The sequence below is a fragment of the Shewanella sp. CG12_big_fil_rev_8_21_14_0_65_47_15 genome, assembly GCF_002783505.1.
Classification (GTDB): domain Bacteria; phylum Pseudomonadota; class Gammaproteobacteria; order Enterobacterales; family Shewanellaceae; genus Shewanella.
Window position 1 is genome coordinate 227,328 of record NZ_PFGL01000063.1, and the last position, 49,854, is coordinate 277,181.

The window sequence follows — 49,854 nt, forward strand, 5'->3', positions numbered from 1 at the left end:
TTTGCGGGGTTAGCTTCCAAGCCCGCCATAGAGTATTTAGTCGAGCTTGGGGTGACCTGTGTTGAACTGCTTCCGGTGCAGGCTTTTTTTACTGAAGCTTTTTTACTGGAAAAACAGTTAACTAATTATTGGGGTTATAACAGCATTGGTTTTTTTGCCCCCGAACCCAGTTACTTATCCTCGGCGGAGATCGGCGAGTTTCGCACTATGGTGGATGCGCTCCATAGCGCCGGGATCGAAGTCATTCTCGATGTGGTCTATAACCACAGCGCCGAAGGCAGTCGGCTGGGGCCAACCTTAAGTTTTCGTGGCATAGATAACCTCAGTTATTACCGTTTGCACCCCAACGATAAACGTTTCTATATCAATGATACGGGTTGTGGAAATACCTTAAATATCAATCATCCTCGCATGCTACAGCTAGTGCTGGATTCGCTGCGTTATTGGGTCGAAGTCATGGGGGTGGATGGCTTTCGCTTCGATTTGGCCGCCTGCCTTGGGCGTGAAGCCTATGGTTTCGATCCCGGTTCAGGTTTTTTCGATGCACTGCTGCAGGACCCAGTGCTGTGCCAAGTGAAATTGATTGCCGAGCCTTGGGATATTGGCCCCGGCGGTTATCAATTGGGCAATTTCCCCGTGGCCTTTAGCGAGTGGAACGACAGGTACCGCGATACTATGCGCCGTTTCTGGCGTGGCGATCACGGCATGTTGCCCGAATTTGCCCGCCGCTTTCACGGCTCTGGGGATTTTTTTGAGCACAGCGGGCGGCCCCCCGCCGCCAGTATTAATTTTTTAACCAGCCATGACGGATTCACTCTGGGGGATCTCGTGAGTTATACCCACAGGCATAACCTCGCCAATGGGGAAGATAATCGCGATGGCCACCAAGAAAACTTCAGTTATCACTACGGTGTTGAAGGGCCGACCTCGGATCCTACCATCATGGCGATTCGGGCCCGGCAGCAGCGTAACTTATTAACGACATTATTGTTATCCCAGGGCGTGCCCATGTTGCTCAGCGGGGATGAAACCGGGCGCACCCAACTAGGCAATAACAATGCCTATTGCCAGGACAATAAACCCAATTGGTTCGACTGGTCGCCTGTCGGGATGGACAGGGAACTGCTCGCCTTTACCCGCACACTCATTGCCCTACGTAAGCGTTTTCCGCTCCTGTGCGCTAGGCATTTTATCCACGAGCAATTAGCCGCCCAGCCCTTAGCCAGCTCATGTGCCCGTTTAGACTGGTTTAGCCGTCAGGGGGAGCAAATGACTAAGAGCCTGTGGAGTGAGTCCATGTGTCTAAGCCTGAGCGTGGTCTTGTCTGGGGATTTAGAACTTAAGGGCAAACAACAGGCGTTACTGCTTATGGTCAATGCCGACGATAATCCCTTAGCTTTTACGCCCCCGACACTCGTTCACCTCAGCCCGTGGCAATGCCTGATCCATACCCAATTAGATGTGCAGTATTCGATTCAAACTGAGCCGCGGGATACTCAGAGTCCAAGGATGCGATACCTGTTACAGGATCGCAGTCTTATGCTGTTTTATGCTGAATTGATTTTGTAAAATAATCAAAGGATTAACTATGAGTAATGACAGCAAGCTGAGCCTTAAAACCCCTGATGCCAAAGCGGTTAAATCCAGCCGCTCCCCAAAAACGGGTGCAGTAAAAAAAGCGGCTGAACCCTGCGAACCCTGCGATGCGCTGCCCGCCGCCTTCGAGCGCCATGTTCGTTATGGTTTAAGCCGTGGTGAGGGGGTGAGTTGCGAGTTATTTCAAGCCCTTGCACTGAGTGTCAAGGAGCAAATGTTAGATAACTGGCGCCAGACCCGATTAAATGACAGCCATTTCGAACGGCGGCAAGTGGCTTATTTGTCCCTCGAGTTTTTAATGGGCAGGGCGCTGGGTAACGCTTTATTGAGCCTTGATTTACAACAGGATAGTCGTGATGCATTGAGCCATTATGCCGTCACATTAGAGGCGCTTGAAGAGGTGGAACATGATGCGGGCTTAGGCAATGGGGGCTTAGGCCGACTCGCCGCCTGTTTTCTCGACAGCTGCGCCAGCATGGATTTATCGGTAACGGGTTATGGCATTCGTTATGAGTACGGCATGTTTGCCCAGAAGATTGTCGATGGTTATCAAGTCGAACGTCCCGACCGCTGGTTACGTGAGGGCAATCCCTGGGAAGTGCGGGTGCCAAACCATAATGTGACAGTGCCGTTTTTTGGCCACACCGAATCCTATGTGGATAAGCAGGGACGCAGGCATATGACTTGGGTCGACACCCAGGATGTGCTCGCCGTCGCCTACGATATGCCCGTGCCTGGGTATCGCAATGGCAGGGTGAATACCTTGAGGTTGTGGAAGGCGGAGGCGACGGATGACTTCGACCTCGCGGAATTTAACCAAGGTGACTACACAGAAGCCGTGGCCCGTAAAAACTTGGCCGAGCAGATCACTATGGTGCTCTATCCCAATGATGCCAGCGAAAACGGCAAGGAGCTGCGCCTGCGTCAACAGTATTTTTTATCCTCCGCCAGTCTGCAGGACCTGCTCAAACGTTGGGTGCACCAGCATGGCCATGACTTTAGCGATTTTGCCGCTAAAAATGTGATGCAGTTAAACGACACTCATCCGAGTATCGCAGTACCGGAATTAATGCGCTTATTGTTGGATGAATATGGTCTGGAATGGGATGCCGCTTGGGCCATCACTCGCCATACTATGGCCTACACCAATCACACTTTGTTGCCCGAAGCCTTAGAGCGCTGGCCCGTGCGCATGATGGCGTTAATGCTGCCACGCATTTTAGAAATCATCTATGAAATCAATGCTCGCTACTTAGATTTAGTCGCCCACCATTGGCCGGGGGATGGCGCAAAACTGGCAAGTATGTCGATTATTCAAGATGGTCCCGATCCCCATGTGCGCATGGCATATCTGGCGATAGTGGCGAGTTTCTCGGTGAATGGGGTGGCTGGGCTGCACACCCAATTATTAAAGACTGGGCTGTTTAAGGATTTTTATACCCTGTGGCCGGAGAAGTTTAATAACCGCACGAATGGTGTGACCCCAAGGCGCTGGCTGGCCCATTGCAATCCTGCATTGGCCAAGCTGTTGACTGCCCATTTAGGCCATGGGTGGGTGACGGATTTAAAGCAACTCACGGCGCTCAATGCCCTCACTCACGATGCCAGCTTTATTCAAAAATGGTGTGAAGTAAAACAGGCCAATAAGGCGCAGCTTGCACAAATGATCCTTAAGGAGTGCGGCGTCGCGTTCGACCCCAGTATGCTGTTCGATGTGCAAGTTAAGCGTATCCATGAGTATAAACGCCAGCTACTCAATATCTTACATGTTATCCATCTCTATCATCAGATCCAGCAAGGGCGCACCGAAAACATGGTGCCACGCTGTGTGCTTATCGGTGGTAAAGCCGCCCCCGGCTATTTTATGGCAAAGCTGATTATCAAACTCGCTAACAATGTGGCCCATATGGTCAATTCTGATCCCTTGGTGGCCCCCTATCTGCGTTTGGCGTTTCTACCCAACTACAACGTCAGCGCCATGGAAAAAATTTGCCCAGGCACAGATCTGTCGGAGCAAATTTCGACCGCGGGTAAAGAGGCCTCTGGCACCGGCAATATGAAATTTATGATGAACGGCGCGCTCACCATAGGCACCTTAGACGGAGCGAATATTGAAATGCTCGAGGAAGTCGGGGTGGATAACTTCTTCATGTTTGGTCTGAATGCCGAGCAAGTCGGGCAGATGCGCTGCGATTACCACCCACAGCGGATTATTGCGCAGTCCAGTGCCCTCTCAGAGGTGATGACGTTATTAAAGAGTGGCCATTTTAACCTACTCGAACCCGGTATTTTTGACCCTATCATCGCCTCCATTGAGAGCCAGGACGATCAGTGGATGACGGCGGCGGATTTTGATAGCTATCGCACCGCCCAAGAAGCGGTCGCCCAGGTGTACAAAGATCCTAAATTGTGGACGCAAATGAGCATTCGCAATACCGCGGCCAGCGGTCGTTTTTCCAGCGATGTCACCATCGCAGGTTACAGGGATGAAATTTGGAAGCTGTAGAAGTTAGAGCATCCAGCAATCAGTCAATGGAGAGTGGAAATGAAGGGATGCAAAGATGGGGAAGCCCGTTGCCAGTCAACTGGGATTAAGGGGATGCCGATGCGGTGTTTTATCGCGGCATTAATCGACTGCAATGCGTCGTTTTCGGAGTAATAGCCTATGTCTAATGTACGTTATATCAGTAATTTAACTCGTGAAACCTATGCATTAATTTTAGCTGGTGGGCGAGGTTCTCGTTTGCATGAACTCACGGATTGGCGCGCTAAACCCGCGCTATATTTCGGGGGGAAGTTCCGTATTATCGATTTTCCCCTATCGAACTGTATTAACTCGGGGATCCGCCGTGTGGGGGTGGTGACTCAATATAAATCCCATTCATTGATCCGTCATGTTATGCGTGGCTGGGGTCATTTTAAGAAAGAGTTGGGTGAATCGGTGGAGATTCTACCCGCATCACAGCGTTACTCGGAAAATTGGTACCAAGGCACGGCCGATGCCGTGTTCCAAAATATCGACATTATTCGCCACGAGCTACCTAAGTATGTGATGGTGCTGTCGGGGGACCATGTGTATCGCATGGATTATGCGGGACTGTTAGCGGCCCATGCCGAGTCGGGTGCCGATATGACAGTTTCCTGCCTCGAGGTGCCCGTTGCCGAGGCCGCTGGCGCCTTTGGGGTGATGGAAGTCGATGAAGATTTGCGAATTTTAGGCTTTGAAGAAAAACCTCAACAGCCTAAGCATTCACCTGGCAATCCTGAAATGTGCCTAGCTTCCATGGGTAATTATGTGTTTAACACTGAGTTTTTATTTGAACAGTTGAAAAAGGACGCGCAGAACGCCAATTCTGACCGCGACTTTGGCAAGGATATTATTCCCTCGATCATCGAAAAGCATAAAGTGTTTGCTTACCCCTTTAAGAGTGCCTTCCCGAACGAGCAAGCCTACTGGCGCGATGTGGGGACCTTAGACTCCTTCTGGCAGGCCAATATGGAGTTGCTATCGCCCACGCCCGCCTTAAATCTTTACGATGCTAAATGGCCTATTTGGACCTATCAGGAGCAATTACCCCCCGCTAAGTTTGTGTTTGACGATGACGACAGGCGTGGCATGGCGGTGGATTCGATTATTTCCGGTGGCTGTATTATTTCGGGGGCGACCGTGCGGAGAAGCGTGTTATTTAATGAGGTGCGCGTCTGTTCCTATTCGCTGGTGGAGGATTCTGTGGTACTGCCCGATGTGGTCGTGCTACGTCACTGCAAGATTAAAAATGCCATTATCGACCGGGGGTGCATCATCCCCGAGGGCACAGTGATTGGTTACAACCATGACCATGACAGGGCCAAAGGCTTTCGGGTTTCAGAAAAGGGGATCACCTTAGTGACGCGGGATATGTTAGGCCTACCCGTGGGATATGAGTAAGGCTAAGCCATTCATCGCCAGCGGTGTCGGATAATAATTTTTGGAGTGCTGATTTAAGTGAAACGTATATTGATGGTTGCGGCGGAAAATGGTGCCCTAGCGGGCGCCAAGGTGGGCGGTATGGCGGATGTGATCCGCGATTTGCCACAGGCCTTGGCGGGCGTGGATCTGTGCGTCGATGTGATTATGCCCAGCTATGGATTCTTGACTTCGCCAACGGCCCAAACTCAAGCTTTAGGCGAACTTGAGGTGGCATTCGGCGGAAGGTTTGAGCGGGTCAAATTAGTCGTGATCCCCCATCCTTGGGTCGATGGGGCTAAGATTTATTTGTTAGAACATGGGCTCTGGCAGTCCACCCCCGGGAAAATTTATAGTCAGGGAAGTGCCGAACGTCCCTTTGCCGATGATGCCACTAAATTTGCCTTACTCTGTGCCAGCGTCGCTAAGGCCTTAGTGACTGGCCTTATCCCTATGCCGCAGGTGCTGCATCTCCATGATTGGCATGCGGGCTGTTTAGCCATGCTGCGCGCTTTTGCGCCAGAGTACAGCGCCCTCAAGACGATTGGGTGTGTGTTCTCTATTCATAACCTCGCCCTGCAGGGCATTCGGCCCCTAAGCCAGGATGCCTCTTCGCTGGCGGCTTGGTTTCCCGAGCTGTTTGCCGCCCTGAGTGATGGACAAAGGCAGTTGATTGTCGATCCCCGTTATCCCCATTGCATTAACCCTATGCGAATGGGCATAGTACTCAGTGATAGGGTGCACCTTGTCTCGCCTAGCTATGCAAAGGAAGTGTTGCTGCCATCGGATCTCGCTGCGGGATTCTTTGGTGGTGAGGGGTTAGAACAAGACCTAAGGTTAAAAACCGCTGAGGCTAAGGTGATTGGGATCTTAAATGGTTGCAACTATCCAAGCCCAAGCTCCAAAAAAGGTCAACCCGCAACGCAACAGTTGCAACGTATTCAACTCGATGAATTTAAAACATTACTCACAAGGATTGAGGCGGCGTTAGTCGAGTGGCAGGGCACACAAACCCAAGTGAGTGGTGTGGATATGATTGCCTTCGCGCGGACTCAGGCCCATTGGCGCCATGCCTTAGTGGGTAAGGTTCCTTCCTTCCTCCTGACATCCGTTGGTCGCTTGACCGATCAAAAAGTGCTGATTTTGCGCCAGCAATTACCTTCGGGTTTCTCTGTGCTCGAAACCCTGTTAACGCAGCTACAACAGGCTCAACCCCAGGCCCTATTTATCCTGTTGGGAAGTGGGGATGCGGATATCGCTAAGTACTTTCAAAGCCTAGCGGCAAAATATGCTAACTTTCTGTTTCTGCAGGGATACCATGAATCGCTCTCTGAATGTCTCTACCAACATGGGGACTTATTTCTGATGCCGAGTTCCTTTGAACCCTGTGGGATCAGTCAAATGCTGGCCATGCGGGCCGGACAACCCTGTTTAGTGCATGGTGTCGGTGGACTCAAGGATACTGTCCATGATGGTATCGATGGTTTTGTGTTTAATGGCAGCGGCCTCACTGAACAAGGTGAAGCATTTTTACACAGGTTAAAAGAGGCAATAGATTGTTTTAATAGTGAAAATTGGTCAAAAATTCGTATGAATGCCTGGAAGCAACGTTTCGATTGGGGCCGCATTGCTCAAATGTATCAACAACAACTGTATGATAATTTGTGATACCAGACTTGTAATTAGAGCATGATTTGTAAGCAATTCTGCTACACTAGTGAGGAAAGTTGTAACTGGCCCCTTCCTTATTTTTGGAGTTGCTCCCCGATCCATGGATACAAGCATTTTATTACCATTAGTACAAAATGCGGCATTACTGCTCGCTTTAGTGTTTTTGTATGATGCGATACCTAAAAAACATCAGCGACAGTATTTTTTACTGTGGCGTCTGGGAATTGGATTTCTGATTGGTGGGATCGGCATCACCATCATGAGCAGTCCCTTGATATACCAACCTGGCATCATCTTCGATACTCGCTCTGTGCTCCTCTGTGTTTCTGGGCTCTTTTTTGGCGGACTGCCGACATTTATTGCCATGGCCCTTACCGCTCTTTATCGTATCGGCATTGGTGGCTCAGGCATGTGGATTGGGGTGGGGGTGATTATCTCATCTGGACTTATCGGGATGATTTGGCGTCAATACCGTAAGGCCTACCTTGCGGATCTCTCGGCGAAGGAAATCTTCAGTTTTGCCTATCTGGTCCATATAGTGATGCTGCTGTGGTTTTTTACCTTGCCCTTAGACATTGCCTTACCCCTCCTTATGACCATCAGTTTACCCGTGCTCACGATTTACCCTATTGCTACTTGGCTGCTATGTCGGCTGCTATCGAGACGGTTTGAGTCTGAGCGGGATGAGCAAATTCGTCTTCAGGATGACTTCCTCTTTCGCAGCCAATTCAACGTAGGCAATATTGGCATTGCGATAACCGACGTGGACCAAAAGTGGATCAAGGTGAATCCCCGTCTGTGCCAAATGCTGAAATATTCAGAAGATGAATTACTCCATATGACATGGAAACAGCTGACTCACCCCGAGGACATAGAGGCAGATGTCGTTAAGTTTGAATTGATGTTGGCAGGAAAACTTGATAATTATGAAATGGATAAGCGTTTTATCGCTAAGGATGACTCGGTTGTTTACACCCATATGACGGTTGCCTGTAAGCGCGTTAACAATAGTGTGCTGCTTGTGATTGCCGGTTACTTAGATGTGACTGCGCAGACGTTAGCGGATAGGGAAGTGCTTGCCAGTCGTGAGCAACTCGAACTGGTGTTAAGCAGTAGCGATCTTGGGGTGTGGGATTGGGATATTCGCCGTGACAGTATTGAACGCAATGCCCGCAGCGCCGATATGTTAGGTTGCGATATCGACATGTTGAATGCCGATAGTCGGCAATGGATGGACGCCATCGCCGCCGAAGACAGGCCTAAGGTGCTGCACTCCATTGAAGCGCATCTTCGCGGTGAAACTGCGCAGCATAGGATGGAATATCGCTTAAATACCCTTAATCGAGGCGTTCGCTGGATCTTAGATACGGGTAAAGTCGTTAGCCGGGACACCAATCATAATGCCCTGAGGATGTGCGGGACTTATACCGATATCACCGAGGCTAAACTCATCGAAGAGTCATTAAAATTATCCGCCTTAGTGTATGAAAACAGTTCAGAGGCCATGAGTGTACTCGATGAAAAAGGCGTGATCATTACCGTCAACGCCGCTTTCACCGATATCACTGGGTACAGTGAGTCCGAAGTCCGTGGACAACATATTCGCCTGCTTTATTGTGACCTAAACGGCCGTGATTTTTACACGAGTATGAACGCCGAAATCCGCGAAAAGGGCCGTTGGCAGGGGGAAATGTGGCAGCGGCGTAAGGGGAAGGAGGAGTATGTCATTTGGTTAACGATAAATACTATTAACGATAAAGAAGGCCAACCCTACCGCCGAGTGGCCCTGTTCTCTGACATTACCGATAAAAAACAAAATGAACATTTAATCTGGAAGCAGGCTAACTACGATACGCTAACGGGCTTACCTAACCGTCGCATGTTACTCGAGTACTTAGGGGCTGAAATAAGAAACTCAGACCGTAATCGGAATCATTTTGCCTTATTATTCCTAGATTTAGACTATTTTAAAGAAGTTAACGACACCTTAGGCCATGCGATGGGCGATCTATTGCTTATTGAAACCGCCGACCGTTTAAAAGCCTGCGTGCGTGATGCCGACGTGGTCGCACGCCTTGGGGGGGATGAATTTACCATAGTGCTGAGTGCTATGGCCGATCACAAGGGGATTGAGCGGGTCGCTGAGAATATTTTGCGGCGCATTGCAGAGCCCTATCTGCTAGGTGAAGAAACCGCCTATATCAGTGTCAGTATTGGCATAACCTTATATCCCGATGATGCTACAAGTATTGAAGGACTGCTCAAACACGCAGATCAAGCCATGTATGCGGCCAAAGATCAGGGGCGCAATCGCTTTAATTACTTCACGCCTTCCATGCAGGAGTATGCCAAATACCGCATGCGGCTAATCCAAGATCTACGCCAAGCCGTGCTCAATAAAGAGTTTCAGTTACACTTCCAGCCGATAGTCGCGCTGGAAACGGGGGCCATCACTAAGGCCGAGGCATTGATCCGCTGGGATCATGCGGAGCGTGGTTCTGTGTCTCCGGCGGAATTCATTCCCGTGGCCGAAGATACGGGACTCATTGTCGAGATTGGTAACTGGGTCTTCGAGCAAGCGGCGCGTCAAAGTGCGGCTTGGCGAAAGGAGTTGGGTGTAGAAATCCAGATCAGTGTGAATAAATCTCCAATACAGTTCCGCGACGAGGGGGCATTACTGCACAACTGGCTCGAATTGCTGCAGGATTTGGATATGACAGGAGCCGGTGTGTGCGTCGAAATTACCGAGGGATTATTACTCGATGCCAGCATGGGGGTGACCGAGAAATTGCTCGCCTATCGGGATGCGGGGGTACAGGTTTCCTTGGACGATTTTGGTACTGGGTATTCGTCACTCGCCTATTTGAAGAAGTTCGATATTGATTATCTCAAGATTGATCAATCTTTTACCCGCAATGTTGATACAGATACAAACGATCAAATTCTCTGTGAAGCCATTATAGTGATGGCCCATAAGCTGGGGATGAAAGTGATTGCCGAAGGGGTTGAGACAGAGGCGCAGCGCCAGGTATTGCTGGCCGCAGGCTGTGATTTTGGTCAGGGATATTTATTCTCTAAACCATTGATAGCAAGTGACTTTGCTGAAAAATATTTAAAGGCATCGGCCAAGCTTATTTCCCCTGTGGCCTAAGTTTCGCCCCGACTTTAGATCGAGTTGGATAATTGCCTATAAAAGCGCCACGGATTTTGGTAGACTCCGCGGCCCTGCTTTTGGGACACTGCGTTTTCCTTACATTGATTTTACCCCTTAGATGTTTTGCCACTTAGCTAAAGAGTCTTTATGAAATTTGAAACACTCGGTTTATCTTCCCCCATTTTGAATGCGATAACTGAGTGTGGCTATCTGCAACTCACTCAAGTACAAGAGAAAGTGATCCCGCTTGCCTTTGAAGGCAAAGATATTATGGCCTGTGCCCAAACGGGAACGGGTAAAACGGCATCTTTTGCTTTGCCCGTGCTTGAAAAGTTATCCGCGGAGAATATCGATAAACCCACACTGCGCGCGTTAGTGATGACACCCACCCGCGAACTTGCCATCCAAGTTTGTGAGAATATTCAGAAGTATAGCCAGTTCTTACCACTGAAAACCTTAGCGGTTTACGGCGGTGCGAATATGAATCCGCAGCGTAAAGGAGTGGAGCAGGGGGTGGATATTCTGGTGGCGACCCCGGGGCGTTTGTTCGACATTATTGGGCAGTTTAATTTAGATTTATCGAGTGTCACGACGCTCGTTGTCGATGAAGCCGACCGTATGCTCGACTTAGGCTTTGTGCGCGACATTGAAAAGGTGAAGCGTTTAATCGCGCCATCGCACCAAACTATGTTGTTTTCAGCGACCTATAGCGATGCGGTTAAACAGCTCGCCGAGAAGATGCTCAATGAACCCCAGTGGGTCAATGTGGCCGAAAACACGACGGCATCGACCGTAGTGCAGGAAGTGTATCGGGTCGATAAACGCCGTAAAGCCGAATTGTTGTCAGAACTCGTTGGCCGTCATAACTGGCGCCAAGTACTCGTGTTTGCGAGCACCAAGGAGAGTGCCGAGTATTTATTGCAGGAATTAAAGCTCGATGGTATCGCCGCGGGCGTATTCCATGGGGATAAAACCCAAGGCGCTCGAAACCGTGTTTTGGAAGACTTTAAAGCGGGCAAACTGCGGGTATTAGTGGCCACCGATGTGGCGGCCCGTGGCCTCGATATTCAGGCCTTGCCCTTAGTGATTAACTTAGAGCTGCCCTTCCTTGCCGAAGATTATGTCCACCGCATTGGCCGCACCGGCCGTGCTGGACTCTCGGGCCGAGCCATCTCTTTTGTCTCCCCCTCCGATGATGAGATGCTGGCCGAAATTGAAGCCTTGATTGGACAAACACTGCCCGTCTCGGTAGCGCCCGGTTATGAAGAGGGGGCACCATTGCCAGGACGTTACCGCGAGGCGCCAGCATCGACGGCCAAGGTGACTAAGTGGAGCTATAAGGCCCCTAAGGATCGCGCTATTGGTAAGTCGAGCGGCAAGTCGCGTGAGAGCCAAGCGCAGCCGCGTCAAACGCCATCCCGAGCGGGAAAATATGCTAAAGATAAATCGGCCCAAGGCGCTAATGCTCCGGCGGGGAATGGTTTTAATCAAGCCAAGCCAAAATCCCCCTCGGCAAATCGCTCGGGTTTTGGTGCATCCCGCGGTAATAAACCGAAATAACCCAGACTAGCCTAGTTATCGTCAACCTATTTTAGACCCAATTGAGTTTAGCCATGATAGTGAAAGCCATTCCTACCAATATCATCACAGGTTTTTTAGGGGTTGGTAAAACCTCTTTAATCAAGCAATTACTGGCGACTAAACCCGAAAATGAGACCTGGGCTGTATTAGTCAATGAGTTTGGTGAGGTGGGGATTGACGCTGGCTTACTCAATAATAGCGATGCGGGGATCCAGATCCGTGAGGTTGCGGGGGGCTGTATGTGTTGCGCTGCGGGGGTGCCGACCCAAGTTGCCATTAATCAACTGATTGCTAGGACTAAACCCGATCGCTTGCTTATTGAACCCACGGGTCTGGGTCACCCCAATGAAATCATTAAGGTATTATCAGCGCCCCACTATCAGAATGTGATTTCCCTACGCAGCACTTTATGCCTAGTCGATGCCAGAAAGGTGAGCGATCCCCGTTACAGCACCCATACGAACTTTATCCAACAATTACAGGTAGCCGATGTGATTGTGGCCACTAAGGTGGATTTATATTCAGATGCAGAACCTGCGGAAAGTGGTGCACTATTAACGGCATTGCAAGCCTATCTTAATGATTTACAACGTATTGATATTCCTGTTGTCAGCCATAGTTCGCAGCGGGATTTGCCTCTGGAGTTACGCGTTTTTTTGGAGCAACCACGGCGAGAGCGAGCATGGGCACTTAAGGCTAATGCTGTTTCCAAACCCCACAGTTTACTGCGTGTGACTGCCAATTCATTGGGTGAACAGGGGCTTTTTGCCGGGAATGTGAGCGAGCAGGTGCTCAGCTTTGACCCACGAGGAATTGCGCGCAAACAGAATCAAGGTGAAGGATGTTTTAGCTGTGGCTGGGTATTTGAACCTTCTCAAGAGTTTGATTTTGATAGGATAATGGCGTTTGTTCAAGATCAAACTAAGTCGACTGCTGCGGGAGCATCGCTACTGAGATTGAAAGCCGTGATGATCACCAGTGACGGTATTGCGGGCATTAATTGGATAGATAGGGAGTGTCATGTTGCCGAACTCGATGACACCTTAGACTCGAGATTAGAAATGATTGCGACCCAGGAGTTGGATTGGGATGATATCGAGCGGCAGTTAATGGCTTGTTTAGTCGTTTAATGGGGGCTTGCTTAGTCGCTAATTAGAGCTTAGTCGTTAATTGGGGCTTAGACGTTAATTGGGACTTAGACGTTAATTGGGAATAGTCACGCGGTGGATTTTGCCAAGGTTGACAAGTTCGCCGCTTTGGATCATGTCCTCGAAGAAACGGTCGAATTGCTGCTTGAGCGGTGCAAATTGCGCTTGTTTAGGAAAAGCCATAAAACCATCCTGTATACCGATAATGGGAACTATGGGGCCGATAGCCTGGGGGATTTTTATATTAGCTAGAGTCGCCTCGGTATTACGCACATTCGTGGCCAACAGATCGAGATCGCCGCGGGATAAACGTTCAATACCACTCTTGATATCGACAAATTCACTTATGGCAATTGACTGAGTTTGTTCATCAAATGATTCACCATAACTCCAGCCTTGCATCTTACCTATGCGCAGACCTTTGATACTCTGATAGTCACCATTCCAAGGGATAGCACTGGCATTACTGGCATAAAAAACAATCTCATCACGGTAGAAAGCTTTGGCTGAGAAGGTGAGTAGGTTCTGCCGCGCTTGATTGAGGTACGGCCCGATCAGAATATCTGCTTGGCCGCGTTCAACCATAGACTGGGCTCGGCGCCAAGGGGCGATTTCATAGTGAATCGTGACTTTTTGCTGCTTGGCGAAACGGTTCAATATGTCGACGCCAAGGCCGGTAAATTCGCCATTGGCTTGTTGTTCAAAGATTTGATTAAAGCGAGTGCCAACGGCAAGCAGATCCTCTGCCTGAACAGTACAGCAAAAACCACTGAGTGCCAAAAGGAGGACTTTGGAATGGATTTTGCTCAGTATCATGGTGCTCCTTAGGGGATTTATCATTGTTAAATCAGTGGGATCCAAGGCTGAGAGGATAAACGTGCAAATTGTACACCTTTTTGACTAATCATAGACATTATGGGGGCTAAGTATAATCGAGCAACTGTGTTTTATTTAACGAATAATACCGAATTAATTTCTTGTATTGCCTTGGTTATTCATCTTAATACTCAATACGTTTCAATTTGTATCTTTGTCAGTGTTTAATCAATTAAGGCCGATGAAAGGGGATTCGAGTATGCTTAGCCTCGCATTGAACATTACGCCTATTTAGGCGGCTATTTGAGAATGGAGTTTATGAAGTTACAGCATGTTGATAAAAGCATTTACCGCAAAAATATGAACTTATTTATGCTGGTGTTGGTCCTTAGCCTGATACTGCTCTCGCTTTCCTTAGGGGCCGGGCTCATTGCGCTTTTCGGTGCGGCGAGTGCCCCCGGCGAGCCTACGGGAAATTTTCACTTAAATTTGCTCGGGGTGATACTGGCGGTCATCCTCTGTAGTGCCATAGTGTTTCAACTTAAAGCAAAACCGTTTTTTACTGAAATTTACTACGTTTGGCAGTTAAAGCAGCTGCAGAATCGTATCTACCGCAAACTGAACAAAGTAAAGGCTTTAGCGGCTAAAAATGATGTTAATGCGCTGATTACTTTGCTGTTTTACTATATGAGCTTAAGGCAAGTTTATCTCTTAGATGATAATACCTTAACCTTAGCCACACTGGAGCAAGCGTTAAACCAGTTGCAGACTCAAATTCAAGGACTGGGGTTAGCACTTAGTGCCGAACAATTCACCCCAGAGTTGCTGGACTCATTGTAAATGGTGGAATAAAAAAGTGAGTATTTACATACTCACTTTCAAATGTTGTTTGAGCTACTGAGCCGCTTGTTGCGCCTTTTGCAGTGTCAGTAACCACTTACCATAGAGATAAATCCCAACCGCTGAAAGAGTACCTATCGCCGCAATAATGTACCAGGCCATGCCGATATTATGACTATGGTAGAGCAGTTGCGTTAGCTCATGGGCACTTTCCCCGGTATAGCTAACCAGAGTCGTAAAGGCTTCACCCTGTGGGATGGCATCTACCTCTGTGCTACCCATGCCGCGCGCTAGCAATAAATCCCGTGAAAATAATTCCTTAGAGGCATAAATCTCATAGAGTTTAGGGCCAAAGTAGCCTTCTAATCCCCAGCCGATCCCTTGGGGTAACATCACAAATCCCAGGTACATGGCTTTTTTACCTTCGGGGGCGATATTGCCCATAAATTCATTTTTCTTCGGACTTATCATCATTTCGCCGATGGAAAACATGGCAATCGCGAGCACGATAAACCAAGCCGCATGGAAAGCACCAATAAATACAAAGGCTAAAATACTCAGTAAGCAACCAATTAACATGGCCGTGGTGATGCGATATTTGGCGGTCAATGCGGCGATGATAAAGCAGCTGGTCATGATCAGACCCGCATTGAGGTTGAGCATGCCCTCTGGCATGACCTTAGTGCCTTCGTTATTGAGGCCGAGCCAGAATTGCAGGATACCGTTACTGGTGCCTTCGCTGCCAAAAAGGGAGGTGACGATGACGCTGGTATCGACCCATTCGGAAATATGGATAGGCAGCACATCGAACAGGGCGTTGAACAGGAACCAGAAACCTGAAAACACCAGCATATAGTAGATCACTATTGGCTTTTTCAGCTCATGCCATGCATCACGCCACAGGGCTTCTTGCTTGACTTCCCCCGAGTTAATTAATTTATTACGTGCCAGTCGCTCGGCTTTACCGGGTTCTGTGTAAGTCAGTAAAAATAAGAAGTTAAGTGAGATAATCGCCGCGCAGGCGAAGAACACATTGTCCCAGGACAGCTGGCGCATATGTACGGCAACCAGCGGTCCTAAAAAGCCACCAATGTTCACTACTTGGTAAAAAATGCCCCAAGCCATAGAAGTATTATTGCGATTGGTCGATAGCACTAAGGTGCCTTGAATGCCGGGTTTAAATATCCCAGTGCCTATGGCGAGGAGTAAAGAACCCGCGAGAAATCCCCAAAAACTGGGGAAAAATGCCATCACCAGATAGCCACAGATCTTAATGATGGTGGAGCCAAAGATAGTTTCTTTATAGCCGACTCTATCGGAAATACCGCCGGTAAATACCGGGACAAAAGTCTGCATAATCGCCCACAGCGAGATAATAATGCCGTAGTCACTGAGACTTATTCCTAAACCGCCCGCCGATTCGGGGGCTTTGGCATATAGACCCGCACTCGCCTTAACACCGTAGTAGGCGATACGTTCGACCAGCTCCATGCCGCCAACAAGCCAAAAAATGTAGCTTAAGCTTGTGATCGAGGCCCACATGCCGAGCTGTTTAACTTCCCGCAGATCGTTTTCTGCATTTGGACTATTTTGACTCATGTCCTTCCCTTTATTATTGTTATCAAATTAAATTGTCTATAACTCATTTTTTATCAATATGTTAGCTGTTGAAGTTTCATTGTTTTACTTAAGGCATAAAACCCAATTTGAGTTATTTAAGCCAACACTTTACCTAATTCATGATTAAATACCAAAAAAGTAGCGAAAAATGATGAGTTGCCCCAGAACTGTTGCCAAGTGGTGCTGCGATTGTCACTGGGCTGAAATGAAACTGTTCTCTATATAACTTATTGTGATTATTATGTTTTGCTCTAAATTAAATCGTATCTTCCGGTTTTGTTTTATGGCGAAATTTAGGTACAATCCGTTGCCGCATTTTTGTTCATTGCTATTTTTTAGATCCGATGCGCGCCTCCTTAATCTTTGTGAGACACGGTAATGACAGCACTATCCCAGACACCAACAAATCAGCATTTGCTCAAGGAGCCGATTGCCAAGCTTTTTTGGCGTTATACCATACCCACCATTGCCTCTATGTTGGTGACGGGTGTCTATGTGACGATTGATGGTATCTTCGTTGGGCATTATTTGGGTGAAACTGGACTCGCTGGTATGATGCTAGCTTATCCAGTGGGCGCGATTTTATATGCCATTGGCGCCATGATTGGCATGGGCAGTGCGGCATTAGTGTCGATCAATCTTGGCCAAGGCAATGTGGCTAAGGCGCGTAAGCTCCTCGGTAATGCCTTTAGCCTATGTTTACTGGCGGGCGGACTTTTTGCCCTTATTGGTGGTGTATTTTCCCGGGATATTTTAATCGCCTTAGGTGCAGAAGGGGAGATCCTTGAGAATGCCAACGAATACCTATTTTGGTATTTCGCCCTGTGTCATTTCCCCATTATTTCCATGACCTTTACGACGTTACTGCGTAATGACGGTCGGCCTTCTATGGTGACCTTTGTGCTGATCTTAGGCGGAGTGCTTAACACTTGCTTAGATTGGCTCTTTATTGTTGTGTTTCCCTTTGGTTTGGCGGGGGCCGCCATTGCGACCATGTTGTCCCAGGCCGTGACTGGGCTTTTGTGTCTGCAGCACTTTTTTGGCCCGCGTACCCAGCTTAAGATCAACCTTGAGCAGATGAAGCTCAAGCTCGACAATTGCTTGAATATCGCCCGCGTGGGGCTTCCCAGCTTTTTGATGAACCTCTATCTGTCGATAGTGTTAACCCTGCATAACACGGCTTTTTTGTGGGTTGGCGGACCTCTACATATTGCCGCATACGGCGTAGTAAGTTACACCGAAGCGTTTTTCTATTTGATTTTTGAGGGCATCGCCCTCGGTACTCAACCCATTTACAGTTTTAATGCGGGGGCAGGGCGCTTTGACCGGGTAAAACAGGCGCGCAATATTGCCTTTGGCATGACGCTACTCACCGCGGTGTTAGGATTATTGCTGATCTATTCTCGCCCCGAGTGGTTAGTGTATTTGTTTGCCGGTGATAATCCGAATTTAACGCCGGTGGCGATTGAAGGCATGCGTTGGTATTTCTGGGGCTTACCTATGGAAGGCTTGATCTTAGTCGGCGCCAGTTTCTTTCAGGCAATTAATTGCTCTCGGCAGGCCTCGATTCTGACGGGTGCGAAACTTATCCTGATTGCCGCAATCATTTACTGTTTTGCTTGGGCATTTGGAGTGGTTGGCGTGTGGATATCACTGGCGACCTGTAGCACGATTCTCACCTTCTGGATGTTTATCGCCATGGGACGGGTCGAGTCGCGTTTACTGTTACCTTCGACTAGACCCGCTCAGAGTTAGCCTAATTTTCCAAATGGGGATTGCTTTTATTTAAACGCTATTGCTAAGTGCTACTGCGAATATTTGGCGATGTGTGTGTATCTTTTGCGGCAAATATGACTTAGGGCTAGCGTGGGATGATGCGCTCTGATACATTTCGCTGGTTTTAGTCATTTATGTTTTTAATGAGGCCCCTATGCGCACCACTGCAGTCATTTCTATGCTGTTGTTTGGCGTGTTAACCAGTGTTAATGCCAGTGCTAAAGATAATGAGTTAGTGTTTGCCAGCGACTTTGAAGGCAACCGTTTATCTCAACCTTGGTCGTGGATCATGGGCTGCCAATTTGAAGGCGCAGAACCCCACAGTGGTGAAAGTGCACTCCTATGTGCCGAAGGCAATAGCAGCATAGTCAGCAAGTACCCCATTTCTGAAGCGGGCCTGTTAGAGTTTTGGGTGAAAACTCAAAATACTCAAACCCAGTATCGGATCAATGTATTAACCTCTCCGGTATTAAAACTTGATGCCCAGTGGCAGCATGTCGCCTTAATCGATATCACCCCCGGCGCGAACGAATATTTAGCGCACCGAGTCTCTATTGACGATCCGAGTCGCCAGTATATTCGCCTCGACATTGAGGCCATCAATGGTCCTATTAGCTTGGACGATCTGACGCTCGATAAAATTCGCCTCGATATCGCGTTGCAAAAGAACGAGCAAAAAATTATCGGTGGGATTTTAGATAAGCTAAAGGAAGATAAAAATTACGAGGTACAATCCGAGTCATTTCGCACCCTTGGTAAAAATTACGCCGCCCAGCTTGAGAGCCAAAGGCAATACCTCGAATACTCCAATGCCATCTATTCGAGTATCACCTTCGTATTAGCAACTTCTGAGCGCAATAAGATGTCTAACCCATTAGGTTATAACACTTTTAGGTCGGTTCTGACCGATGCTAAACGTGTGGCATCGCCTATCCAGCAAGCACGCTTGGGTTCTATGGTGAAACCCTTTGGTGATTTGGCAACCGCGACCTTAAATGTGGTCAGTGCCGGTGCTTATTCCGCCTTTGCCGAACCCTTTAAGTCATTCTTGGCCGCGACTTTTGATCGCTCTAACTATGACAACAGCGACTTGAGCCGCAGCGATAAAAAGTTTGCCGAGGAAAATGGCCTAAAGATCTACCAGCAGGCCGAGCGATTTATGTCTGAAATCGAGAAAGAGCTGCAGCAGGTCACAGCGCTCGATAATGATTTAGTCAATATGCAGAAGAACTTAGATACGTTTCGCCGCGATCTCGACAAGCATCTGCGCAGCTATTTACAGCATGCTGGGATTGCCCGCACCCCTGAAAATTACAGCCGAGTGATGAGTAAGGATGAACAAACCCGCGCATTAGTGATCGCCGATGCCAGCGCCAATATTAGCGCTAAGGCCGAAGCCCTATTAGCTTCGAATAGCAATGCTGAACTTGTGCAGTATATGATTAAAACCACTGAAAAAATTGATGAATTTCAAGAGTTCAAGGAGCGTTTTAACCAGATCACTTCGGCCATGTTAACCTTCTATGACCGTTTTGAGCGCTCCATTGCCGTCGAACAAAACCCCTTCACCGACCCAAGCGATAGGGCGGTATGGGAGCAACATGCCCAAAGCGCCCGCAACTACATTCGCCAGTCGAAGGAAGCGTTCACTAAAGCCTTTATGTAGCGGATTGTTGTGGAAACTTCGACTGAGCTTTTTCATCGAAATGGCAGCGCAAGTCTCTTTCGCTGCCATTTTAGCCAGAGCAGGTTGTAGGCAAACTGAAAGTGCATTATGTTTTTGATTTAAAATGGGTGGCCAGATTTTTTTTGTTAGCATGTCTTAAATACACCAATTTTTTAATGACTCTAGTTTAAGCTATTTTAGCTCGTACAAGTTGTAGACAAACCAAAAGTGCATTATGTTTTTGATCTAAAATGGATGGCCATATTTTTGTTTTTGTACAAGGTAATTAATAATGTTTTAACGAGGCGTATATGAATAAAAATTTTTACTCCAAGCTTTCTGATAATTTAAGTGGTTTATTTTTTGTTTCTAAGTTTAAATTGGCAAAAATATTTGTTTCAGAGAGCTCAGATGACGAACTTTTGAAAGGTGTTTTTCTTATCAAAGCTCGCTCAGGTATTTTAGTTTGTACTTGGTTTTGCCCGTTGATTCATTTTTCTTACCCTAGTGAACCACTAACGTTTTGGGTTTTTGATGGATGGGACCTTGGAGGAGGACGTAGTGGACTAATTTCATATGATGTAAATTCTGAATTATTATCGCCTAAAAAAGATGAGGATACATTGATAAATGAGGTGGCTGATTATATTACCCAAAGAGTAAAAGACTTTGATGATGTAAAAACACAAAATGATTTTATTAAACTGTTAAGTTTATTTCCATCATCAGTTTCTGGTGTTTATAGACAGTTGAATTTAGGCCTGTTGCATTACTGTGTTGGTGATAAGTTGCTTGGAGAAAAGATAATTAGAAATGCAATAGAATCAAAGGGGGGATATCCATTAATAGAAGGCGATGTGGTTGAGTTTTTATCTTGTCTAGATATGGGGGAAGATAAAACAAATGAATATATAGAAAAGATAAAAATACGTAATAGACAATATCTTGAAAAGTTTGGATTTTATTTGCATAAATAAATTTATCTATGGAAAAAGAATACAGTGACATCCAGCGCTTAATAGCGCAGTTGTTAACCTCCGACTATGCTTGGGTTAAGCATTAAACAAGGAGGTTTGTAGAGGCTGTACATAATTCTGTGTCAGGTTAATTTCACAGATCTATATGGTTTTCTAAGCGCCCCTCAAAATGAGGCCGCACCCTCGCAGGACTCAGATAAGTGTTGAATACACTCCCGTCTATTTCGGAGGAAGAGGGTTACACTGGCTTACAACACACACCATATCTTAAGCTCGCTCTGCGATGGAGTTCATAGACTTCACAACCTAACAATGGCTCAGTTCTATTAAGAACGGCACCAAAACGCTCAAAGTAGTCTTCATTAACTTGTTTTGCACTGATAAGTGGTACTTCAATACTGACATCTACACGACCTTTACGTATCAACGCTGGGTCAAGATTATCAAGATGATTTGTGGTCATTATTACCAGGCAGTCATCAAGAGGAACGATTCCGTCTAACGCGTTTAGAACGCCACCTAAAGTGAGTGGTGGATTATCTACATTGCTTTCAGCTGTACGTGATACCGTAGCCTTTACACAGTCACAGTCCTCTATTAACAACATAGCTCCGGGTGGTACCTTTCTAATCGCCTTATGAATAGTGGCATCATTGACAGTCGAAAGATTCAATATGTATAGATCGCGATGATACTCAACCGCTAAGGCTCTCGCTATACCCGTCTTACCCGTACCCGTTTTTCCATGTAACAGTATGGTTAGCTTACTGACAACCGATTTCCCCCTACTTGCGAAGTTATCAACTTCCCCCATCAATGCCTGCTTAAACCCTTCATCTAGCACTAATTCACTAAAACCCGATGATTTCAATGTGCCATAGCGACACCATTCGGTTTCTTCGAAAATATTCACTTTCGGCTCAGTAGAGATGTCTCCACGAGTATCTTCTAAAAAACTATGCAGTTTATCTTTTGCCCACCATGGTGCACTTACAGTAATAGAATCGTATGCCATCGTACTATCGACCTTAGTACGGGTTGCCAACATAAAACAACCACAGTATTTAAACAGGTGCATACCGTAGCCGATAGACTTAACACTGACACGCCCGTCGTAATTCACACCATAGTCAAAGTACACAGCTTCAGAGATAGAGCGTGAAAAAAACGGAATGGTAGTATTACTGATCAAAAAGGACAGCTTATTGAATATCTCTGTGCGCGCCTGATGGCTATCGTCGATAGTGAGCCGCACAAACAGCAGGCTACTGAGCCAACTTAACAGCTTCGCGGGGACATCTTTTAGCATGTAGCCTACGAGTCCAATTAACGTTAATGTTAATACTCCAACAATGACAGCCGTCAACAAAGGATCACCATTGGTGAGCGCCTTTATTTGTAGTAATACTTCGTTCATTTACTCACCTTTACTATAAATGCCTCATGGACATAGTCGAGAATACTACCAACCGAGTCGAGGAGACTACCAAGGTATCCTCAGTATGTGCGCTATCGCACGTGGTTAAAGCGACTCGATAAAGGAGCCTGACCAGCAGAATGGGGCGGCCCTGCATCCTCGGATTGACTTGAACAATACCCGTGTTTAACTGCCAGTACGTTTCGTCATCTGATGCTAACGTTTAAATAAGAAAGCCGCCGATGAAGGCGGCTTTTGTGTTTCGATTGTCCCGTAACCTTTGCGTTTTCTGGGTTACGTGGTACTAGAGCAAATACACGTTCGAGCTGCAGGCGCCGTGGGCACCGACGACGAGGGCTTGTTCGATATCGGCGGTTTTTGATGGACCCGCGATAAACACCCCAAACTCACCTGAGGCTAAGGTGATTTCTTTAGCTGCCTGATGTAGGGTCGGCACAATCTTATTCGTTGGCAGGGCTAAGATAAGGTTTTCACAGATGAAAGGTGTCACTCTGTGGCCTAGATTCTTATTGTTAACCCAAATGGCTCCGTTTTCAGCAACGCCAATTTCGCCTGGGATTACCGCATAATCTATATCTTTAAGCTCGTGGGCTGTGGGTGGCATTTCACGGTTTGCTGTGACACCTTCTACAAGGGAGATGACCTGCAACCCTTGGGCGATAAGTTCATCCACTTTGGCTTGCAGGGCTTTGATGCCACCTTCTTTATGTAGTGTGCCCGCCACAGCATTGAGGTTAGTTTCGAACTGGCCGACGAGGTTTTCGAGCCTTGGCGCCACTTCTATGCTCGGCATTGGGTGATTCATTAAGGCCGACAGTTTGAGCGCATTGAGAATTTCAAGTTTACTAGACATCTTATAGGCTCCTGTGTTGCTTAAACCAAGCTTCGAAGCTGGAATTCGGGGCGACGGGCAGTTCACGGTATTTACCCCATGCACCGCTAAAGGGTTTCAATAGGCTACCCGGTAGAATGCGCAGTGCCGTTCTTGCCATGCTCATTGAACAATTGAGCATAGTCGGGCTTGCCATAAATTTACCGACTAATGGCATATAACCATTTTTACCGTAGGGAAGTTGTCCGGCTTCGGCCTTAAGGCGTCGGTGGTGGAAAATAATCTTATCGAGCGGTACTTTGGTCGGGCAGATATAAGTACAGCTGCCGCAGAGGGTACAGGCCCAGGCAATTGAGTTAGTGTCATCCAATTTGGCGCCGACGGCGATGCCGATAGGGCCTGGGATAGTGTAGTTGTAGCTATAACCGCCTGAACGACGATACACAGGGCAGGTATTGAGACAGCCACCACAACGAATACACTTCAATGATTCTGCGAGGATTTTATCCTTGAGCATCTCAGTGCGGCCATTGTCGACGATAATAATGTGCATCTCACCTTCGGGCTGTGGGCCACGGTAAAAGGCGCTATAAGTCGTGACAGGTTGACCGGTGGCATTGCGTGCCAGTGTGCGTAGCAAGACGGCGGCGCTATCGACATCGGGCACCACTTTGTCGATCCCCATTGAATGCAACTGCAACTTAGGCAGGTTAGCGCCCATGTCGGCGTTGCCTTCGTTCGTGCAAACTACCACGGCGCCTTTATCGGCAATCGCCATGTTCACGCCTGTCATCGCGGCATCGGCGCTAAGGAATTGTTGACGCAGGTGGGCACGGGCGGCGCGGGTTAAATACAAGGGATCGGATGCCCCCGCTTTAGTGCCGAGTTTCTCGTGGAAGAGGTCGCCGACTTCTTCTTTTTTCATATGGATAGCGGGCACGACTATGTGCGATGGCGGCATTTTGGCGAGCTGAATAATCCGCTCACCTAGGTCGGTATCTATCACTTCAATACCCCGTTGTTCTAAGTACGGGTTGAGGTGGCATTCCTCGGTCAGCATAGACTTCGACTTCACCAGCTTTTTCACTTTGTGGCTGGATAAAATGTCGTGAACGATACGGTTGTGCTCGGCGCCATCTCTGGCCCAATGCACTTTAATGCCGTTGGCTAGACAGTTTTGTTCAAATATTTCAAGGTATTGAGCAAGATTGGTTAGCGTGTGTAGCTTGATGTCAGAGCCAAGCTGACGCAGTTGTTCCCATTCTGGGATACTACCCGCGGCGCGGTCGCGTTTTTCCCTCAGTGTCCAGAGTGCCTTTGAATGCCAGTCGACACGGGTTTCGTCGCGGCAAAAAATATCGGCCTTATGGGCATGGACTTGTGAGCCAACCGCCCCGTGATTATGTTGATAAGCCATGGTCAGTCTCCTAGAGCGCGGCGTTAAGCACTTGCGCTATGTGGCGAATTTCAATCGGCAATTGCTGTCTGCGGATCATGCCATCGAGGTGTAATAGGCATGATGGGTCAAAACCGACCACATATTTAGCCCCAGTAGCCGCGTGGGCTTGTGCCTTATCTTTGCCCATTTTGGCTGAGACGGCACCCTCATCGACGGCGAACGTACCACCAAAGCCACAGCATTCATCACGGCGATCGGGATAAAGAATTTCGATGCCCGCAATCTTGGCTAATACGGCTTCGACTTTATTGAATCTTGGGCCCATTTGCTCGCTTGGCGTCGCAAGGCTCAACATGCGGATGCCGTGGCAACTGAGTTGCAGGCTGATTTTGTGGGCGAAGGGCTTGCGAAAGACGGGGATCGGTGCGATATCGTGTAAAAACTCGGTGAGTTCATAGAGCTTATCGATCACCGCTTGGGCTTCTGGGCTGCTATCAAACTCGTGGAAGTTTTCCTTTGCGGCCACTAAGCAAGAGGCGGCTGGACAAACAATGGCGTCGCATTCGACTCCCTTAAAAGCGTTGAGCAGTTTAAGGGTGGTACTGCGCGCTGCATCGAAGCAACCCGAGTTGGTCATAGGTTGGCCACAACAGGTTTGGCCCTCGGGAAGAATCACTTGGTGTCCAAGTTTTTCTAATAATTCCAAGGTGGCGATGGCGACATCTGGCATCATTTGATTAACGAGACACGGGATGAAAAGAGCTATTTTCATGGTGTTTTCTCTTTCTTGTTAGTGAACGACATTGCCTTGCACTGTGACCCCAAAGTCCACACAAATGCTAAGGTAGTTGATCAAATATAGGCTTATCTTAAGTAAATAAGTAGCGCTAATTTAGTAAATGATCCTGTTGATTTTTTCAAAAATGAGAATATTCTATGTTATTGATTTAGTTGGTTTTTATTTGAATTTATGACACTAAGTTTGAACGGTTTAAATTGTTTTTTAGCTATAAATGAGAATGATATCTTTTAGATATAAAAGCGGGCTAAATTAGCCCCGCTTTTATGCCTTTAACGAATATTAACGGGTACACTCTTCCAGCAGATAGGCTAAGTGGCGATAGGAAATACCACTGTGTTGGGTTAGGCCTACCTCACACATACGGTTAGCGTAATAGCCTTCCTTAATGTCCACCGGGATCAGCTTTTTAATATTACGCAGTGCACTGGCATTGATTTCGGGTTTGTATAATCCTTTTTCACCCGCGTAACCACAACAGTCAATCCCCGCAGGTTTGAGCACTTGAGTTGAGCAGGCATTGGCAATCGCCTGCATTTTTGGCTCGAGTTTCATCTTGCGAGCACTACAGCCTAAGTGAAGAGCCACATTGACTTTTTTGCTGATATTGAGCTTATCGAGTAGGTTGTCGTGCATAAATTCAACCAGGTCGATAATGTTAACTTTAGGGTTACCCGTTAATGTTCTGTAGGTGCAGCTTAATGCATCGACTAGTACGGGGAGTTTACCGCCGTTGGTCATTTTGCTGACCGCATCGATCAGTTCCTGACGTTTGGCATCGGCATTTTTAAAGTCACCCTTAGATTCCCACATTTGGCCACAGCAGAGATCGCGGGTTTTATCAGGCGTAATCACGTTATAGCCCGCGCGTTCCAGCAGCGTGACCACCACTTCTGGCAAAGTGCGGTTATCGGGATCTTTCGGCGTCGGGCCAAAGGTTCTGCCGCCACAAGCAGGGAAGTAGACCACAGTCTCTTGACCTGCTTTTGCTGGGGAGGGTTTTGGCAGTTTGCCGCCTTTGGGGAAATCCGGATTCCAATAGGGCACTTCTTTAGAAATTAAGCGGCCGGTTTTCATTAGCGCATTGGTAATGCCATCGCCGGTGATCCTGTGGATCACGCCGAGCATGTCAAAACCTGAGCTGATCACTTGGTTGACCGCGCCAAAATGTTTGGCTTGGAAATCTAAGACTTTTTGCTCAGTGGTGGTGATGTATGGCGTGCGCAACTTACGCACTAATTGGCCCATGCTGTTATCCACTGGACAGGCAATAGTACAAAGCTGACAGGCGGCGCAGGTATCAACCACATCGTACTTAGCGGCGGCGCGCATTTCGGCTGCGGCGGCTTTATCACCGGATTGCTCTAAACGCTCGATTTCTCGCAAAGTGGCGATACGCTGACGCGGCGAGAAGTTAAGCGCCGATGTTGGACAGGTTTTTTCGCAGAAACCACATTCGATGCACTTATCGACAAAATCATCGACCACAGGGCAGGGTTTGATGTTTTTAACGTGGACATTGCTATCGTCGTTGAGGATGACGCCGGGGTTTAAGATACCCTTAGGATCAAACACTTGCTTGATGCTTTTCATCAGAGTGTAGGCATCTTGCCCCCATTCTTTTTCGACGAACGGCGCCACAGCGCGCCCGGTACCATGCTCAGCCTTCATCGAACCGTCGTACTTATTAATCACCATATCGGCAATATCATCCATAAAGGCATGGAAACGGTCGATATCGGCTTGGGTAGAGAAAGTCGGCGTAATAATAAAGTGGAAGTTACCCGCTAGGGCATGGCCATAGATACAACCTTCAGGGTAGCCATGTTTATGGAAAAGCTCGGTAATATCGTGTGCTGCCGCCGCCAGATGCTCGAGTTCGAAGGCCACGTCTTCGATAATGACCGAGGTGCCCTTTGGCCGCTCGCCACCCACAATGGGAAATAATCCCTTACGCATAGCCCAATACTTGTCACAGACTGCTGGGTTAGTGCTAAATTCCATTGGACGAATAAAGTCAAAACCCGCAAGTTTTTGGGTGACATCTTGGGTATAAGCTTCGAGGGTTTGCGCGTCATCGGCACGGGATTCGATAAGCAAAATAGCGGATAATGCAGGCAATTCCGATAACCAGTCCGGCATGCCAGGCTTACCCGTTACCGCTTTGATGGATGGCCAGTCGAGGAGTTCCGCCGCAGCGACGCTCTCACCGTTGATCAATGGAATAGCGCGGGCGGCATCTTCCATATTGTGGAACACGGCCATGGCCGAGGCTTTAAATTTAGCCTCATTGACTGTGTTGTAGGTGACTTCGTTAATGAAGGCGAGAGTCCCTTCCATACCCACCATTAAATGATTAATGATGTCGAAGGGATCGCTAAAATCGAGTAACGAGTTGATACCATAGCCAGTAGTATTCTTGATGGAATATTTTTTACGAATACGCTCCGCCAATACCGCATTATGGCGAGTCATGTGTGACAGTTCTTTAATCGCATCGAGAAGTTTGCCGTGGGTTTTGGCAAACTCTGCCTTTGATTTCTCACAACCAGTATCGAGCTCTGTACCATCGACAAAAAGCAGCTTTGCTGAGGCGATCGTCTGGTAACTGTTTTGGGCCGTGCCGCAGCACATACCTGAAGCATTATTGGCGACAATACCGCCAATCTTAGCCGAGGCAATGGTCGCGGGATCTGGGCCTATCTTACGGTTAAGTGGCGCTAATACGGCATTGGCATCGGAACCAATGACAGCGGCGCCTAAGGTAATTTGTTTGGCGTCGCTACTGACTTCAATTTTTCTAAAACCATCATGACCGAGGATCAGCAGTATGCCCTCACCGATAGCTTGGCCCGATAAACTGGTGCCGGCCGCCCTAAAGGTCACGGGCGCATTATGCTTTCTGGCTACCGCTAAGGTCTGTTTAACTTGCTCTAGGGTTTCGGCATGTACTACGACTTCGGGGACGATTCTGAAGTAACTCGCATCGGTGGACCAAGCAAAACGACGGACGGGATCATCTGTGACAGGGTGGTCGCCTAATTGCACTCTTAGATCATCGATGACCAATTTATAGTTAATCGACATTACATTGCTCTCTTTATAAACTGACAGAAGTCGAAGTCACCGATCGTGACTTCGACTGCTCAATTAAATCAATGGATTAGAAACCGCCCCATAGGGTTGCAATGGTACCTGCCAGTAGGGCATAACCGATGGCAACTGGCATAGTCTTACGGATAATTTCTGATTCTCTACCCGCCATACCCACCACAGTAGCAGCGGCTACCACGTTCATTACACACATCATATTACCGGCGTTGGCACCTATACCTTGTAGTGCCAATATCACTGTGTGGTTCATGCCAACATTGTCAGCCACGCTGTATTGCAGACTGGAGAACATCATGTTCGAGAAAGTGGCTGAACCCGATAGGAAGGCACCAAAAATCCCCACGATAGGCGCGACCCATGCCCATACTGCACCCATTGACTGGCCCAGCATATCGGCGAGGGCAACTGGCATAGAGGCCAGACCTGCACCATTAGCACCCGAGTTTAAGAATATTTTCACCATAGGCACCGAAGCACCTAATGAAATAATGGTGGGTAACATGGACTTACATGAAACACCGACCGTTTGCTTAATCGCAGGGCTTTTCATTTTGAACAGGAAAAAACCGAGAATACACACGGCGACGAAGAAGGCGCCGGGGGCGTATAGTGTCGCGAAGCTGGCCTTAAGTTCCGTGCCCATTAAACCTGTCCAGCTGATATTGAAGCTTGATAACCAGGCTTTAAGCGGCATAACTGTACGAGATAACACCAACAGCGCAGCCATGATGATATAGGGTGTCCAAGCGGCAATTTGTGAAAATTTAGCCGTGGCTTCAACCTTGACTCCCTCTTGACTGTCATTTTCGGCAAAATCATTCCAAGGGGTTTTAGGGAGCAAATAACCTTTGCGCGCAACTGGGATCACCAGTGCCATACCGATTAATGCACCGATAACCGCTGGGAATTCAGGGCCTGCGAGGTAGTTGATGATCCATGCGGGGACAGTAAAAGCAAGACCTGCAAAAATCGCAAATTTCCAAATGGCTAAGCCTTCCTTAAAGGATTTATTGCGACCAAAGAATCCGGTCAGCATAGTCACCATAACCAGAGGGATTAATGAACCTGTGATTAAGTCAATAGTGATCATATGCATGACGATATATTGCGCGTAACCAGCATAGTTACCGCCATGTGCTGCAAATTGCTCCGCAGCCATGCTTACGCCACCTTGGATCAGACCCTGTTCCATCCCAAAGAGCACAGGTAAACCAATCGCTCCAAATGATACGCAGGCTGAGTCTGCAATCAAAGCCACCACGGCGGCGGCAACGGGGGGAACCCCAAGTAATACTAGCAGTGGCGCGCCAATCGCGGCTGGTGTGCCAAAACCGGCACTACCTTCGATAAAGGCGCCAAACAACCAACAAATGATAATGACCTGCACCCGGGCATCGGCACTGATGTTAGTAAAGCCCGCACGGATGGTATCCATCGCACCCGAGTATTTCAGGGTATTGAGCAGGAATACCGCGCCGAAGATGATAGTTAATGGGGTGATGGCTGATAGCAGTCCTTCTAGGACCGATGCGGCCAGCAGTGTAGTGTCCATTTGCCATATAAACACGGCGGCGAGTGCTGTGACTACCATGGATATGGGCATAGCCTTAGATGCGGGCATTCTGAGTAACACTAAAAATAGCATTACGCTGAGCACTGGCGTCAAGCTGGCGAGGAGTTGAAGTATTGTCATGCTTGCCTCTTCATAAAGTGGTCTGTCTTTTTATTAAAATACTAGGATTGTGCATCTACCTTAATGTCGACTTCCCAGACCTCATATCAGCAGTTTTCACTGAAAATATTAATGGTCACGACATTCTGTGGTGTGTACTAGACGCTATTTGGTGCTCGACTAATATGATCTAGATCATTTTGGCTGCTATATGAAATGCTAATTTACAGGGCTGCGGGGTGCTTCTCTCATGGGATTTTCCTATCTGTGATCGAGATCACTAGATGTAACTATGGCATATCAATTTTGCTTATATATGTTTCAATAAATCGATATTAAAGTTATTAAAAGTGCGCTTTTAGGTGGGGTGACGCCTCAGAATTGCAATTAACTGATCCATTTATTTCATTAATGAGCACTTATTGGACTTTTAACACATTTTAAAGATGTGATTAAGGTCGCATAAGTTAGCGAGAGTAATAAATAATAATATTAGTGAATTAATTATTTTGTTGATATTTAAAGAGTATTTTCTGATTTATGCGGCTTTTAGCGCGTGATATAGATCACGTTTGTATTGGATGTTAAATCTAGCGTGACTAAGATCACTTAATGAAATTAAGTTAATTGTGTAATTTTATTTCCGATAATTAAGTGGTTTACATAAAAAACCGTAAAAAAAAGCGCTAGTGATTTTATCGAGGGGTGAGTCGATAGGACTCGTATTAGAACAATTTACTGCCCCAACCTAATTTAGTGCGTAAAACATGGAAATAATTATGCCCCTTAGGGTGGATAAGCCGTAATTGTTCTGAGCTACGACGTACGATAATTTCATCGCCCGGTAACACGGCCAAATGCACATGACCATCACAGCTGACCTCGAGGTTCTCGCCATTTTCCGGCGACACCACCATCTTAATTGTACTGCAGGCATCGACCACAATTGGGCGGCACGACAAAGTGTGCGGGAACATAGGTACTAAGATCAGCGCTTGCAAATTCGGTGTTAGAATCGCGCCACCAGCGGAGAGGGCATAGGCTGTCGATCCAGTAGGCGTTGACACTATCATGCCATCGGCGCGCTGACTGTACATAAATTGATCGTCAATATAGACTTCAAATTCAATCATATGGGCGATTTTACCCGGATGTAACACCGCTTCATTGACCGCGGTATTGCTCGCCTTGAGCATGCCGTGGCGATAGACTTCCGCCTCGAGTAAGAATCTGTGCTCGGTTGCAAATTCACCATCAAGCACTTTAGCGAGCGCTTCTTCGAAGGCATCGGGTGGTAAATCCGTTAAAAAGCCTAAATTGCCGCGGTTGACACCGATCACGCCCACATCGAAACGGGCCAATACCCGAGCGGCCCCTAACATATTACCATCACCACCGACGACTATGGCTAAATCACAGCGCTCACCAATCTCCAGCAAATCTACCGCTTCAATATTGGCACCTAATTCGGTGGCAACTCGCTCTTCGGCTAACACTTCATAGCCTTGCATCGTCAGCCAATGGTGCAGACGTTTTAAGGTTTGGTTAGTCCCTTGATGATGCGGTTTGCCGATAAGGCCAATGGTATGGAACTTTGTGGTCATATTTATGCTAGATCTGGCCTTAGGCCTTGAAACGTCAAAATTGATCCCCATAATATGCCCAGAGTATTTAGAAACAAAGCATTTTTAGCTGGAGTGAAAATGAGCAACGAGTCGATTAAAGCAGAACAGGATCTGATCCAAGAGGGTGTAGAGTCTGAAGTCTCTACCGAAGAAGCGAGTCTGATTGACGAGCTTACCCAAGCCAATTTCCGTATTGAAGAGCTGGAACAGTTACTCGCTGACGCTTTGGCGAAAGTTGAAGAACAGAAAGATTCAGTGATACGTGCCGCAGCCGAAGTGGATAACATTCGTCGCCGTGCCGCAATGGATGTGGAGAAGGCAAACAAATTCGCACTGGAGAAGTTTGCCAATGAACTCTTACCCGTGTTGGACAACATGGAACGCGCTCTACAGGGCACAAATCCGCAGGATGAAGCGACCAAAGCCATCTATGAGGGAGTGGAGCTAACCCAAAAAGGTTTATTAACCTCCGTGGCTAAATTTGGGGTTAAACCTATCGATCCCCAAGGTCAAGCGTTCAATCCCGATCAACATCAAGCGATTGGCATGCAGCCAAGTGCCGAATTTCCGGCGAATACTGTGATGTTAGTGATGCAAAAGGGTTATGAGCTGAATAGTCGCTTGCTACGTCCTGCCATGGTAATGGTGTCACAGGGTGGCCCAAACCAAGAAAGTGCGACGATTGATATTGAGGCTTAGGCGATATTGAAGCCTAGGTTTTGCTGAAATAGATAATATAAAAAGGGCTGCTAATGCAGTCCTTTTTACTTTGCGATTTTACTAGCAGCTAGTTAGCAACTTATTCCGTCATTAAGAGGGAGCAAGCTCCCATCACACTTAATTGGCGAGATAGGCATTAATCTGCGCTAACATGCCTTCGGCATCGAGTTGTAAGTCGTGGATCACTTCTTCTGGCGAACCATGTTTAATAAACTCATCGGGCAGGCCAATTTGCAGCACAGCTTTAGGCATTTTAAGTTTCTGTAAAAGCTCTAATACTCCAGAGCCAGCGCCGCCCATAATGGCGTTTTCTTCCACAGTGACCAGCACATCGTGGGTTTGCGCCATCTCTTTGACTAAATTCACATCCAGCGGTTTCACAAAGCGCATATCGACCACAGTGGCATCTAAATCTTCAGCCGCCGATAATGCCGCCGCTAAAGTGGTACCAAAGTTGAGTATGGCAATACGCTTGCCGATACGCTTAATTTCCCCTTTGCCAATAGGCAGTGCCGTCATCGCCTCGACCTGCGTGGCTCCTGTCGCGCTGCCCCTTGGATAGCGAACCGCACTTGGGCCAGCATCGTAGCAATAACCGGTATACAGCATCTGACGACATTCATTTTCATCCGATGGCGCCATAATCACCATATTCGGGATGCAGCGCATAAAGCTTAAATCGAACGCACCTTGGTGGGTTGGGCCGTCGGCACCGACAATACCGCCGCGATCAATAGCGAATAAAACGGGCAATCGTTGCAGGGCAACATCGTGGATCAACTGATCATAGGCCCGTTGCAGGAAGGTCGAGTAAATCGCCACCACAGGTTTATAACCTTCACAGGCAAAGCCTGCGCCGAGTGTCACCGCGTGTTGCTCGGCAATGGCTGCATCGAAATACTGTTTCGGGAAGCGCTGGGAAAACTCCACCATGCCCGAACCTTCACGCATGGCAGGGGTAATACCGAGCACTTTCTCATCCTGCTCGGCGATATCGCACAACCACTTGCCAAATACCTGGGAAAAGGTCGGTAGCCCAGGCTTAGTCGCGGGTTTTTTAAACTGTGAAGGGTCAAACTTAGGCACGGCGTGCCAGCCGATGGGGTCTTTTTCTGCTGGTTCATAACCACGACCTTTTTTGGTCATGATATGCAGTACCTGTGGGCCCTTGAGATTACGCATATTGCGCAGGGTCTCGACCAAAGCCTCCACATCGTGGCCATCAATGGGGCCTATATAGTTGAAGCCTAATTCTTCGAAGAGGGTACCAGGTACAACCATACCCTTGAGGTGTTCTTCGGTGCGTTTGGCCATTTCTTTGATGACGGGCATACCCTTGAGCACTTTTTTGCCGCCTTCGCGCAGAGTGGTATATAAGCGCCCCGACATCAGTTGGGCTAAATGGTTGTTTAAGGCGCCGACATTTTCAGAAATTGACATTTCATTGTCGTTCAGTACCACCAGCATATCGTTGTGTAGATCGCCCGCGTGGTTCATGGCCTCGAACACCATGCCGCCTGTCATAGCGCCATCACCAATCACGGCAACGACTTTGCGCCCCGCTTGTTCTTTCTCTGCGGCAACGGCCATCGCCAGCGCGGCGCTGATCGACGTCCCCGAATGCCCCACGCTGAAGGTGTCGTATTCACTTTCTTCACGCCAAGGGAAGGGGTGCAAACCATTTTTTTGCCTGATGGTATGCATTTTATCCCGGCGACCGGTGAGAATTTTATGGGGATAGGCTTGATGGCCTACATCCCAAATTAAACGATCGAATGGGGTGTTGTAGACATAATGCACGGCAACGGTTAATTCGACCGTACCTAGGCCAGAGGCAAAATGTCCACTGGACATGCCGACAGACTTAAGAAGGAACTCCCGTAATTCATCGGCTACCTGTGGTAATAGGGCCTGAGGAAGTTGGCGGAGTTCATTAGGAGTATTGGCCTGTGCCAATACGGGAAACTGAGAAATGTCCAAACTCATAGCGAGATACTTCGTCTCTTATTATATTCTTCGCTCAATAATATAGCGGGCGAAGTCTGCAATTAACTGGCTATTGTATGGCAATTTAGCCAGCGCTGATAGTGCCTCTTGGATCAGTTGCGCTGCGGTGTCTTTAGCACCTTGTAGTCCAAGCAGTTGCGGAAAAGTACTCTTATTCGATTCTGCGTCCGAGCCCTGGGGCTTGCCGAGTTCTTCCGTGGTGGCAATAATATCCAGAATATCGTCCTGCACTTGGAAGGCAAGCCCTACCGCATGGGCAAATTCCATCATAGCCTGATATTGATCTTTAGGCGCATTGGCGGCAATCAAGGCTAACTCAACGGCGCAACTGATAAGTGCACCCGTTTTCATATTGTGTAGCTGAGTTAAGGCCATAAGATCAATTTTTTTATCGGTTGAGGCTAAGTCTATCGCTTGGCCGCCACACATACCCCGATACCCCGATGCTTTTGCCAATGCCCGGACCATAGCGATATGTTGCTCGTTGCTGATACTCGGAACCGCTTCAGTAACAATTTCAAAGGCTAAGGTTTGCAGCGCATCCCCGGCAAGAATTGCGGTAGCTTCATCGAAGGCGATATGCACTGTGGGTTGACCGCGGCGAAGGGCATCATCATCCATGGCGGGTAAATCGTCATGGATTAAGGAATAGGCATGGATGCACTCAATGGCTGCGGCGCAGGCATCTAATTTTTCAAGCTCGACCCCAAACATCTGCCCAACACTGTAAACAAGAAAGGGGCGGATCCGTTTACCGCCAAGGAGTGCGCCATGGATCATGGCGGCCTTTAATTGAGGGGCGGTATCTTCGAGTGTACTAAAACGCTGTTTTAATTGGTTATCAACCCGTAGTTGATATGTTTGTATGGCACTGACTAACACGCTTATTCACCCTCAATGACATAGGGGGAGAGGGGCGCATTTTCATCCGGCTTCAGTAAAATGGCCACTTTTTGTTGGGCTTGTTCGAGCTTAGCTTGGCTATTACGCACGAGATTAATACCGCGTTCAAATTGTTTTAACGCGTCATCGAGGGAGACGTCGCCCTGTTCTAACTCGGCCACAATGCGTTCGAGTTCAGCTAGGGATTCTTCAAAACTAAGGTTTTCGGGTTTCTTCGCCACGTTAATAATTCCTTTGAAAGAGCGGACACAAGGTATATCAGGGCGGCGCAAGGGTCAAATTCAGACGGCGGATATTTGCTCAATAGCACGCTTTGTTGCTGAATTTTTTTCAGAAAATATAAATAGTCGCTAAACTTGCTTAGTGCTTGTCCGATAACTGACAATAGGATAACCGCGTTTTAGATGATTTTTGCATAACTGATAAGGCTCACGTAAATACCGCAGTGTTATGTTAACGCAAATAACACGAGTGTAATTTTACTCATAGAGTCAGTATGATGTTGTTTATACCCAATATTGAGGAGCCGTTGTGGATTTAGCTACATTAATTGGATTAGTGGGAGCCTTTGGTTTTATCCTTTGGGCGATGGCGACCAGCGGCGGTTTGATGATCTTCATTGACGTGCCTTCGATTTTTATCGTATTTGGTGGTTCTTTCTTCGTTGTGATGATGAAGTTCAATCTCAAACAGTTTTTCGGTGCGGTTAAAATCGCGATGAAAGCTTTTATGTTTAAGATTGATAAGCCAGATGATCTTATCGAACAATCCGTGACTATGGCCGATGCCGCCCGTAAAGGCGGTTTTCTCGCGCTAGAAGAAGCGCAAATTACCAATAGTTTTATGCAAAAAGCCGTCGATATGCTGGTTGATGGCCATGACGGCGAAGTGGTGCGAGCCGCTCTCGAAAAAGACATCGCTTTAACCGAAGAGCGCCACCGTAATGGTATCGCCATTTTCAGAGCTTTTGGGGATGTTGGCCCTGCGATGGGGATGATAGGTACACTCGTCGGTTTAGTGGCAATGCTATCGAATATGTCTGACCCTAAATCCATTGGCCCTTCGATGGCGGTGGCTCTGTTAACCACGCTATATGGTGCAGTGGTTGCCAACATGGTGTGTATTCCCATCGCCGATAAACTCACCCTGCGTATGGGCGAAGAAATGCTGAACCGCAATTTGATCATGGATGCGGTGTTGGCTATTCAAGATGGACAAAACCCACGGGTAATTGAAGGTTTCTTGAAAAACTACCTAGCTGAAAAACAGCGGAAAGTCGATACAACGGACGGAGAGTAGCCGATGGCTAAGGCTAAGTGCAATTGTCCACCGCCGGGAGCCCCGCTCTGGTTGGCAACATTTGCCGACTTAATGTCGCTGTTGATGTGCTTTTTCGTGCTGCTGCTATCGTTTTCTGAAATGGATGTGATGAAGTTTAAGCAGATCGCAGGCTCGATGAAATATGCGTTTGGGGTACAGAACAAGGTCGAAGTGAAAGATATTCCTAAGGGGACATCGGTAATTGCACTGGAGTTTAGGCCTGGCCGTCCCGATCCCACCCCGATTGAAATTATCAACCAACAAACCAATGAAATGACCGAGCCTGTCTTGGATTACCAAGCGGGTGAAGACGATAGCGCCGGTGGTGTACAGCAACAGAGTGGCTCCCAAAGGGGAGGCGAGGCGAGTGCTACGGCCCAGGAAACCGCCGATGCAGTCAAAGCTGAAGCCGCCGCTGCCCAGGATAAGATCAATCAGCAAGTGAAAAAAATGGCCCAGGAGCTTAATAAAGAGATCACCGATGGTGCGATTGAGATTGAGTCTTTAGGCCAACAGATTATTATCCGGATCCGCGAGAAAGGCTCATTTGCCTCAGGTTCTGGCTTCCTTCAGCCCAAATTTAAACCTGTGGTTTATGCCGTGGGTGAGTTGTTAAAAGATGTGCCAGGGATCATTACCGTATCGGGTTACACCGATGATATGCAAATAAGTGATGAGCTTTATAGCTCTAACTGGGATCTCTCTAGCAAGCGTGCCGTTGCCGTTGCCAGTGTGTTATTGCAGGTCAAAGGTTTTGATCCTAAACGGATGAAAGTGGTAGGTATGGCATCTAACAACCCCATAGTGCCAAATAATTCAGCGGAGAACCGGGCCCGTAACCGCCGAGTGGAAATTGCTATTGAGCAAGGCAAGGCAAAAGAATCTCAAGAAATTCAGGTGGATAAATAGAATTAGTTTCGCCAATATCAAGCCGTGATACCTTCGCGGCTTTTTTTTACCGTCCTTTGCCTATCCGTTTACTTGTGCATAAACGCACACCCTGTGCCGCTTGAGAATGGAAACAGGTGCGCCAATCGCGGTGAGTTTGTTATAATCCTCCGATTATTATTTTAACCAATTTTGCTGTATTCAAAATTGCCCGCGGAAATCCCATGAAGTTTATTGTAAAGCTATACCCAGAAATCATGATGAAGAGCAAACCAGTACGGATGCGCTTCACCAAAATGCTCGAAACCAACATCCGTAATGTGCTCAAAAAAGTTGATGAAGATGCCAAAGTGCAGCGTCAATGGGACCGTATTATGGTGATGGTACCTAAGGATAAACCTGAGTTAGCGCAGGCCTTTGGTGAGCGCTTGGCATGTATCCCTGGTATTGCCCATGTCGTTCAGGTTGATGAGTATAGTTTTACCTCTGTGGATGATATTTATCAGCAAGTGCTGCCCGTTTACCGTGAGCAAATTGCCGGTAAAACCTTTTGTGTGCGGGTGAAGCGCACCGGTGACCATGATTTTAACTCCATCGAAGTTGAACGTTATGTGGGCGGCGGTTTAAATCAATTTACCGATGCATTGGGCGTACGTTTAAAAAATCCTGAAGTGACGGTCAATCTTGAGATTGAACGCGATAAACTTTACATGGTGACTAAACGCATCGAAGGTTTAGGTGGTTTCCCTATGGCAACCCAAGAAGATGTGTTGTCCTTGATTTCTGGCGGCTTTGACTCGGGCGTTTCCAGCTATCAATTTATCAAGAAGGGTGCTCGCACCCATTACTGCTTCTTTAATTTAGGCGGCGCGCAGCACGAAATTGGCGTAAAACAGGTTGCGTATCATTTGTGGAAAACCTACGGTGAATCCCACAAGGTGAAATTTATTTCTGTGCCCTTCGAACCTGTGGTCGCCGAGATTTTAGAGAAAATCGATAATGGTCAAATGGGTGTCGTGCTCAAACGTATGATGATGCGCACCGCGGCGCGCATCGCCGATCGTATGGGCATCCAAGCTTTAGTCACGGGCGAAAGCCTAGGCCAAGTATCGAGCCAAACCCTAACAAACCTTAATGTGATCGACCGTTGTACCGAACTGCTCATTCTTCGTCCCTTGATTGCTATGGATAAGCAGGACATTATCAATGAGAGTCGCAGAATTGGTACTGAAGATTTTGCTAAATCCATGCCGGAATACTGCGGCGTGATTTCGCAAAAGCCGACAGTGAAGGCGGTACTGGCGAAGGTTGAGGCCGAAGAACAGAAATTTTCGGCGGATCTGATCGATCAGATTGTTGCGCAGGCCGTCGTTATCGATATTAGGGAGATTGCAGAGCAAATGGATACTCGGATAACAGAAACGGAAACCGTGGTTGCCATCGACGATACCAATGAGGTTGTGATTGATATCCGCGCTCCAGAGGAAGAGGAAAATAAACCGCTTCAAATCGAAGGGGTTGAGATTAAACGCATTCCATTCTTCAAGTTGGCGACTCAGTTTGCCGACCTCGACAAACAGAAAACCTATTTGCTGTATTGTGAACGTGGGGTGATGAGTAAATTGCAGGCGCTGTATTTAATCGAGCAAGGCTACACTAACGTCAAAGTCTACCGTCCATAGGTAAAGACCACTAATCGCTTGATTGATAAGCGTCTTTGGTGAATGTAAAAACGAAAAAGCCGCAATATTTGCGGCTTTCTTGTTAAACATGCCCGCCTAGTTGCTACAGGGTTAGATTATTGCTCTACTTTTACCACTTGCTGGCTTGGAACTTTGCCTTCTTCTGCAATCAGTATGGTCGGAGCTTGTAACTCTTCCTGCTGCATCTTATCCATGGCTGCGGTTAAGTCGGCATTGATACTTGCCTGTAAGTCTGTGGTATCGATGACGATTTCGTCAACGAGTACATTGGCATTGACATTAACACTGAGTGCTGAGACTAACATTAACGCAAATGCAGATTTTAAATTGAACATAGTCGCCTCCGGGCTGACAAAATAACGCTGTCAGACATTCCCATTATCGTTGTCGAGATTGTCCAACCTAGGTGTTTCATTGGCGCAAAATTTAACCAAAAACGCTGGCCTTTACAAACGATTAAATGTAACAATACGGATTAGAAAAACTAATTAAAAATTGAGATAGAGATCACTATGTCAAGACGATTACCACCACTTAATGCGGTTAAAGCATTTGAAGCCGCCGCACGGCACTTGAGCTTTACTCGTGCGGCTGAAGAACTGTTTGTGACTCAGGCTGCAGTGAGCCATCAAATTAAGGCGTTGGAAGACTTTCTCGGATTAAAATTATTTCGCCGAAAAAACCGTTCTTTGCTGTTGACCGAAGAGGGGCAGAGTTATTTTCTCGATATTAAAGATATCTTCACCCAATTGGCCGACGCCACCGACAGACTTTTAGCCCGCAGTGCCATTGGTTCATTGACTGTGAGTATGTCTCCGAGTTTTGCTATCCAGTGGTTGGTGCCACGTTTGGCTAAGTTTAGTGAAAAAAATCCCGATATTGACGTGCGGATTAAAGCCGTTGATACCGAGGCCAGCTCTTTGACCGATGATGTGGATGTGGCGATTTACTACGGTTTAGGTAATTGGCCAGGCTTACGGGCCGACAAGCTACGTAATGAAGTGCTTATCCCTGTATGCTCGCCTATGTTACTCAATGGACCTAAGCCGCTTTCAAAGCCGGAAGATTTAAAATATCACACCCTGCTGCACGATATGAGCCGCCACGACTGGCAGGCATGGTTTAGGCAATGTGGCATTAACGATATCAATGTGAACCAAGGGCCGATTTTTAGTCATTCCTCCCTCGTATTGCAGGCGGCGGCCCATGGCCAAGGCGTGGCGTTAGGGTACAGTGTGCTCGCTCGCCCTGACATCAAAGCGGGGCGACTTGTGTGTCCATTTCAAGAAGTGTTAGTCAGTAAAGACGCTTACTATCTAGTGTGCCAGCAAAATCATGCGGAGCTGGGAAAGGTCGTCGCATTTCGTGAATGGATGTTAGATATGTTTGCCGAGGAGTCCCGTAGTGAGTTGTTGCCAGGATAATCCCGTATATTTGATTGAAGGCGCGCCAAGTGACACATTGATTTTATTGGCCCATGGCGCTGGGGCCAACCGGGATTCTGAATTTATGCGCTCGATGGCGTCAGGATTGGTGGCCAAGGGCTACCAAGTCATGCGCTTTAATTTCCCCTATATGCAAGCCAATGCGGCCGATGGCAAGAGGCGTCCTCCCGATAGGGCGCCTAAACTGCTCGCTTGCTTTGCAGAAATGCTCGAACTAGCACATGCAGAGCCGCAGGTAAAACGCGTGGTATTGATGGGCAAATCCATGGGCGGTCGTATGGCGGCGCTACTGGCCTGCGACACTCGCCTTGCAAGTCGGATCGACAGGGTGATTTGTTTAGGTTATCCCTTTATTCCCCTTAATGGCGGCGAGCCGAGATTGGCACCACTAAATGAATGCCAAGTCCCGGTGCTCGTGTTACAGGGCGAGCGGGATAAGTTTGGGAATAAAACCCAAATACCCACTTGGCCACTGAACGATACTATCCAGTTCGGCTGGTTACCCGACGGCGATCATAGTTTTGTCCCAAGAAAATCGTCAGGCACCACTGAAGCGGCTAACCTTGCACGTGCCATTGGTTTATCTAGCGATTTTATTGGTTAGCTTAATGTTGAGCGAATGAATGTTGAATGAATTAAGCCCATTCCATTTGGAGATTGAAATGCGTAAAGGTCTATTATTACTCGCCGCACTGAGCGGATTTTTAGCCGTCGCCTTAGGGGCTTTTGGTGCCCACGGTTTAAAGGCGGTCGCACCACCGGATTTAATTGACGTATTTAATCTTGGGGTGCAATACCATTTCTACCATACCTTCGCCTTAATCATGGTTGCTTTCTCGGGCCAATGGTTAACCTCACGTTTATTGGATTGGTCGGCCTATTTGTTTATTGCCGGCATAGTGCTGTTTTCTGGCTCGCTATACGGACTGGCATTATTTGGGACTAAATGGCTTGGCCCTATCACGCCTATGGGCGGCGGTTGCTTCTTACTCGGCTGGTTATTATTTGCCGCTGCGGTATGGCGTCACAAAGTGGTAGACGGCAAATAGGGCATTTGTAGATTGAAATTGGTATACTGGCGCCCAAATCGATAGTCAGCCAGTGCTTTGGCTTGGATTTCTCAGGGATCCCCATGAAAAACCTATTTTTATTTTGCCGCGCCGGCTTTGAAAAAGAATGTGCAGCAGAAATTCAACAGCGAGCCGGTGAGCTCAATGTCGGTGGCTTCGTTAAGGCCAATAATAACGACGCCTATGTCGTATACCAGTGTTTTGAAGAGGGCGCGGCGGATATTTTAGCCAAGCAGCTTCCATTAGATTCATTGATTTTCGCCCGTCAAATGTTTGCAGCGAGTGAGTTGCTCGCCGATTTGCCTGAAAATGACCGTATCGGCCCAATCGTTGCGGCGCTCAGTGACGTCAGCAAAGCGGGTGAAGTGCGGGTTGAAACGCCTGACACTAACGAAGCGAAAGAGCTTTCGGCATTTTGCCGTAAGTTTACAGTGCCCCTACGCCAACATTTGAAAAAGTCCGGTAGTTTGCTCGCCCAGGAAAATCCCAAGCGTCCAATTATCCACGTGTGTTTTGTCGGGCCAGGCCGTGCCTATGTGGGCTATTCCTACAGCAATAACAGTTCACCACATTTTATGGGGATCCCGCGCCTTAAAATGGCGGCGGATGCACCGAGCCGCTCTAGTTTGAAACTCGATGAAGCCTTCGGCCAGTTTGTGCCTAAGGAAGAACAAGAAGAGCGTATTCGCAGTGGTATGAATGCCGTGGACTTAGGCGCTTGCCCCGGTGGCTGGACCTACCAACTGGTGCGCCGCGGCATGTTTGTCTCGGCGGTCGATAATGGCCCCATGGATGAAAAACTGATGGAGACGGGCCAAGTAAAACATTACCGCGAAGACGGTTTTCGTTTCGAGCCCCAGCGCAAGAATATCTATTGGTTAGTGTGTGACATGGTTGAAAAGCCTGCGCGCGTAGCCGAACTGATTGAAGCGTGGGCGATTAATGGTTGGTTTAAGGAGGCGATTTTTAACCTTAAATTACCGATGAAGAGCCGTTATAAAGAAGTCACGGCGATCCTTGAGACCATGCAGACCATTCTAAAGGAAAACGGGATCACTGAGTTTAAGGTGCAGTGTAAACACCTCTACCATGACAGAGATGAGGTGACAGTGCATTTATGGCTGCGCCCTAATACGGCTTGGAACTGATCCTGATTGTAGTATAAGGTGATTGCTGCTTGTGGTATAAGGCGATGATTACTTAACAAAAAGCCCCGAATATTCTTCGGGGCTTTTTTATTGGGCTACCTTAATGTAAAGCGGTTAGCTTAAGCACACTAATATACAGGCGATGATCACAGGCGATCGAGTACCGCTTGGGTAAAATCGGTCGTGCCGTGGGTGCCGCCTAAATCGCGAGTAGTACGGTCGCCTTCTTCGATCACTGCCGATACCGCTTTACGGATCTGCTCCGCTTTGTCAGCCATGCCTAAATATTCCAGCATCTGGATAGACGCTAAAATCACCGACGTTGGGTTCGCAAGGTTTTTGCCAGCGATATCGGGTGCGCTGCCGTGAACCGCTTCGAAAATTGCTGCATCACGGCCAATGTTAGCCCCCGGTGCCATGCCTAGACCGCCTACGAGGCCAGCACACAGATCCGATAGAATGTCACCGAACAGGTTGGTGGTGACGATCACATCGAAGTTTTCTGGGTTCATCACTAACTTCATACAGGTTGCATCGACGATCATTTCTTCTGTCTTGATGTCTGGGTAACGCAGGCTCACTTCACGGGCCACTTTCAGGAACAGACCTGAAGTTGACTTCATGATGTTGGCTTTGTGCACGATAGTGACTTTCTTACGATTTTCTTTGCGGGCCAGTTCGTAGGCGAAGGTGGCGATTTGCTCTGCACCTTGGCGAGTGACGATACTGGTCGCTTCTGCCGTTAACCCATCGTCAGACACTTTTTGACCGTGGCCAGAGTACATGCCTTCGGTGTTTTCACGGACTGTGATGATATCGATATTTTCGTAGCGGGCTTGGGTGCCTTTAAAAGACAGCACTGGACGTACGTTAGCGTATAAGCCAAATTTCTTACGTAGGGTCACGTTGATAGAAGTAAAACCTTCACCAACTGGCGTAGTCAGTGGACCTTTAAGGGTGATACGGTTTTTTTCGATAAGCTCTAAAGTGCGTTGTGGCAATAGCTCGCCTTGCTTTTCGAGCGCGGTGAGGCCAGCATCGGCAAATTCATATTCAAAATCACAACCTGCTTTATCAAGAATTTTTAAGGCAGAATCAATAATACTTGGGCCAATTCCATCACCTGGAATTACGGTTATCGTTCTTTTTGACATGGAGAAGTCCTTCCACGGTTCGTCGTTACTGCAATTGTCTGCCCCAGCGATAGCCGGGTAACATGACTATGAATTTGGTATTTTTTCTGGCTATTATTTTAACCATCTTTGGTCAAACTTCACAGGGAATAGTGAGCGATATCACGATTTTTTGTGTGGTATAACTTGTAAAAATACTGGGTTATAACGATGATGGAGAGCTAACCGTTAAAAAAGTCTACTTTAGTCTAACAAATATATAAAAGAGGAAGACATTGAAGTTATTACCTATCACATCTTTGGTGCTGTTATCCCTCGGTATATTGCCAGTCGTGCAGGCAGAAACCAGCACTAAGCCGCTTACCTTAACAGACATTATGCATTTTGAATCCATCGAAAAGCCGGTTATCGCTGACAAAGGTCAAGTGATTGCGGTCGAGGCTGCCCCCGACCGTGGTGATAGCTATGGTTTGGTTAAAAATCTGCAAACGGGGCAAAGTTTTCAGATAGATGGCGGCTCAGATCCTATCGTCAGCCATACTGGTCGCTATGTGGCGATGGCAGTCAAACCCAGTTTACTCAAAGTCGAAACCAGTGATGCTAAAGCGAAGAAAAAGCTTAAGGCCGATATGGTGCTGCTCGACACCCAAACTGGCACGCAAACCAAATTTGAGCGGGTAAAGGAATTTGTCTTTAGCGACGATGGTGAACACTTAGCGATTTGGTTTGAAGCCGACGAAGAAGCCAATAAAGACGCTAAGGACAAAGCTGAAGCCGCTGCCACTGCGGATGACAAGCCCAAAACCGAGAAGGTGAAGGTCGATAAGTTCGACCAAGGCCGTCGTTTTAGCTTAGTGAATTTGTCTTCGCCATCGCAGCGAGTGGATCTAGAGCATGTGACCGCCTATTACTTCGATAAAGACAGTCGCCGCCTGGCCGTCGCGGTTAATGATATCGAAGCAAAGCAACATCAATTGCAACTGATTGATTTGAAAGACTACAAAAAATCAACAGCATTTGAATCTCAGACTCAACAAGTCGGTGCCTTAGCACTGGCTAAAAATGGTCGCTGGCTGGCCTTTACCCAGGGTGATGCGAGCGAATTGCCCTATGGCCGCAGTTATCAGTTAAGTGTTGTGGAGTTAGCCTCTGGCAAAATCCGCCGTGTGCCCAATTCCACAGAGTGGACGCTCAACCGTTACGCCAGCTTGAACTTCTCTCTGGACAGTGAGCGACTATTTTTTGGCCGTGTACCCGAGGTGAGTCAGCAGCTTAGTTTGGCGAAAATTACTGAAGAGAAAGATCTGTTCGACGCCAATATCGTCACAGGTCAGCGCGGGATTAAGGTGTGGCATGGTGATGATCCACGGATTAAACCCAATGAAATCAAACAATACGAGGATGAGCAAAAACGCACTTATCTCGCCGTATTGCATTTAGGCTCAAACAATGTGGTGCAGCTCGGCGATAAGACTGTGCCCGATGTGACACTGTCGCAGCATAAGCGTTTTATGCTGGCAAGTTCCGATTTGCCTTATCGTAAAATGGCAACCTGGGCGGGTTTTTTCCAAGACTATTACCTTGTGGATCTCAATACGGGCCGTAAGGTGCCATTTTTGACCCAGCAGCCCAGTGATGAGCTACCGAGTCTGTCGGGGAATGGTAAATATGTTGTTTATTATCAACAAGGTAACGTCTATCTTTATGATGTTGCACTAGGACGGCGCTCCAATCTAACCCAATCCTTAAGTGTCAGTTTTGCCGATGAAGACCATGATTATCCCTCTAATGCACCGGGCTATGGTTTTGGCCCTTGGCTTAAGGATGATGCGGGTTTCTTAGTTTACGATAAATACGATGTCTGGCAGTTTAATACCGAATCTAAGGCCGGATTTGCGCTAACCGCGGGTCAAGGACGTGCACAAAAAATCCAATATCGCCTCGAAGGCTTAGTGGATAATCCCGATGTGCCGACCGAGCTTGCCTATAACGCCACTGTGTTACTCCACGGTTATAGTGATAAAACTAAGGCCGATGGTTTCTACCAAGCGACCTTAGGTGAAGCGGGCGTGAAGACGTTGATGCAAGGTGAGTATAAGCTGACCGTGCTTGGACGCAGTAAAGATGCCGACACTATCATGTTTTCTAAGGAGCGTTTTGACCTATTCCCTGACTTATATACGGCCAACTATAGCGTTCCGCAAAATGCAGTTAAACAAACCGACTTGGATAAACAGCGCCAAGCCTTTAACTGGAGCAAAGCCGAGTTAGTTCATTGGACGAATGGCGATGGTAAACCGTTAGATGGCGTGTTGATCAAGCCGACCGATTATCAAGCGGGCAAACGCGTTCCTGTGTTGGTGTATTACTATCGCTTTATGACGGATAGACTGCATGCCTTCCCGCAGATGAAGGTCAATCATAGACCTAATTTTGCCTGGTACATCAATAATGGTTATGCGGTATTCCTGCCGGATATTCGCTTTGATATTGGTTACCCAGGGGCGAGTTCGGTACAAGCGCTCACATCCGGCGTACAAAAGCTGATTGAGATGGGGATTGCCGATCCCGATGCCATTGGTCTACAAGGGCATTCTTGGAGTGGTTATCAAACTGCCTTTGCCATCACCCAAACTAAGATGTTTAAGGCCGCGGTAGCGGGGGCACCGGTTGCCAATATGACCAGCGCCTACAGCGGTATTCGCCACGGCACCGGGATCGCACGCCAGTTCCAGTATGAGACTGGGCAGAGTCGTATTGGTGCAAGTTTGTTTGCTGCACCGCAAAAATACATTGAAAATTCACCGGTGTTCTATGCCGATCGCATTCAAACGCCTCTGATGATCATGTTTGGTGATAAGGACGATGCTGTGCCTTGGGAGCAGGGCGTCGAAATGTATTTGGCCATGCGTCGTGCGGGTAAAGAGGTCGTATTTTTGCAATATGAAGATGAGCCGCATCATCTGAAAAAGTACCCCAACAAACTCGATTACAGCATTCGAATGATGGAGTTCTTCGACCATTATCTTAAAGGTAAACCCGCGCCAGCTTGGCTCAGTAAAGGCGAAGCCTATGTCGAATATAAAGCCGATGATGAGTAATCCTCTGTTTTAGGGTTATCAATAAGCAAAACGCCACCAGAAGGTGGCGTTTTTATACTGAAAGGGCACTAGGGGGAGAGCATTGATATCTTGTGTGGATAATTTTCTTTGTTAAAACAATATTTTATATTTAATGCGCTAAAGGTGAGTAATAGCATTATCAAAGTTATGGCAATCTGATTAGATTCGTTGGCTGATATCCACTAACGCAGGCTTGCCATGTGTTCACTCACCGACACGCAGCAAGTCCTATATGGACACCTCGAATAGATCAACCACTTTTTGAGTAACAGAAAGTAATACTGCGTACGTATATCCGACCTATTTGTGAGAATCTTTGTTCTCTGGCCTTAATGAGAACCGCGCCTTTGCTGCTTATCGTCCGTCCGGAGTCATATGCTCCTTGTACTCTCTCAGCATCTGCAAAGGCCGGTATTACCTGTTACTTCATTATCTGTAGTCGTGTTTTTGGGGTGAGTTTAATACTCGATTTTTACATATTAACAAGGCCGATATTCGCTGCGATGAAACAGCATAGCCCAGATGATCCGCGCCAATTTATTTGCAATTGCTACTGCTGCTTTCTGTTTACCTCGCCGCTCAATCACCTTTAAGGCCCATACGGAGATCCTGTCATTACTCTTACTTGCATAGCGAATAATCGACCAAGCTCCCTGGATCAGTTGCCGCCGCAGATAGCTGTTACCTCGCTTGGTTATGCCGCCCAATTTTTGTTTTCCCCCACTGGAAAACTCTTTAGGAACCAGTCCTAAATTTGCAGAAAAATGCCGAGCACCATGATAGCCTGAGCCATCTCCGGCAAATGACACCGCGGCAGTGGCAATGATTTCTGCAACGCCTCTTATACCCATCAGTCGCTTGGCATCTGGGTGCGTTCTTGCCTGCAGTTTGATGTCTTTTTCCAGCGAACCTATTGCAACGTTGATCGCACGCAACTCTTCCATCAGCTCACGCATGTATTGGCGTGCAATCGTAGTGAGTTGATTACTGGCATCCTCAAGTAATTCCGGCAGTAAAAGATTCAATGGATTACGTCCTTTAGGGAGGGCTATTCCATATTCACTTAGTAAACCTCTGATTTGATTGGTTAGTGCAGTGCGTATTCTGATCCGGCGCTCGCGAATTCTGTGGGTAATGATGATATCAACCTGCGGTAAGGTTCTCGGCTGGACGAAAATCATGTTCGGTCTCTGCGCCGCCTCACAGATAGCGAAGGCATCATTGCGATCGTTCTTATTGCCTTTGACAAATGGCTTAACATGCTGAGGCGGGATCAGTTTGACGTCATGCCCGAGAGAAAGTAACTCTCTGCCCCAATAGTTAGAGCCACTGCAGGCTTCCATCGCAATAGTGGCATAAGGGTAAGTACGCAGAAAAGTCAGGAGCTGAGCACGTTTAATCGAACGGTTAAAAACACTCTTGCCTGCTTGATTTACCCCACAGACTTGGAAGATATTTTTTGCGAGATCAATTCCTATTAGTGTAACTTTCATTTTGGACACCTTTTGTTGTTATTGAACGTGCAAATTCAATATGGCGTAAATGACGCCTACTTCACAAGAGGTGTCCATCCCATCATCCGTGGATGCTCGACCGCCCGTCTGATGTGAATGGATTCACGAATGCCGCGATGGCATGGATGCCAAAGAGCGGCCATGGGGCGGACGGTCGTCTCGCTAATCACCATGGCTCACCTATTTGGCATTTGCGTAGCCTGTAGGTTTTAAGGAGACACACTGCACGCTTTTGGACATAAATGAGTTAGGATTTTAACTCTAAATTAAGAGTTTCGGATAAAAATTTCTATAGCTTAACGCCGCAAGCTGCGGCGAGCGTTAGCGAGTCCAGCACCGAAGGTGCGATGCTGACTTGCCTTGTTAGTTTTTCTTAGTTTCACGCAGTTCTTGCTTGGCGGTTTCTGGATTAACCAATCCAAGCGAGTAGTTACCAGAAATACTGGCTACGCCCCCAATATAAGCTGCGTTATCAAGAGACGCAGTTAAGCGAACAAAATAAGTGTTATTGGCTTGTGCATCGAAAGATATCTGTAAGGGCCCGGCACGCCAGTTGGACATAAAGCCACCCTCTTTAACTGCAATTATTGTATTGCCTGGATTAAGGTCTAATACGTGGAAGCCACCATTACCTATCTCAAAACTATCTACGCCATTTATCTGCACCACAGGCGCTGCAGCGCCATCTAACATAGCCCAAGGACGATAAAAATACACTTTAGCCTTATTTACCTCTGGTGCTTCAGTTTCAGTAAACTTAGGTCCTGTTGCACTACAACCAATAAGTGACACAATAATTCCTAGCGCAAAAATAAACTTATTAAACATATACTAAGCTCCAGCTCTACAAAAAACTAACTATGAGCGCACGCGCGCGAACCTCGGTGAGCGTCGCTGCTGTACCTACCACAATTGCCACCAAGGCTTTTTCACACCATTGTGAGTTACTTTTAAATATTGTGGCTCGCTTCGACCTCCGTCTTTGGAGACTGCGATTATTTTAACGGTTATGTCTATAGGCTCCTGAAAATCTTTACCTGAGTAATCATCATCGCCACACAAAAATGCACGCCGAACAATGCGGCTATAGCAATGGTAATAGGGAGTGTCTTCAAGACTAATCTGGGTAGTGTTCAAATTTCTGTGTCATTTCTTTAAGCTATACCAAAAAGAGATGATTTATGACCACACCTACTTTTGATATCAATGCT

General features: G+C 47.5%; 36 protein-coding genes and 1 pseudogene. 20 read left to right on the top strand and 17 right to left on the bottom strand.

Features of this window, described 5'->3' with window-relative positions; translation table 11 throughout:
* From glgX to COW15_RS17765, 7 genes are all read left to right on the top strand, one after another.
* Positions 1-1,569: glycogen debranching protein GlgX (gene glgX, locus COW15_RS17735; protein ID WP_293634541.1), on the top strand; the 1,569-nt coding region annotated here is incomplete at its 5' end.
* 19 nt (positions 1,570-1,588) lie between these two features.
* Positions 1,589-4,102 (top strand): glycogen/starch/alpha-glucan phosphorylase, encoded by a 2,514-nt coding sequence (locus COW15_RS17740; protein WP_293634543.1) that lies wholly within the window; start codon positions 1,589-1,591, stop codon positions 4,100-4,102.
* 159 nt (positions 4,103-4,261) lie between these two features.
* Positions 4,262-5,524 (top strand): glucose-1-phosphate adenylyltransferase, encoded by a 1,263-nt coding sequence (glgC, locus tag COW15_RS17745; RefSeq protein ID WP_293634545.1) that lies wholly within the window; start codon positions 4,262-4,264, stop codon positions 5,522-5,524.
* 72 nt (positions 5,525-5,596) lie between these two features.
* The gene (locus COW15_RS17750) at positions 5,597-7,210 is read left to right on the top strand and encodes a glycogen/starch synthase (protein ID WP_293634624.1); all 1,614 of its coding nucleotides are present in this window, start codon (positions 5,597-5,599) and stop codon (positions 7,208-7,210) included.
* A 103-nt stretch (positions 7,211-7,313) separates the two neighbouring features.
* Positions 7,314-10,364: an EAL domain-containing protein gene (locus COW15_RS17755; RefSeq protein ID WP_293634547.1), complete on the top strand. Its 3,051-nt coding sequence runs from the start codon at positions 7,314-7,316 to the stop codon at positions 10,362-10,364.
* A gap of 150 nt (positions 10,365-10,514) precedes the next feature.
* Positions 10,515-11,927, top strand: coding sequence for a DEAD/DEAH box helicase (locus COW15_RS17760; protein ID WP_293634549.1), 1,413 nt, complete (start codon positions 10,515-10,517; stop codon positions 11,925-11,927).
* A gap of 53 nt (positions 11,928-11,980) precedes the next feature.
* Positions 11,981-13,078: a GTP-binding protein gene (locus tag COW15_RS17765; protein ID WP_293634551.1), complete on the top strand. Its 1,098-nt coding sequence runs from the start codon at positions 11,981-11,983 to the stop codon at positions 13,076-13,078.
* Positions 13,079-13,150: 72 nt separating this feature from the next.
* Here COW15_RS17765 and COW15_RS17770 read toward each other — a convergent pair whose 3' ends face one another.
* Positions 13,151-13,912, bottom strand: a complete 762-nt coding sequence (locus COW15_RS17770) for a transporter substrate-binding domain-containing protein (protein ID WP_293634553.1) — start codon at positions 13,910-13,912, stop codon at positions 13,151-13,153.
* A 318-nt stretch (positions 13,913-14,230) separates the two neighbouring features.
* Between COW15_RS17770 and COW15_RS17775 the strand changes: the two genes are divergently transcribed.
* Positions 14,231-14,752, top strand: coding sequence for a DUF3087 family protein (locus COW15_RS17775; protein ID WP_293634555.1), 522 nt, complete (start codon positions 14,231-14,233; stop codon positions 14,750-14,752).
* Between the two features lie 54 nt (positions 14,753-14,806).
* Here COW15_RS17775 and COW15_RS17780 read toward each other — a convergent pair whose 3' ends face one another.
* Entirely contained in the window at positions 14,807-16,351 is a 1,545-nt protein-coding gene (locus COW15_RS17780) for an MFS transporter (RefSeq protein ID WP_293634557.1), read from the bottom strand.
* Between the two features lie 399 nt (positions 16,352-16,750).
* Between COW15_RS17780 and COW15_RS17785 the strand changes: the two genes are divergently transcribed.
* The 3 genes from COW15_RS17785 (at position 16,751) to COW15_RS17795 (ending at position 20,791) form a co-directional block, all read left to right on the top strand.
* A complete protein-coding gene (locus COW15_RS17785; RefSeq protein WP_293634559.1) occupies positions 16,751-18,127 on the top strand; it encodes an MATE family efflux transporter in 1,377 nt (458 codons plus the stop codon).
* 175 nt (positions 18,128-18,302) lie between these two features.
* Positions 18,303-19,814, top strand: coding sequence for a hypothetical protein (locus COW15_RS17790; protein WP_293634561.1), 1,512 nt, complete (start codon positions 18,303-18,305; stop codon positions 19,812-19,814).
* 311 nt (positions 19,815-20,125) lie between these two features.
* The gene (locus tag COW15_RS17795) at positions 20,126-20,791 is read left to right on the top strand and encodes a hypothetical protein (protein WP_293634563.1); all 666 of its coding nucleotides are present in this window, start codon (positions 20,126-20,128) and stop codon (positions 20,789-20,791) included.
* A 238-nt stretch (positions 20,792-21,029) separates the two neighbouring features.
* Here COW15_RS17795 and COW15_RS17800 read toward each other — a convergent pair whose 3' ends face one another.
* From COW15_RS17800 to nadK, 7 genes are all read right to left on the bottom strand, one after another.
* A complete protein-coding gene (locus COW15_RS17800) occupies positions 21,030-22,208 on the bottom strand; it encodes an AAA family ATPase (protein ID WP_293634565.1) in 1,179 nt (392 codons plus the stop codon).
* 304 nt (positions 22,209-22,512) lie between these two features.
* Entirely contained in the window at positions 22,513-23,082 is a 570-nt protein-coding gene (locus tag COW15_RS17805; protein WP_293634567.1) for an LUD domain-containing protein, read from the bottom strand.
* A gap of 1 nt (position 23,083) precedes the next feature.
* Positions 23,084-24,478 (bottom strand): lactate utilization protein B, encoded by a 1,395-nt coding sequence (locus COW15_RS17810; RefSeq protein ID WP_293634569.1) that lies wholly within the window; start codon positions 24,476-24,478, stop codon positions 23,084-23,086.
* 10 nt (positions 24,479-24,488) lie between these two features.
* Positions 24,489-25,232: a (Fe-S)-binding protein gene (locus tag COW15_RS17815; RefSeq protein WP_293634571.1), complete on the bottom strand. Its 744-nt coding sequence runs from the start codon at positions 25,230-25,232 to the stop codon at positions 24,489-24,491.
* Between the two features lie 309 nt (positions 25,233-25,541).
* A complete protein-coding gene (locus COW15_RS17820) occupies positions 25,542-28,346 on the bottom strand; it encodes an FAD-binding and (Fe-S)-binding domain-containing protein (RefSeq protein ID WP_293634573.1) in 2,805 nt (934 codons plus the stop codon).
* A 76-nt stretch (positions 28,347-28,422) separates the two neighbouring features.
* On the bottom strand, positions 28,423-30,066 hold the full coding sequence (locus tag COW15_RS17825) for an L-lactate permease (RefSeq protein ID WP_293634575.1): 1,644 nt from the start codon (positions 30,064-30,066) through the stop codon (positions 28,423-28,425).
* Between the two features lie 704 nt (positions 30,067-30,770).
* The gene (nadK, locus tag COW15_RS17830) at positions 30,771-31,649 is read right to left on the bottom strand and encodes an NAD(+) kinase (protein WP_293634577.1); all 879 of its coding nucleotides are present in this window, start codon (positions 31,647-31,649) and stop codon (positions 30,771-30,773) included.
* A gap of 99 nt (positions 31,650-31,748) precedes the next feature.
* Here nadK and grpE point away from each other — a divergent pair, with 99 nt between their 5' ends.
* Positions 31,749-32,369, top strand: a complete 621-nt coding sequence (gene grpE / locus COW15_RS17835; RefSeq protein WP_293634579.1) for a nucleotide exchange factor GrpE — start codon at positions 31,749-31,751, stop codon at positions 32,367-32,369.
* Positions 32,370-32,507: 138 nt separating this feature from the next.
* Here grpE and dxs read toward each other — a convergent pair whose 3' ends face one another.
* Genes dxs through xseB form a run of 3 tightly spaced genes read right to left on the bottom strand, consistent with a single transcriptional unit; the run spans position 32,508 to position 35,521 of the window.
* Entirely contained in the window at positions 32,508-34,376 is a 1,869-nt protein-coding gene (gene dxs, locus COW15_RS17840) for a 1-deoxy-D-xylulose-5-phosphate synthase (protein ID WP_293634581.1), read from the bottom strand.
* A 21-nt stretch (positions 34,377-34,397) separates the two neighbouring features.
* Positions 34,398-35,279, bottom strand: a complete 882-nt coding sequence (gene ispA / locus COW15_RS17845) for a (2E,6E)-farnesyl diphosphate synthase (protein ID WP_293634583.1) — start codon at positions 35,277-35,279, stop codon at positions 34,398-34,400.
* 2 nt (positions 35,280-35,281) lie between these two features.
* Complete coding sequence (xseB, locus tag COW15_RS17850; RefSeq protein WP_293634585.1) at positions 35,282-35,521, bottom strand: exodeoxyribonuclease VII small subunit; 240 nt, start codon at positions 35,519-35,521, stop codon at positions 35,282-35,284.
* Between the two features lie 310 nt (positions 35,522-35,831).
* On the opposite strand from xseB, the gene pomA reads away from it, so the two are divergent.
* From pomA to thiI, 3 genes are all read left to right on the top strand, one after another.
* Complete coding sequence (gene pomA / locus COW15_RS17855; protein WP_007646582.1) at positions 35,832-36,599, top strand: flagellar motor protein PomA; 768 nt, start codon at positions 35,832-35,834, stop codon at positions 36,597-36,599.
* 3 nt (positions 36,600-36,602) lie between these two features.
* Positions 36,603-37,529, top strand: a complete 927-nt coding sequence (locus COW15_RS17860) for a flagellar motor protein MotB (RefSeq protein WP_293634589.1) — start codon at positions 36,603-36,605, stop codon at positions 37,527-37,529.
* Between the two features lie 203 nt (positions 37,530-37,732).
* Complete coding sequence (gene thiI / locus COW15_RS17865) at positions 37,733-39,190, top strand: tRNA uracil 4-sulfurtransferase ThiI (RefSeq protein ID WP_293634591.1); 1,458 nt, start codon at positions 37,733-37,735, stop codon at positions 39,188-39,190.
* Positions 39,191-39,306: 116 nt separating this feature from the next.
* Here thiI and COW15_RS17870 read toward each other — a convergent pair whose 3' ends face one another.
* The gene (locus tag COW15_RS17870; RefSeq protein WP_293634593.1) at positions 39,307-39,546 is read right to left on the bottom strand and encodes a hypothetical protein; all 240 of its coding nucleotides are present in this window, start codon (positions 39,544-39,546) and stop codon (positions 39,307-39,309) included.
* A 177-nt stretch (positions 39,547-39,723) separates the two neighbouring features.
* Here COW15_RS17870 and COW15_RS17875 point away from each other — a divergent pair, with 177 nt between their 5' ends.
* The 4 genes from COW15_RS17875 to rlmM all read left to right on the top strand — a co-directional run bounded on the left by COW15_RS17875 (position 39,724) and on the right by rlmM (position 42,874).
* On the top strand, positions 39,724-40,635 hold the full coding sequence (locus tag COW15_RS17875) for a transcriptional regulator GcvA (protein WP_198782799.1): 912 nt from the start codon (positions 39,724-39,726) through the stop codon (positions 40,633-40,635).
* A complete protein-coding gene (locus COW15_RS17880) occupies positions 40,616-41,260 on the top strand; it encodes an alpha/beta fold hydrolase (RefSeq protein WP_293634596.1) in 645 nt (214 codons plus the stop codon). Before COW15_RS17875 ends, COW15_RS17880 begins: the two co-directional genes overlap by 20 nt.
* 58 nt (positions 41,261-41,318) lie before the next feature.
* The gene (locus tag COW15_RS17885; RefSeq protein ID WP_293634598.1) at positions 41,319-41,705 is read left to right on the top strand and encodes a DUF423 domain-containing protein; all 387 of its coding nucleotides are present in this window, start codon (positions 41,319-41,321) and stop codon (positions 41,703-41,705) included.
* 83 nt (positions 41,706-41,788) lie between these two features.
* Positions 41,789-42,874: a 23S rRNA (cytidine(2498)-2'-O)-methyltransferase RlmM gene (rlmM, locus tag COW15_RS17890; RefSeq protein WP_293634600.1), complete on the top strand. Its 1,086-nt coding sequence runs from the start codon at positions 41,789-41,791 to the stop codon at positions 42,872-42,874.
* Between the two features lie 146 nt (positions 42,875-43,020).
* Here the strand turns inward: rlmM and COW15_RS17895 are convergent, their stop codons facing one another.
* Positions 43,021-44,028: an isocitrate dehydrogenase gene (locus COW15_RS17895; RefSeq protein WP_007646592.1), complete on the bottom strand. Its 1,008-nt coding sequence runs from the start codon at positions 44,026-44,028 to the stop codon at positions 43,021-43,023.
* A 254-nt stretch (positions 44,029-44,282) separates the two neighbouring features.
* Here COW15_RS17895 and COW15_RS17900 point away from each other — a divergent pair, with 254 nt between their 5' ends.
* Positions 44,283-47,108: a prolyl oligopeptidase family serine peptidase gene (locus COW15_RS17900; RefSeq protein WP_293634604.1), complete on the top strand. Its 2,826-nt coding sequence runs from the start codon at positions 44,283-44,285 to the stop codon at positions 47,106-47,108.
* 500 nt (positions 47,109-47,608) lie between these two features.
* Here the strand turns inward: COW15_RS17900 and COW15_RS17905 are convergent, their stop codons facing one another.
* From COW15_RS17905 to COW15_RS17915, 3 genes and pseudogenes are all read right to left on the bottom strand, one after another.
* Positions 47,609-48,622: an IS110-like element ISShes7 family transposase gene (locus COW15_RS17905; RefSeq protein ID WP_293634606.1), complete on the bottom strand. Its 1,014-nt coding sequence runs from the start codon at positions 48,620-48,622 to the stop codon at positions 47,609-47,611.
* Between the two features lie 384 nt (positions 48,623-49,006).
* Complete coding sequence (locus tag COW15_RS17910) at positions 49,007-49,471, bottom strand: DUF2846 domain-containing protein (RefSeq protein ID WP_293634608.1); 465 nt, start codon at positions 49,469-49,471, stop codon at positions 49,007-49,009.
* Between the two features lie 198 nt (positions 49,472-49,669).
* A pseudogene (locus COW15_RS17915) lies at positions 49,670-49,780 on the bottom strand (transposase); the annotation flags it as partial.
* Positions 49,781-49,854 lie beyond the last annotated feature (74 nt).

Coding starts and splice junctions, on each gene's coding strand:
- COW15_RS17740 (WP_293634543.1), top strand. CDS start 1,589: ATGAGTAATGACAGCAAGCTGAGCCTTAAAACCCCTGATGCCAAAGCG.
- glgC (WP_293634545.1), top strand. CDS start 4,262: ATGTCTAATGTACGTTATATCAGTAATTTAACTCGTGAAACCTATGCA.
- COW15_RS17750 (WP_293634624.1), top strand. CDS start 5,597: ATGGTTGCGGCGGAAAATGGTGCCCTAGCGGGCGCCAAGGTGGGCGGT.
- COW15_RS17755 (WP_293634547.1), top strand. CDS start 7,314: ATGGATACAAGCATTTTATTACCATTAGTACAAAATGCGGCATTACTG.
- COW15_RS17760 (WP_293634549.1), top strand. CDS start 10,515: ATGAAATTTGAAACACTCGGTTTATCTTCCCCCATTTTGAATGCGATA.
- COW15_RS17765 (WP_293634551.1), top strand. CDS start 11,981: ATGATAGTGAAAGCCATTCCTACCAATATCATCACAGGTTTTTTAGGG.
- COW15_RS17770 (WP_293634553.1), bottom strand. CDS start 13,912: ATGATACTGAGCAAAATCCATTCCAAAGTCCTCCTTTTGGCACTCAGT.
- COW15_RS17775 (WP_293634555.1), top strand. CDS start 14,231: ATGAAGTTACAGCATGTTGATAAAAGCATTTACCGCAAAAATATGAAC.
- COW15_RS17780 (WP_293634557.1), bottom strand. CDS start 16,351: ATGAGTCAAAATAGTCCAAATGCAGAAAACGATCTGCGGGAAGTTAAA.
- COW15_RS17785 (WP_293634559.1), top strand. CDS start 16,751: ATGACAGCACTATCCCAGACACCAACAAATCAGCATTTGCTCAAGGAG.
- COW15_RS17790 (WP_293634561.1), top strand. CDS start 18,303: ATGCGCACCACTGCAGTCATTTCTATGCTGTTGTTTGGCGTGTTAACC.
- COW15_RS17795 (WP_293634563.1), top strand. CDS start 20,126: ATGAATAAAAATTTTTACTCCAAGCTTTCTGATAATTTAAGTGGTTTA.
- COW15_RS17800 (WP_293634565.1), bottom strand. CDS start 22,208: ATGAACGAAGTATTACTACAAATAAAGGCGCTCACCAATGGTGATCCT.
- COW15_RS17805 (WP_293634567.1), bottom strand. CDS start 23,082: ATGTCTAGTAAACTTGAAATTCTCAATGCGCTCAAACTGTCGGCCTTA.
- COW15_RS17810 (WP_293634569.1), bottom strand. CDS start 24,478: ATGGCTTATCAACATAATCACGGGGCGGTTGGCTCACAAGTCCATGCC.
- COW15_RS17815 (WP_293634571.1), bottom strand. CDS start 25,232: ATGAAAATAGCTCTTTTCATCCCGTGTCTCGTTAATCAAATGATGCCA.
- COW15_RS17820 (WP_293634573.1), bottom strand. CDS start 28,346: ATGTCGATTAACTATAAATTGGTCATCGATGATCTAAGAGTGCAATTA.
- COW15_RS17825 (WP_293634575.1), bottom strand. CDS start 30,066: ATGACAATACTTCAACTCCTCGCCAGCTTGACGCCAGTGCTCAGCGTA.
- nadK (WP_293634577.1), bottom strand. CDS start 31,649: ATGACCACAAAGTTCCATACCATTGGCCTTATCGGCAAACCGCATCAT.
- grpE (WP_293634579.1), top strand. CDS start 31,749: ATGAGCAACGAGTCGATTAAAGCAGAACAGGATCTGATCCAAGAGGGT.
- dxs (WP_293634581.1), bottom strand. CDS start 34,376: ATGAGTTTGGACATTTCTCAGTTTCCCGTATTGGCACAGGCCAATACT.
- COW15_RS17860 (WP_293634589.1), top strand. CDS start 36,603: ATGGCTAAGGCTAAGTGCAATTGTCCACCGCCGGGAGCCCCGCTCTGG.
- thiI (WP_293634591.1), top strand. CDS start 37,733: ATGAAGTTTATTGTAAAGCTATACCCAGAAATCATGATGAAGAGCAAA.
- COW15_RS17870 (WP_293634593.1), bottom strand. CDS start 39,546: ATGTTCAATTTAAAATCTGCATTTGCGTTAATGTTAGTCTCAGCACTC.
- COW15_RS17875 (WP_198782799.1), top strand. CDS start 39,724: ATGTCAAGACGATTACCACCACTTAATGCGGTTAAAGCATTTGAAGCC.
- COW15_RS17885 (WP_293634598.1), top strand. CDS start 41,319: ATGCGTAAAGGTCTATTATTACTCGCCGCACTGAGCGGATTTTTAGCC.
- rlmM (WP_293634600.1), top strand. CDS start 41,789: ATGAAAAACCTATTTTTATTTTGCCGCGCCGGCTTTGAAAAAGAATGT.
- COW15_RS17895 (WP_007646592.1), bottom strand. CDS start 44,028: ATGTCAAAAAGAACGATAACCGTAATTCCAGGTGATGGAATTGGCCCA.
- COW15_RS17905 (WP_293634606.1), bottom strand. CDS start 48,622: ATGAAAGTTACACTAATAGGAATTGATCTCGCAAAAAATATCTTCCAA.
- COW15_RS17910 (WP_293634608.1), bottom strand. CDS start 49,471: ATGTTTAATAAGTTTATTTTTGCGCTAGGAATTATTGTGTCACTTATT.